Source organism: Aeriscardovia aeriphila (genome assembly GCF_002259595.1).
GTDB classification, from domain to species: domain Bacteria; phylum Actinomycetota; class Actinomycetes; order Actinomycetales; family Bifidobacteriaceae; genus Aeriscardovia; species Aeriscardovia aeriphila.
Window position 1 is genome coordinate 807,399 of record NZ_MWWU01000002.1, and the last position, 57,671, is coordinate 865,069.

Sequence of the window (57,671 nt, forward strand, 5' to 3'; positions counted from 1 at the left end):
GGAAGCCTGCGAGCGAATCCAATCAGCCAGCTGCTGGTCATTGTGGAAGACCAACATGTTGGAATCCTTCACCAGCCTGGAAATCTGGCGGTATGTAGGAAAGTCAAGGTCGTTATTCATCGACTTGCGCAAACTGGCCACCTGCTCGGCAACCTCCGAGTTTTCACCAAACTCGGCGACCAAAGCCTCCAGAAGGGCCGTCACTCCCCTGTAGCACGTGATCGGATCCTTGCTCACATTCGAGCGCGAGTAGACGTTCACTACATACCAGGCCTGCGGGTCGATGCGCGTGTGTGCCAAAGGCTGAGCTTTACGCCAATTATTGCCCTTCAACACGTCAGTAACAGCAGGAGCGTCACGCTGAACCAGTAAGGCGAGTACCTGCTGCTCCATATGCGTCCACAAATCGCGCGCATCCACATAGCGCGAGCCGACAGAACCCGAACCGTCCGAGACTACTTTCACTGCGCGACGCGTCAGAGTTCGCAAAGTGACAGAAGGGTCTTTCGCTGCTGCTTGAGCCTTCTTATTGCTGCCCGGCTTCACACCTTCAGGGCCAAAGCCAGCCACCACATCGAGAAGGTCGACAAAAAGGTTTCCCAGCTCGTTGTGGTAGCGATCCGTCAGCAGCGGGTAGGTTTGCTGAGCTGGGTACACTTCTACGCGCTCAGCTCCCGTTTCCGTATCGGTCATCACCATAGCGACGGAATTGTTGTCGCGAGCTGCAGTCAGTCGATAGTTCTTCATACTTCTATTGTGTCATCTCTTGAGTCAATTATTACGGGAAGAGGGAAAATGGCAGGACTTTTTCTTCACTTGCTCTTCCTTCTTTTGCATCGCGTCGGCAACAGGACGCTTCTGGTTGGCTTTCACCGTTGGGTTTTCTGGCCCATCGATCGGTGGCAACTCACACCAATGCTCGACCACAATTCCCACGATCAGGTCCACCAGGCTCGCCAGCGCTGCAACGCCGCATTCCACCATGGTGTGCTGCGCCCACGGAGAGTCCGGGTGAACGGCGATAACGAGCAACTGGCCCACATACCAGCCCATCAGCGCGGGCCCTACAATTTCCAGCGCCTTGCCGAAAGCCAGCGTCATGAAAGCTCGCTGAGGGTCAAGAGAGGGCAGGTCTCCCTTGACGTAGCGATGCACTTGCCAGCCGAACACGCCGACAACAATACCCACCAAGATTAACAGCGCAGGAACCAGCCAGTTCGCGCCCAGCAGCGTCACAGGAAGGTTCTGCGTGAAGAGCGCGAACAGTGCGCCGACAATCAGGCCTGCTACGCCGGCTAACGCCATAACGTACCACGCAGTTCGGCGAATCTTCACCTTATTCTCCTTCCTCAGAAGTCGGGATGTCATTGACGGCATCATTGCCCAGAATCCAGGTTTGCGACACCATTTCCACACCATCACGGTCAGGAGCGTGCTTGAGAAGCTCCGTCACCGGGCCACCATGCTCGCCGGTGAATTCAAAATCAGGGTCGATATCAGCCAAAGGTGCAAGCACGAAAGCCCTCTGCCAAGCGCGCGGGTGCGGAAGAGTGAGGTCAGGGTGAGTCGAGACTATGCCGTCGAAGTCGATGATGTCAAGGTCAAGTGGGCGGGAACCCCAATGCACTTCACGTGTTCTACCGTGTGCTGCTTCGATGAGCTGGAGAGCTTGCAGTAGTTGAGGCGCGCTCATCGTGGTGTCGAGTTCCACTACAGCGTTGAGGAAATCAGGAGTGTTTTCTTCCATCCCCCACGGCGTGGTGCGATACAGTGGCGAGATTCCTACAATCTGGTTTCCTTTGAGCGCGTCCATGCTCACCACTGCTTGGCGTAGGGTGCTGGCGACATTTCCCAAGTTGCCGCCCATGGCGATGATGGCGTGGTGGACTCGCGGGCTGTGCTCGCCTTCTGGCTCCTGTGCAGCGTCGGCGTCGTAAGCTGCAGTCGTCTCTCCACCTGTTCCCGCGCTGTCGACAACATCGCGCGCAGCCATCTCTCGCCCAGCGGCCACCTCTCGCTCAGCCGATCGCCTACTCGCTGCCATCATCTCGCGCGCATCAGCTTCCTGACGGGCGTTCACACTCGAGCCGTAGAGCACCTCATCAGTCTCGCCCGCCTCCTCGCGCGCCTGCTCGCGCACTGAGCGGATCGGCATTTGCGTGCGGTGAATGCTCACACTCACATCGCTAAACGGCACGACCAGCGGCGCTTGCGGCTTATGGATTGTCACATCCACCGCTTCAATGGCCGCAGTGAGAAGAATGGCGGTGGCAATCTTGTTGGCTAAATACTCGAGCAAGTTCACCTGTTCACTTTTCACCGTGGAAACGATGCGGCGAGCGATCTGGCCATAGTCGACGGTGTCGGATAGCTTGTCGGAAAGCCCGGCCTTGCTCAAATCGAGGTGCAGGGTTGCGTCGACGATGAAGGTTTGCGGGTATTGCTTTTCCTTGGCAAGAACGCCGTGTGCCGCTTCGATGCGGATTCCGGTGAGCGTAATGGTGTCGCTCATTCACTCCTCCTCGGTTTTCGCTTGTTCGCTCGTGGTCGCCGGCTGATTCGCGTGAGTCAGGTCGGAGCAGGCCGGCGCGGTAGAGTGCTCAAACTGGCGGGCGGTCTCCCACACAGCGAGCGCGTCACGGCTGGCTTGAACATTATGCACGCGCACCGCCCACGCACCCTTTTGCGCGGCCAAAACGCTGATCATCGCAGTGGCCACATCCAGCCTGTCGTTACTCACTTCTTGACTCACTTCTTGCGGCTCAAGATTATCAGTACGAGCACTTCTCCCCAGCCCATCATCCAGCAGCGTCTTTTTCACGAAGCGCTTGCGGCTCGCCCCGATCAACACGGGGAAACCCAGTTGTTGCAGCTCTTCAAGGTGTTCGATCAGCGGGTAGTTGAGCTCAGGGCCGGGCTTGGAAAAGCCCAGGCCCGGATCAGCGATGATCTGTTCGGGTTTCACGCCCGAGTTGAGCACGCTGATAATCTGGCGGTGTAATTCGGTAACAGTATCAGCAACAACGCCATACTCGTACTTCGAAGAGTCGCGACCATCAAGCCAGCCGCGCCAATGCTGGACGATGTACGGCTTGCCGGTGCGGGCCAGAAGCTGAGGCATGTGAGGGTCGAGAGTGCCGCCAGAAACGTCGTTAATAATGTCAGCACCTTCGTCGAGAGCAGCCTGGGCGACGCTTGCACGAGTAGTGTCAATGGAGAGCTGGACGTGATGAGCGTGAGCATCCTCACGAATTGCTTGAAGAGTACGCGTGATGCGGTTAATCTCCTCGCTCTCGCTCACCCTCTTGGCTCCCGGACGCGTTGATTCTGCGCCGATGTCGATGATGTCAGCACCCTGCTCGATGAGAGTGTGGGCATGCGCTGCGGCGGCTGAGGTGTGCAAGTAGAGGCCACCATCGGAGAAGGAATCCTCGGTGACGTTGAGAACGCCCATGATTAACGTGCTCATACAATCCTTTCACCATACACAAAGGCCGGCGGCTGTGAAGCTCACCGGCCCTCGCGCTTAGTTGTTCGACAGACGAGCAGAATTGAGGATCAAACTCATTGCTTCTGCACGTGTTGTCGGGTTGACCATACGGCCTCGGATAGCCGAGGTGATGGTGCGCGCATTCGCCTTACGCACTCCGCGCATTGCCATGCACATGTGTTCTGCTTCGGTGACGACGATCACTCCGCGAGCGTCGGCGTACTTCATCAGCGCGTCGGCAATCTGAGCGGTCATCTGCTCTTGCACTTGCGGCCTGCGGGCGTATACGTCCACCAAGCGCGCGAGTTTCGACAGGCCCAACACGCCTTCTTTGCCGGGGAAGTAGCCGACGTGGGCAACTCCGAAGAAGGGAAGCAGGTGGTGTTCGCACACCGAGTAGAACTCGATGTCGCGAACGAGAACCATCTCTTCTGAGTTGACGGGGAAGCGCTTTTCCAAAATCTCGCGCGGATCGGTGGTCAAGCCTTCGAACAGTTCGGTACTGGCGCGAGCGATCCTGTCAGGAGTTTCCCGCAAGCCCGGACGGTCAGGGTCGTCACCGATCGCCTCGAGGTAGAGACGAACGGCTTGGCGAACCTTGGCTTTGTCGACTGGCGGATACTGGCGCTCCAGCGAATCCTCAGCGGCCTGAGCGTCACCGACCTGAGTGTCACCAGCCTGAGTGTCACCAGCCTGAGCGTCACCGACCTGAGCTGCCTCAGCGGCCTGTGGCTCGCCAGCTTTCAGGCGTAAAGCGCTGGAGTTTTCCTCAACACAGGACGAACTCATTGCTGCTTCAGCCTCTCCTCTTCACGCTCTTCAGCTTCCTTCGCATACTTGCGTAGCTTTTCAGGAATGGCAACCGGTGGGCGGTCAGAATCAGGCCTATTCGGGTCGGACAGCCACTGCCTGCGTTCAGGAGCCTTCTTAATGGTCGAGAAGATGCGCTTGAGGTCCTTTTCGTTCAAGGTTTCCTTATCCAGCAACTCGGTGACCATCTGGTCGAGCAGATCACGGTTATCGTTGAGAACCTTCCACGCTTCCGTGTGAGCGTTCTCGACGAGCTCGTGAACCTCGTCGTCGATAATCTCCTGCGTCTTCTCCGAATACGGGTGAGGAGCGATGTTGGAAATGTCATCACCCTGAGGTTCAGCAGAATTCCACTTCACCGCGCCCAAACGAGTGGAGAAGCCATATTCCATGATCATCGTGCGAGCAATGCGCGTGGCCTTCTCAATATCGTTGGAAGCGCCAGTCGTTGGATCGTGGAACACGATTTCCTCAGCCGTGCGGCCACCCATGGCGTACGCCATCTGGTCGAGCAAGCCTTCGCGCGACTCCGAGTAGCGATCCTCGGTTGGCATGACTGCGGTATAGCCCAAAGCCCGCCCTCGAGGAAGAATCGTGACCTTTGTGACTGGGTCCGTGTGATGCATGGCTGCAGCAACCAGAGCGTGACCAGACTCATGGTAGGCGGTGTTACGCAGCTCTTCCAAAGCCATGGAGTGCGTGTGGCGGCGCGGGCCTTCCATCACGCGGTCGATGGCCTCGTCAATAGCACGATTATCAATGAGCTGAGCATTCGAACGAGCCGTGAGCAAAGCTGCTTCGTTGAGCACGTTAGCGAGGTCAGCACCAGTGAAGCCTGGCGTGCGCACAGCGATCATATGCAAATCGATATCCGGAACGAATGGCTTGCCCTTCGCGTGAACGCGCAGAATAGCTTCGCGGCCTTCCAAGTCAGGAGCTTCCACACCCACCTGGCGGTCGAAACGGCCTGGGCGCAGCAGTGCGTTATCCAACACGTCCGGGCGGTTGGTTGCGGCAATGACAATCAAGCCGGTGTTGTTGTCGAAACCATCCATTTCGACGAGCAACTGGTTGAGCGTCTGCTCGCGCTCGTCATGGCCGCCGTTCATGCCGGAACCACGCTTGCGGCCCACAGCATCAATTTCATCGATGAAGATGATCGCCGGAGAGTGCTTCTTGGCTTCGTCGAAGAGTTCACGCACGCGGGAAGCACCGAGGCCGACGAACATCTCGACGAAGTCAGAACCAGCCATAGCGTAGAATGGCACGCCTGCTTCGCCTGCAATTGCGCGGGCGAGAAGAGTCTTACCTGTTCCTGGAGGGCCGTAGAGCAGCACGCCACGAGGAATGCGAGCGCCGAGGCGACGGTACTTTTCTGGGTCCTTCAAGAAGTCCTTAATCTCTTCGACTTCCTGAACGGCTGCTTCCTCACCGGCGACATCAGAGAACTTGGTCTTAGGGATCTCTGAGTCAGGAACGCGCGATTTATCAGCGCCTCCGCCCATGCCGAACAGGCCTTGGGAGCCGCCCATCGAGCGCGTGACCCACCACATCGCACCAATGAGCAAGAGCATTGGCAGCAAAGTGGTAATCAGAACGTTGATCCACGATTCACTCGGCACTTCGGAGTTAAACGTGTAATCCGAGTTGGTCTTGGTGACGTCTTCGACCGCCTTGACCACCTGGGTTGACTGGCCGAACACGTAGTAGAAGACGACGCGCTTGCCGTAGTTGACTTCGCGCTTGTTGACGGTCTTCTTGAAGTCGGACTTGAGCTCCAAGCTGACGGTTTGGTGGCCTTCTGTGATGGTTGCGCGCTTGAGTTGCTCAGGCTGCTTCATCAAGATTGTCAGGCCGTCTTGGGTGCTAATGGTTTTTGGAGCCAGAGCGCGGTTGACTTGCAAGCCAACGAGTGCGGCGAGGATGAGAACGACGATCCACACCCACACCTGCTTATACCATGGCTTGTTTGGCTTGTTGCCCTGCGGAACGTTCATGTTGTTTCGCGGGTCGCGAGGGTCGTTGCCGCGGCGAGGGTCATTGCCCCTGCCTGGTCCAAACCCCTGAGGTCCACCGGGACCTCCTTGCGGAAATGTCATTATGCCTTCCCTTCGCGGGCGAATACCTTGCCATCCACACTAGTGAAACAGTGCATACACTGATCCTGTGGTGGCACCGTGTTCTAGTTTTCCATGGATGAGTGACTGGAAGTTGAAATTATCCTGAAAGCTGTCTGATAATCCAGCATCGAACTGCACTTCAGCAGAGGCGTCGAGATGTGCGCAGTCTATGCACTGATCATGCGTCGGTTACCAATCAGGCAACGCAAAAGGCTTCTGACATGAGCCAGAAGCCTTCAACGGTATGAAAAGTAAGTCTCAGCGCACGTCGCTCGTGCGGACAGCTGCAGTTTCCCGAGCGAAGTGTCAGCGCACGAATGAGCACAGTGACAAGTTGAGGTATACGCCTTAGTTTGCATAGACTTTCGGGTCAAGAACACCAATAAAATCAAGGTTGCGGTAGTGATCGTTGTAATCCATGCCGAAGCCAACGACGAACTCGTTAGGAATCGTGAAGCCCAAGTAGTCGATCGGCACCTCGTACTCGCGACGCTCCGGCTTGCTCAACAACGCCATCACCTTCACGGAGGCGGCACCACGCCTCTTGAGCTCGGCAATCAGCCAGTTGAGCGTGTAGCCAGAGTCGACAATGTCCTCCAAAATCAGGACGTTCTTACCGGCGACGTCAGTAGTGAGATCGGAACGCACGGTAATGGTGTGACTGGATTCCATACCCGAGCCGTAGCTGGACAGGGACATAAAGTCGACGGGGGTGGAGATGCTCATGCGGCGGGTCACCGAGACGAGCGTATAGGCAGCACCCTTGAGAACGCCGATGCACAAAAGATTATCAACGTCGGCATAATCCTGGGAAATCTGTGCGGCAAGCTCGTCAAGCTTGGAATCAAGCTCCTCATGGGAGATGAGCACCTGGGAGATGGAATCTTTCACGTCATCATATTTCATGGTTTTATCCTGCCAATCTTTCGTTACTGCCAGTTAACAAAACGTGGGGTTCCTGTGAAATTCGATGCGCAGGTCGGTGATTGCCCTGGCTGCTGACGCGGTGGCTGCGGCAGGCACTGTGGTTGCGCTGGCTGAGGTTCGCAGACTTTTGCTTTCCTGCGTCTTCACCCTCTTGAAGCTCACCACTCTCCCTCGACGGTCAAGAAGGCGCAGTTCTGTGTTGAGCGTCGGTCTGCTGGCCAGATTCAGCACTTGGCGAACTTTCTCACGGTTAGGCTCCACATTTGCCCGCTTGAGCAGGCGCATCACAAGCCTTGAGCCCAGCACCTCGTCGTCGGTGAGCACTGAGGCTGGCAACTCGAGATTATCAGTGCCCTCAAGTCGCTTCACGCAGGTGCGTTCCAGCTCGTCGACTCGCCTTTCCAGGCTCGTACGAAGAGCTTGCTCGTGGTGGGCTACGCTCGCCAGATGCTCGCTCACGCCTTCCCCACCGAGTTCCTTCATCAGTGGAATCAGCCGCTGGCGAATCTGGGAACGCAGAGGAAGGTCGGAAGTGCTGAGGGCTGAATCGCCATTGGTGGGGTCATCCCACCACTGAACCCCGAAGGCTTCGCAGATGGCCGTAGTCTGGGCGCGTGTGATGTGTAAGAGCGGGCGAAGGAAGGCGACGTCATGGCGAATGAACGCGGGTGGCATCCCGACGAGCGCATCGGGGCCTGCAGAGCGCAGCAAACCCAGAAGCACAGTCTCAGCCTGATCATCCAACGTGTGAGCAAGAAGCACTGCGCTCGCCTGAATCCGCTTGGCGTGTGCTGCAATCGCGCGATATCGCGCGGCACGAGCGGCGGCTTCTGGCCCGCCGCGGCGAGGGTCAACGCTGATACTGATAATCTCAGCGTGTTCGCAACCTAAACCCAGCGCAACCTGACGAGTGTTGCGGGCGACCTGGGTAGAGCCGGGCTGCATGTGGTGGTCAACGCAGACGGCGGCGACGCGCCAGTTAAGCTCGCGCCCGGCGAGAATGGTAACGGCGAGGAGAGCCAGAGAATCGCGACCACCGGAGACGGCGACCAGCACCAGCGGCTGGGCAGGCTCAGTGTGCTGCGCGGGATGGGAGGACGGGGCGGTCTCAACGTGCTTAACGGACTGGGCGTGCTGAGAGTGCTGCGTCAGGGTCTCTTGTGCGCGAAGGCTTGCGAGCACGGCCTCTCGAGCGAGGCGAACTGCCTGCGATTTGCGCGGGCGAAAATCAGCAATTAAGTGCGGGCGGCGAACAGAAGAAGCGGGAGCCTCATCACAATCCATGCGCGCCTCCTAAGCTGCAATCAGGTCAACGAGGAGCTTATCAATAGCGCGGCTCGCCGCATAATGGCTCGGCGGATTGTTCACAATCACACTGACCATCACCACTCCCCCGCGCTTGGTTTCAATGCTCGCGACCATACTCGTCACATCATCGAGCGAACCCGACTTCAGATGGATCACACCGTGGTCACCATCAGTGAACGCGCGCAGATCACCCGTCGTATCAATCTCGCCGGATACGGGCTGGCCTTCCCAGGCGCTCGCCCCCGCTGAGTTGAGAAGCTTACCCTGAACAGCAAGCAGGGTGCGTGGGGTCAGAGCCGAGCCGTCAGAAAGGCCGGAAGTATCGGAAAGATTCGCCCCGGCAAGGTCCACACCTAACTTTTTCACCTTGTCATATACGGCTTTACGCGCCCCCGCCGGCGAATTCTCATAGCCCAGATGGTGAGCAACAAGACGGCCAAACAGCTCGGCTAGCGTGTTATCCGAGAGGGTGAGCGTCAAATGCAAGATCTGCCACAGCGGAGCAGAGTGAACAACCGCAATCGAGCGCTGAGAAGCAATCGCCTTCCTCTGGCTGGCACTCGCCTCCTGCTTGCCGTCAGCTCCCTGCTTCACCTGAATTCCCTGCTGGTTCAAGCTCGCGGCAAAGCTCGCCACCGCGGCAGGCACTGGGTTTTCTTCGCGAGGAGCATACGCCATCGCTTCAGAATCGGGAACGCCATTCTTCTGCCAGTCACCAAACTGCTTGCCCTGGTCGATGGCCATCGCGCTCGTCGGCGTGAAATAGCCGATTTGCAAGTATTCTGGCGGCATATGCGCAGGCATGGAACGGGTGAAGAAGCTCTCGTCGACAGCAAGGCTCACTTGAGTGACTTTCTGCTTCTTGAGTTTCGCGACCGTCTCCTGCGCTAAGCTCGCTAGGCCTGCTCTTCCGGTCACATGCTGAGGGTCACTGATACCACTTCCCAGCAGCATGTCACCCTGGCCCTTGATTATCAGCGTGGCCTGCCCACCCTGCTGGTTAAGTTCATACACCTCAGTAGCCAGCGTGGAGCTCATATCGAGCGTATGAACGGCAGCGAGCGCGGTAAGCGATTTCAGCGTTGAAGCTGGAGTGTACGCCGTGTCAGCATTGTGGCTGCTGACTTCCCTGCCGCGCCCGTCGGAGATGGCGAAGCCGTATTTATCGCCTAAATCTGGGGTCTTCTGGAAGTCGTCGACGGCCTTCTTCACGACGTTCATGTCCAGGTCGTATTTGCGCGTGGCAGCTGTGACGCTGGGAGTGACCTTTCTGCTCGCTACTGTTTCGAGCAAGCTTGCTGGCTGGTAAGGCACATTTTTTGAAGCGCCAGCGTTTCCAGCGCCAGAAGCGTTACCAGCACCAGCCCCGCCGACAAGGCTCGCTCCGCCCAACATGCCGCGCGTCACCATCTGGTTGTGGTCAGCGCAAATCAGGCCGGAGCCCACCACGAGCGCGAGCGCAGCAGAGAGCGTCACACGCGCAGTGCGGGACGCGATTTTTCGCAGCTTCGTCATGCTTCCTCACTCTCTGAATTGCTGGCAGTGACAATCTGGCGGCCTTGGTGAGCAATAGGCTTCCACTGAGGCTTAGAAATGAGGGCAAGAATTGAGATTGGCACCAGCGACATAAAGTACACCGGGAAACTGAGGCAATAACCCAACAGTTCCTTATTCGACGCTTGAATTTTGTCGCGCTCCAAAATGCAACACAACACGGCAAGTGCCATCATCAGAAGCATGCCGCCGACTAGGCCGATAATCCAGTTGATGAGCACCTGGTTTTGCGAGCTCACCGTAATGAAACCGAGAGCCGCGAAAACGTAACCAATGATGATGCGCAAGAACCACATCGCCGTGAAAGGTGCCAAAAACAGCGAGAAATCAAGAGCGGAGAGATCACGCTCACGGACCATATGCTCCACCAAAGCACCCGCATAGTAGCGCCACACCTGCAAGTAGCCCACCGACCAGCGCAAACGCTGCTGCCAGGATTGACTGAAACGCACCGGCTGCTCGTCATACAAAATAGCGGAATTGCAATAGCCGATGCGAATACCGTTGAGCACACAGTTCAAGCCAAATTCCGCATCCTCGGTGAGCAAGTGGAAACGCCAGCCGTCGTTCATGCGCATCACGGCTTGACTGAACATGAAACCGGTTCCACCCACCTGAGCGGAGTTACCCAGAATCATGCGCGAAGAGTTAACGAAGCGCATTTCGCGCAGCCACCAAATTCCCGAGCCGGAGGACACCCAATTTTGGTCGAAGTTCGAAGCGGTTCTAAAACTGGTGACCACCGGGAAGCCTGCTTGGAACACCTTATTCATTTCGGTGAAGTAGTTCGGCTCGACGAAGTTATCTGCATCGAAGACGAAGAAGGCGTCGTATTGAGAGGCTTGCCCGAGTGCCATCATCTTGTTGAGCAGGAAGGTGAGAGCATAGCCTTTGCCGATGTGCTCGCTGTCGAAGCGTTCGACGACGTGTTCGCCTAGGTTCTCCACCACTTGAGCGGTGTTGTCGGTGCAGTTGTCGGCGACAACCCAAATATCGATGAGGTTTTGTGGGTAGTCATTAGCTCGCAGGGATGCGATGAGGTGCGGTAGAACGTTCTCCTCGTTGCGCGCGGAGACGAGCACGGCGAAGCGTTGATCTTTGGCCGCCTCGGGGAAGACGCGAGGTTTAGCGAGGAGCGCGACCAGAATGTAGACCACTTGGTAGATGAGCGCTCCCGTGCCCAGCACCATGAGCAGAATGTCGAGTAGCTGAAGAACCAGCATTAGCGGTGAACCTCCGAGGTCGACTCAAGATTATCACCGCTGTTGTGTTCCTCGTCCGTGTGCGCAGACGCGCTCGCGAGGTTCTGCTTCATCAGATCCTGCGTCACCATGTCGGGCGAGGCCTGAGCTTCCTGGTTCTTCCTCCACTGCGCGCGCAGCGAACCGGCAGAACGCTTCGCCAAAGCAACCGTTTCCGTCGCATCCAGCTCTTCAGCACTCATGAACGGGTGGCCAGGGAAATCGCGCTCATGGTTGGCTTCGCTATTCTCCTCCGAGTAATCAGCAAACTGCTTCTCTGCTTGAAGAATCTGGAGGTCAGTAGCAGTGATAATCCTGCCGGATGTGGAGCGAACAACACGACCTTGGTCAGTAAGCTTCTGGGAGAGCAACTGTGCCGAGCGGGCGAGCTTGGACTTCGCCACCTTGCCCGAGCCCACGTCGAGCAAAGTCGAATCCACCAACTCCTGACGCTGCAAGTAAGCAGTCATCACCACCTGAACCGAAGCGACCACCGGCAGGGCGAGCAAAGCACCCAACAAGCCAAACAGGTTAGAGAAGGCAAACACAGCCACCAGGCCCACAGCAGGGTGAACTGCCATCGTATTCTCCTGAATCTTCGGAGCGATGAGCATGTTCTCTATTTGCTGGTAGACCAGCGTATACACAACAATCAACAGCGCGGACTTGAGCCCTTGGTCACTCCAGGCGACGATCACCGGCAAAATAGCGCCGATAATGCCGCCAACCATCGGCACAAACTGGGAAATGATCGCGTACATCATCGCCAATGGCAGCCAGTAAGGAATGTCCGTCACGCGCATATAAATGCCCATGCAGATGGCTGAAATCACCGCAAGAATGACGCGAGAGCTCAAGAAGGAGGACACCTGGCCCTCAATCACGCTCCACACCACCAAGAACCTGCGCTGGGAACGCTGAGGAAGCCAGGAGCAAATGCTGCGGCGCATATTGGGAAGCCCCGCCGAGAAGTAATAGGTGACGAAGAGAATGACCATCAGTGAGGTGCCAAACTCCATCAGCCAGCTGGCCGCACCTGCCGTCGAACCCAGAATGTCGGTAATCCAGGAAGTCTGAATATTCTGAGCAATGAGGTTACCTAAAGCGTTGAATGCGGGCAGCTGATAATCAAATTGTGCCCTCACAAAACTGGCGAGCTCCGAGTACAGGTGAGGAATGCCGGAAATCAAGCCCGTCACCTGCTGGACGAACATGGAGCCAAACATCGCCACCAAAATGCCCACCACAATAAGCACAGCAAACCACACGCTCAGCGCCGCCACTGAGCGTTTCCACCCGTGACGAACCAGGCCCGCAACAGCAGGTTCCATCGCCAATGCGATAAACAGGCAGATGATGACGTTAACGAAAAGGCCTTCCACATTCCCCCAGTACTGGTAAATAAAAATACCGAGGAAAATGGCGACCATCACCATCAGGATGGCGCGAGGAAGCCATGCCGGAGGTTTGCGCGGGTCATTCTCAGCCAGGAAGAGGCGGTTGACGTCGTACTTACGCCTGGCCGACTCCCCTGTTTCACCAGCAGCCTCTTGAGCTGCTCGCACTTGGTTGAGTTCCACCTGCTTGGTGCGCTCTTTGGCGATCTGCTCTTCTGGCGTGCCTGGCAGCACTACTTTTTGCTGCTCGCCAATCTGAGGGATTGCTTTCTGGCTTTTCATACGCACTGGCCTCACTGTTACTGATAATCTCTGTGTTCTATTATGCTCAAGAAGCCTGATTGTATGCTCAAAAGCGGGCAAATGTGAAGGTAGTGTCATATTCGCCGATAAAGTAGGATTTATGCTTTCCGTATCGATCATCATCCCTGCATGGAACGAGGCAGAACATATTGCCGACTGCCTGACTTGCGCCACTCGTCAAACCGTGGCTGCTGCGGAGGTGCTCGTCGTCGATAATAATTCGACTGATAATACGTGTGACATCGTGCAGCAGTTTATTGACGAGAACCCCGATGCTCACGTCAAGCTGATGCATCAAAGTGCTGAGCAGGGGCTCATTCCTACGAGGAATTACGGTTTTAACCATGCCAGCGGCGATATTTTAGGCCGCGTTGACGCCGATTCGATGTTGCGCCCCGACTGGGTGGAAGCGGTGAGCACCCTGTTTACTGAGGACCCTCAAGCTATGGGCGCTTCCGGGCCGGTGGCGTATTATGATATGCCTGCCCGCCAATTCTCGCTGAAGGGTGATGCTGCTATTCGCAAGCATATTTACAAGGCCGACCATGGCCAGAGCTTGCTTTTTGGCTCGAATATGGCTGTTCGTGCAACCGCGTGGAAGCAGGTTGCCAACGAGGTGTGCCCAGACAAGGAAGATGTGTTGCATGAGGATATTGACCTCTCCTTGCATCTGATCGGTCACCATTTCAAGACGGTGTACTGCCCTCGCATGGTGGTAGGTATTTCGGCTCGCCGTATGGATACGAGTTTTGAGTCGTTTAAGGCGTATATGCAGCGCTTTAAGAACACTTTTGATGCGCATCCGGAGCATTCGCGTTCGACGCGCCCGGAGTACTTGTTCACCGCGATGTACCCGATTTTGCATTTGTGGTACCCGATGTACCAGAAGGTGCTCGATTCTAATGACATCAATCCGGCTGCGCGCGCGTGGCTTAAGCAGCAGATGGAGCTTTCTGAGGACGATGCTCTCGATACGTGGTCGGAGTTCACGGGCGACACGGAGGACACTGACCCGCAGGAGATGATGAACCGTTCGTTGGGCTTGTCAATGGCTAATTGGCAGCTCAAGCGCGCAACGGCTCGCCAGGAGAAGGCGCAGGTCAAGCTGGAGAAGGCTCAGGCCAAGTTGGAAAAGGCTGGTGACAAGCTCGAGAAGGCTGGGGAAAAGGCTCAGGCGAAGCTCGAGAAGATGGAAGCGAAGGCTGAACGTAAGGAAGCCAAGGCTGAGGCGAAGGTTGCGAAGCGCTTGGAGAAGATTAACAAGAAGTCTGCTGAGTAACGCTAGTGAGTTGAGCGCTGGCTTAGCGCTGCGCGCGCGAGATTAGCACTGCTGTTGAACGCAGCCAGAAACGCAAACTGCCCGCACCAAAAGGCGCGGGCAGTTGTTTATGCGCTCAAGCTTCACGACGGTGCGCGATGAGGCGCGGTGATAATCTCAAGCCAAGTGGTTGCGGTAGGCGTGAGGTCAGTCGACCTGCTTCCAGTTGTCGACGTCGATGTGGTGGTTCGGGTTAGCCTGCCATGCCTTCCACGCAGACTCGACGATCTCCTCGACGTCATACTTGGCGTGCCAGTCCATCACTTCGTTGATGCGCTTGGGAGAGCCGATGAGCAGCGGCGGGTCACCAGCGCGGCGAGCTTCCACTTTCTCTTGGAATGGCAGACCAGTGACGCGGCGAACCTCTTCGACGATCTGACGCACCGAAGTGCCCTTGCCTGTGCCAACGTTGAAGGCCGAGTATGGGCGGTCGTCGCGGTCGAGGTAGCTGATAGCAGCAATATGGGCGTCGGCGAGGTCGGAGACGTGGATGTAGTCGCGCACGCAGGTGCCGTCCTCAGTGTCGTAATCGGCGCCGAAGATTGCGGGAGCCTTACCCTTCTTCAGGTTGTTGAAGACCATCGGGATGAGGTTGAGGATTGCTGGGTCTTCCAGCTCGACTGGGCCGCAGCCTGCCACGTTGAAGTAGCGCAGGGCGCAGAAGCGGATGCCGTGAGCCTTGGCGACGGCGTTACCCATCCACTCGCCAAAGAGCTTGGTCTGGCCGTAAGGGTTGATTGGCAGCATTGGCACAACGTCCTCTGGCACAACTGGTACCGGTGGAACACCGTAGGTTGCTGCAGAGGAGGAGAAGACGAGCTTTTCTACACAAGCGTCAACCATGGCACCCAGCACGTTAAGCATGCCGTTGAGGTTTTGCTGGAAGTAGTAGAGAGGCTTTTCCACCGACTCGCCCACCTGCTTGCGAGCGGCGAAGTGGATGACGGCGTCCACCTTGTACAGGCGCATGACTTGTGCGAGCACCTTGCGTGCTTCTGGTGCGGCGACGTCCTGAACGACGAGAGGGTTGCCGAAGGCATGTTCCTTGGTGCCATAGCTCAGATCGTCAACGATGACGACCTGTTCACCGCGTTCCTTCAGGGCATGAACAACGTGACCGCCAATGTAACCGCAGCCACCCGTGACGAGAACTGTCATGGTATTCCTTTCTTCCGGTGCTTCTATTATGACCGGTTGACACGTCAAACCCTTGTGTGTGCGTCGTTGACGTGTTCTGTGCTTTAGTATAACAAGAACTGTTCGCTTTTGTTCTCTTATGTTCGTTTTTGTTCGTTTTATGTTTCTGCGTACTGGGAATCTTGGTAATTGCTGGCAAATCTCTGTCATCTGCCCGTCACCTTCCTGTCACCTTCCCGTCGCTCCACTTGCAACACGCGGAAAAAACATTTCTTGCCACAAGCTCTTGCCAAGTCAGAAAGCTCCCTGTAATATCGAATCTTGGCTTGGCCCCGTCGTCTAACGGTTAGGACATCAGACTTTCACTCTGACAACGAGAGTTCGACTCTCTCCGGGGCTACTTTTCATTTCTCTTTCTTTGTTTCCCCTATTTCTCCCTCGGGTTAAGTGCGCCTTGCCGCACCCTCGCTCAACGCCACCCGCTCAATTCCCAGCGCAGTCTCTGGCCCTCGTCCAACGCTCCCTCGCCCCATTTCAACATGCCGTCTTTTTATCTATATCCTTATCGATAAGATAGAAAGCACTGCCAGGCAAAGTAGCCCGCAGGTGCAATACAGAAGTACATCTATAAGTACAGAAAGCACAGATTGGAAAGACTATGACAGACTTCCCATTTAGAGACCCTAACCTTCCGATCTCTGAGCGCGTCGAAGACCTCCTCTCCCGCATGAACGTTGAGGAAAAGGTCGGCCAAATGATGCAGCTCGACGCTCAGCAAGACCTCAACGACCTTATCTTCACCAAGCACGTGGGCTCCATTCTGCACACCTCCCCAGCTCGCCAGCGCGAAGCCTACGAAATGAACGAAAAGACGCGACTGCGCATCCCTCTGCTCGTCGGCGACGACCTGATTCGCGGCTTCAGCTTCTGGCCAGGCGCCACCATCTTCCCCGAGTCGTTGGGCCAAGCAGCTTCCTGGGACCCTGAGCTCGTGGAAAAGGCTGCTCGCGTGACAGCTATCGAAGGTTCTGCCGCTGGTGAGCATTGGGCCTTCTCCCCTGTTCTGTGCATTGCTCGCGATACCCGTTGGGGTCGCGTCGACGAAACCTTTGGCGAGGATCCGTACCTCATCGGTGAGATGGCTTCCGCTCAAGTCCGCGGCTTGCAAAAGGGAGCTAAGGCTGGTGAACCTCTCGCTTCTGACGCTCTGCTCGCTACTGCCAAGCACTTCGCTGGCTACTCGGAAACCTGGGGTGGTCGCGATGCTTCTGAGGCTTCTCACACCAAGCGTCAGATGCTCTCTTGGTTCCTTCCTCCGTTTGAGTGCGTTGCTCGCGAAGGTGTCGGCTCCTTCATGCTGGGCTACTCCTCTATTGATGGCACTCCTGTTACCGTCAATCACTGGCTTCTTCACGATGTTCTTCGTAAGGCTTGGGATTATCAGGGTACTCTGGTCACCGATTGGGATAATGTTGGCCAGCTCGTTCACACTCAAAAGCTCCAGCCTGATTACACGCATGCTGCTGCTGCAGCAGTGAAGGCTGGTAATGACATGATCATGACCACTCCAAAGTTCTTCGAGGGCGCTCTCGAAGCTTTGAAGGAAGGACTGATTAGCGAAGAGGAAATCGACGAGGCAGTTCGCCGTATCCTCACCTTGAAGTTCCGCTTGGGCTTGTTTGAGAACCCTCGTCTCGCTGATGAGGCGCGCATCAAGGCTGAGATTGGCAAGCCAGAACATGGTGAGCTGAACCTGAAGCTTGCTCGTGAGTCGCTGGTTTTGCTGCACAACAATGGTCTTCTCCCCTTCACTGCTCCCCTCGATGGTGCAGCACAACATGACACCGAGCAACCGAGTGCAGCACAACAGCAGAATTCTCCTCTCAAGAAGAGCATCGCTTTGGTTGGCCCGCTCATCGACGACGCTCAGGAGCAGTTGGGCGATTGGGCTGGCGCTTCTGGCCAGGTCAACTGGATGACGAAGGAGAACCCAGAGCCTCGCGAATGCACCACTACTATTAAGGATGCTTTCGAAGCCCTGCTGCCTGAGGATTGGACGCTTCGTACCGCTCGTGGTGCTGACATTGTGCGCATGGAGAAGGACCCTGCTGGTGATACTTTCCCCGATGGTCAGCCTCGCCCTCAGGTTGCAGTTTCTTGCCCAGTTGACCCTCGCCAGATCGAGGAAGCTGTGGAAGCTGCAGAAAAGTCGGATATTGTCGTCGCCGTCGTTGGTGACACCATTGAGCTCACCGGTGAGGGCCGTTCTACCGCCACTTTGGAGATGCTCGGTGGCCAGAATGCTCTGTTGGATGCTCTGGCAGCTACTGGCAAGCCTCTGGTCGTGGTGCTCATGTCCGGCAAGCCACTCATCTTGCATGAGTCTGCGATGAACGCGGATGCCCTGCTCTGGGCTCCTAAGCCGGGTATGAAGGGCGGTCAGGCGATTGTTGAAACCCTGTTGGGCCTGAACAACCCATCGGGCCGTTTGACGATCACCTTCCCTCGTCACGTCGGCCAGCTTCCTGTGTTCTACAACATGGTTCGCGGCCAGCATGGTTATCGTTATGCTGATTTGACCCAGGAGCCAGCTTTCGCCTTTGGTGAAGGCCTCTCTTACACTACTTTCAGCTATTCGAACCTCACCATCGAGGATAATGACACGCCATTTAGCACCTCTGATACGGTTCGTGTTCATGTGGATGTGACGAATACTGGAAAGAGGGCTGGTACAGAAGTGGTTCAGCTCTACCTCTCTGATGTGGTGACGTCGGTGACGTGGGCTGATCGTGAGCTGAAGGGCTTTGCTCGCGTCCATCTTGCGCCTGGTGAGACGAAGAACGTCACCATTGATCTTCCTGTCTCCTCCTGCTCGCTGGTCAACGCCGAGGATAAGCGCGTGGTCGAGCCTGGTGAATTTGACGTTTTGGTTGGTCACTCCAGCCTTGACAAGGACCTCATCTCCACTCGCTTTAGCGTTGCGTAACCTCTAAGATTGTCAGCACGCTAAAAGGCTTGCTAGTACAGGAAAGGGCGGCTTCGGCCGCCCTTTTTTGCATATTAAGACATACTTTTACAACCGTCTCCACACCATCAATCTCAGGCTTGAGCATTCACACTACTTCGTTTCTAGCTACTTTCTCACGCACTGAGTGGAGAAAACATAACTAGAGAGAATGTGTTATTTGTGCATCCATGAGAGTCATAAAACGCTGGAGGAATGTATCGCGCTGATAATCTAAGGCAACTCGAGTAGAAGAGTGCTGGAAGAGATTATCACGGTTAGCAATAGTGCGTCCCCTGGTCGGCCCATCAAGCTCAATGCACAAGTCGCGGGAAAGCCAGTTCGTTACCAAGCTCTCATCCAGCGTGATCGCCATGGCCAGAGGGTCAGGCAAAAAGCAGCCATGGAGAGCAGGGAAATTCACGGCATATGCCCTTTGGTAGAAAGCCGCCATCTGGCCAAGAAGGAGGCCAATGGGGCTTCCAGATTCCTTCCAACGCAGAGGAACATCCGTTGCCAAATGCGTGACAGCAGTCACGTCACGACCCACTATCACCAAAGGAAGCCCCGAGCGAAGAACAGTATCTGCAGATTCAGGATCTTGTGACACATTCGCTTCCGTCCAGGCATTAACTGACCCAGGAACAGTGAGCGCGCAACCCATCACTACAATGCGGCCCGCCTTCGCCATAGCTTCAGGCGCGCGAGTAATGGCAGCAGCCAGAGAAGTCAACGAACCTGTGGCAAGAATGGTGAGTTCGCTTCCATAGCGGCGAGCTGATTCGATGAAGAATTCATCTGCAGGCATTTTTTCAACCTCGCGAGCACTGTGAGGTAGTTCAACATCACCCACCCCGTTGAGCCCGTGGATGAATGCAGAACCAGGTGAAACTTCAAAACTGCGTGCACCCAGAGCATGTTCATGGCCAAGGAACACAGGAACATCACTGTGGCCGAAGAGGTCAAGAAGGTCAAGGCTGTTGCGGGCGGATTGCCGAGCAGTCGTATTGCCAAAACTTGCCGTTACACCAATCAGCTCGACAGGGTTACTCGAATCTGCAGCACCAGGAATGCCAGCCAAACCATGCTGAGTCGCATCCATGCTGGTGAGAAGGTAAATCAAAGCGAGTGCGTCGTCAATGCCGGTATCACAGTCCACAATCAGTTTCATACCTATCAGATTATCGAAGCTTCACTACCACAGAATCTGGCAACAAAAAATCCGCGCCCAGCTGAGCGCGGATACACAGATGAGAACAACTGATTGAGCTCACGCAAACGCGGGCAAAAATCAGGCTGACAATCTTAAGAAAGACGAGTGCGCTGATAGGTAAAAGCAACCAAGCCCAAAACTGTAGCCAACACGTAGCCGACAAGAGTGAGGCTAAAGGAGAGCAGGTAAGACTTACCCGTCACGTCATAGAGCACACCGTGCAAGCCCGTCGACAAGGCGAGCATCACGTTGGAAACGAGCGCAGCACGAGCGTAAATCTGCGCATAATGGCCAGCGCCAAAATGCTCGCGAATCATCCACGGAATCGCAACCAACAGATAGCCCTGCCCAATGCCAGCGAGAACACCACCGAGTGTTGCAAGCGAAGGCACGTGAATGAAGAGGATGATCAGCCAGCCTGCCACACCGAAGAAGACGTAAGTCAGCACTACTACAACCGCATTAAAGCGATCGAGAAGGGCACCAATGCTGCCTTTACCAACGGCAGCACCGATCATAATGCCTGTCACCACAGAAGCTGCAGCTAAAGGTGCCAAGCCCATATCCTTCTCAAACGTAGCCACATGCTGAACTAGGCCAGAGGCAATCTGAAGCAAAACCATCGACAGGACAAAGAAAGCAAAGGCCCAGGAACGGAAGGCTTGACGAGGGGTAACGCCACTACCTGCAGCTGTTGGCTTCTGCGTGTGCTCTTCTTCATCGTGGCCATACGCAAACTCACCTCGGCTCTTATCAGGAGCAAAACGCAGGAGAAGAGTGCACGGAAGAGCGATCAGAGCAAAAAGCCCTGCGGTCAAAGCGTACGATCCTCTCCAACCCAGAGTGCTCATCCAAGCCACAACAATAGGCTGGAACAACGCTCCAGCAAGGCCAGACAAGCCTAAAGCGATGCCCATCACCATGCCTAAACGTTTCTCAAACCAATTAGAAAGCAACGCCTGCGGAGCGAGCAGAACAGGAATTGCGTAAGCCGCACCCATAATGGCAAAGATCACATAGAACTGCCAAAAGGCAGTAACAAAAGAGCAGGCGAGAAAACTGAGAGCGACAACAGCAACACAGAGGAAGAGCACTTTGCGTGAGTCGTAGCGTTCGAGAATTTTACCGCCAACCACGAGCATAAGGCTTCCCATCAGCATCTGTACTGTCACAGTGAGGGCCACTGCTGACTGAGACACGTGGAAGACGGCCCTCAACGTAGAGAAGTACTGACCAGGCGTGTTAACGATGACACCAAAGCCTAAGAAACTGAGAACACAGCAGCCGAGAAACACCAACCATGGTGCTCTGCGTGCAGATGCGGATACCTGCATGTCATTCCTCCCTGTGAGCACAAGCGGTGCGAGCTCACACGTGAGCAGTAGGTCAGGCAGACGCATGAGCCAACTGGGCGCAGACGTGTGAGCCAACCCTGTGCGCAAACGTGTGTGCAGCCGTATGAGCAAAACACGCACCCTCTTGTGCGATCTATGAAGAGTCCAGCATGACAAAAAATTGTGCGCACTGTGTGGAAATAAGAAGGGAAAAAGCAAAGCAGGTGCAAAAACTTCAAAATTCCTACACCTGCTTGCTTTCTTTGTTCTCTCATTGCAGCCCCAAAACGCGAAAAGCCGGAACTTTCGTTCCGGCTTTCCCCTACCAGGGTGGATAACGTGGCTCGAACACGCGACCTCCTGAACCACAATCAGGTGCTCTACCGACTGAGCTATATCCACCATGCATTGCATATAGCAACAGGAGACTATGTTACACGAAATCCGAAGAAAGGGAATACCTCATTCACTTTCGGTGTGTTGCCCAGGGCAAACAGTGAAACACATCCGCATATACCCACTGCTTTTCCCTTGTCCTTCCATGAACAAAATACCAGAACTAGTGTTGCAGACTCTTTTTATCAGCTGCATTTATGAACTCCATCTCTGAACTCCATCACACACCGTTTTCTGTTTTGCTCCGAAGGTTTGTGTGTTGCCGCTGTTCATGTGCTATGGTTAACTCTGTTCGAAAGCTGTCGTAGCTTTGGGCGATTAGCTCAGTTGGCTAGAGCGCCACGTTTACACCGTGGATGTCGGGGGTTCGAGCCCCTCATCGCCCACTTTTCTCTTTATTCCACCTGTCGCCCCCCCCGTAGAATTAGTGAGCTTTCACCGTATTCTGAGCTCCTTCGCTCATTAATCGCCTGGAAGTTGGCCTAACCTTCATTTTCGAGTCGGAGTAATGATGCCTGCTCAACGTAAGATACGAATTATTGGATGGATTGTAATCGCCTTTATCGCCATAGCGATCATAGGTGCAATTGCAGAAGCTATTGACCCTCCCAAGCCGATAAAAGTTCCCTCTGTAATCGGTATGGAATATAAAGACGCTGAGGAAAAGCTAAAAAAGACCGGCTTCACCAATGTTGAAGAAAAGCGATCAGGAAAATCCTTCTATTCCGACGGCATTGTGCAGAAGCAGTCCCCGCAAGCGAAAAAATCGGTCGTCCCCGATACGAAGATTATCTTAGAGACGAAGTCACAATTACAGATCAATGCAGAGATACGCGAGAAAGCTCAACAAGCAGAACAAGAATTTAAGAACTACGCTCAGACCCTTGTGCATATGAATGGTTTGGAAGCACTCGGCAAAGCAAAAGAAAAAGCGTCGAAAGTTTCTCTCTCTGCCGAAAACAAGACTGAGCTCACTGAAGATCGCTTGAAGAGTGACCATAACATGGGTGTCGAATGGGAAGTTACCCAAGCTTTGGCGGATGATGATGAGATCAGCCTGACTATGGATACGGTTGATAACATCAAGGCAAAAACTGAGAAAGAGAGCCGAGAAAAGAACCTTGAAGCAAAGCTAAGCAAAGACTCAGCAATGGCAGCTTGCGAACTTTATGGAAAAGACCAGTATCCTGCCGGTTTCAAGATGCACTCTATTCTCGGAGTTCTTCAAGAAATTACCCCGAAGGACGACAACACTTGGTTCTATAAGGTTAAAGTCGACGTAACGAATGAGTTGGGCGTGAAGCTTAAGAATAGAACCCTCGAATGCTCGATTTCGGGAACAACAAGCAGCCCCGACGTCGTTCAATTTGACGTTTACTGATCGATGTCAATTCAATCGTCAGTTGACTGCTCATAACAGGCAAGGAAGTCGCACAGGCGCGTGCTTCCTTGCCTTTTTTCTTTACACGCAACATCGCATAACAAAAAGCGGAACACGTGAGTGTTCCGCGGGAGAAATTCATGCTGACAATCATAAATCGTACTGATTGTCACGCTGCGTACTGATAATCTAGGTCAGTGTTCACCGTTACCGAACTGGTTGAGCTTAATGCCATTCCAGTTGCGGCTGACAGTTTTATTAGCAGCGCAATTCATACCAGCAGCCTTTGCAGCATTATTGATAGTAAAGGAACTTGCTGCACCTTCGCGACCTGGCTTCGGAGTGATAACCCACAACGCCGCGCCTTCTTCCAAAGGAGTGGAGGCATCAACAATCGTGTCGGAAAGAGTATCCTCATCATCACCGTCACGCCACCACAGAATAGCGCCATCGACAGGTCCGTTATAATCTTCGTCTTCGAGGTCCGTACCTGTAATATCCGCAATTGCCTCGCGGATATCCTCATCGACGTCGTCATCCCACATCCATTCCTGGATCACGTCGCCGGTCTTGAAACCGAATTCCTTCGCATTATTAGTAGAGGTTTCGTTAGCCACGTGTTCAGCATATCAAGGCCTCACGATTGCACCAGCTCCACACGCGCAAATTTTTCCGTTGTTTACGTGAAGAGAGATCAGTAGAAACACAAGGAAAGCCGGCGATGGCTTCGCACGCTGCTCGTGCTAAGCTCTCGTTAGCCTCGCGACGACCTCACGCCAGCGAAAGGATGGCACCTCGCGCTAACCTCGCGCTAACCTCGCGCTAACCTCGCGCCGTGCAATGCGGCAAACTTGTAGCCTTACCCTGTCCGATGGCGACAACAGCGTCGTACGCCTCGCTCAACGTGGAAACGCGCACGTCACGAATGCCTTCAGGAATATGGCCGTACGCCTCAGCGCAGTCCGAGGCAGGGACCAAGAACCATTTCGCACCATCACGGCGAGCACCCAGCAGCTTCAAGCGCACGCCACCAATCGGCCCAACTTTTCCGTCCTTCTCCATCGTGCCCGTACCAGCAATCGTCACACCGTTGGTTTCATCCTCAGGGGTGACGCGCGTAATCGCACCCAAGGTGAACATCAAACCTGCAGAAGGGCCGCCCACATCGCCCGCACCCAAGGTGAAGCGCGCAGCGGAAGCGTCAATCCCCTTCTCGCTCAAGAACTTCTTGGCTTGCAACACGGCTGAACTTTGAGCGCTACTCATCTGCTTCTTCTGCTCAGCCTCATACTCTCCGCCCGTCTGCTCGGCAGGGAAAAACACTTCCGAAGGGTAAACCACCGCGTGAGGACTCACCCAACCCCACACGTTCTCAGCAACAAGGCTTGGCTGCTCCGGAATTCCCTCCACATTGACGGTGGTGAAAAGCAGCTTGCCGCTCTCTTTATGCGTTTTCACACCTGTGACCTGGATGGCGGCGACCGCATTCTTGCCGCTGGCACCTACTTGTTGCCCAAGATTACCAAGGACGTTTTGCGTAGGCCCTGGCATTTCAATGGTGAAACCGGTAGGAAGCGCCAAGCACACCACGCACACCAGAGCGAAAACTCTCCACGCGCTCGCAGTAAACCAGCGGTAGGTGCGCACGAAAACGTTGGTGGAGCGAAGCGAGTGCTCGTTTTGCGTGCTGATAATCTTGGTTTGGCCTGTATTCAGGCCAGCTGTTGAAGCTTCTGGTGAGATTTCGCCTTTATCCCTATGCATTTGCGCCATATCATTCATAGTATGGCATAAGGCTCAAAATGCTCTGACAGTTGAATGAACGGATGTGACATGGACAGCGAAGAACTTCACCAATGGATGCTGGACAGCTTTGGTGCTGAAGGCGGAGAAGAAGCCTGGCAGAATTTCCAGAAGATGCCAGAGAGCATTCGCGAGCAGATGATGCAGCAAGCGCAAAGCAACGGCCTACCCAGCCCTGACGAAATGCACTCGTTTATGGATTCGCTGCGATCCGTGAACTTGCAATCGCTCTCCCCCGACTTGGGAAGCCCTATTAACCGTAAGCTCTACAACACGATTGCTCACGGCTCGGTCAACGACCCAACCTCCGCAGCAAGCCAGGCTGGCCATGTGATTACTGCCGGCACTTTCCAGCGTTACACGCAGGCTCTCTCAGAAACCTCCTTGTGGCTGGATTCTGCTACTGATTTCACCCCAGCTCCGGGCAAGACGGGCTTGATTTCGCGCTCGGAATGGATTGACTCGACTGCTGACACGTGGATTAACCTCGCCACTCCTGTTGCTAAGGCGACCACGGAAGAGCTCTCCTCCGTGTTTGATGAGAACTTTGGTGGCGCAAGCTTTGGCGGCTTGGGCAGCGACTCTGACGGTGCGGACGGCGAAGATGGTGATAATCAGGTGATCGGCGTGTTTGCTGGGCCTGTTCCGATCCAACTTCCTGACGGCGTGAAGAAGCCGTCAGATATTATGCGCATGCTGGGTGTGACGAGTTTCTCCATGCAGATGGGCGTCAACGCGGCCCAGCTTTCTAAGGAAGTGTTCGGCTCCTTCGACCAAGGTATTGCCATGGTCAACAATGCTGCCGGCGCGGTGCTGCCGCAAAACATTGATGAGTACGCGCGCCGCCTCGATATTCCTCACTACACGGTGGTGAACTATTTGGTGTTGCGCGAGCAGGCTTTCGCTCGCCTCTACTCTGCCGCACCGTGGTTGCCGACCCGCATTCAGGTGTTGGTGGAGAAGTACGCGCGCGGAATTAGCGTCGACCGTGATGCTATCGAGCGTGAGTTGCGTGAGTCGACGGAGATGAGCCCGCAGGGTATTTCTGGGGCTGTCAACATGTCGAATATCGCCATGAAGGAGACTGACGAGCAGAAGGAAGCCAAGCGTAGCCTCGAGACTTTGCTCGCCTTGGTGGAAGGATGGGTGGATTGCGTCACCTGGCGTGCTGCTCAAGCGTATTTGCCGCAGTTGGATGCTCTGCGGGAGATGTTGCGTCGTCGTCGCGCGGTGGGCGGACCTGCTGAGCAGACTTTCGAGAACCTCTTGGGCTTGGAGCTTCGCCCTGTTCAAGCGCGCGAGGCCTGCCAGCTGTGGGAAGAGCTCACTGCTCAGGAAGGTATTTCCGGTAGGGATGCTCACTGGCATCACCCTGATCTGTTGCCAACTCTCCCCTCTTCTGAGCCTGTTGGTGAGCAGAAGCCTGCTACCCCTCAGCCTCGCCAGCACGATTGGGACTCTGCTCTCGACTCGCTGCTTGCTGAAGAGTCTGGTGATGAGCAAGACAAGAGTGATGGTCACGATGGTGGCGACTCCAGTTCTGACAATCAGGGTTCAACCCCAGATTCTCAGAACTAATGAATCTCATTTCAGGACACTGAAAGCCGTCGTTATCTTTACGATAACGGCGGCTTTCTCATACCCGATCCGTCGCTGCATCCTTTACTTCAGCACGCATTATGCTCGTATATTCAACAGCAACAAGCCGTATCTACGCCCGCCAACATCATCACCACACCAACCAAGCGCCAGAAAGCACGACGCAGGTGATGAGTTCAGGTATGAAAAAGGCTCCTTCACCGAAGCTTTCGAAGAAGGAGCCTGAAGCGCGCTGATAATCTTGAGAAACTCAGACGAGGAACAAGAAGATCAAGCCCAACAGTGGCAAGAAGCCCTGCTTCACAGCAGCGGCGCGCTTGTCAGGTGAAGTGAAGAAGAGCAGCAGCGAGGCGGCGAGCATGGAGCCCAAGCCAGCACCGATCAGTGCCACACCAGCAGGCTTGACGAAGAAGAACAACACCAAGCCAACGGCAGTAATCAAGCCCAAGAAGAGGTTGTAGAAGCCCAAGTTAAAGGCAATCTCTTTTGTAGACTGTGCCTCCTTGGCCGTATGGCCGAAGACCTTGGTAGCCTGCTTATCCCAAGAGAAAGCTTCCAAATACCAAATAAAAACACTCAGCAGAGCAGCCAAGCCGGAGAAAACAACCATAAGCCAGACCATGAGAACTCCTTACAGATACAACTCACATCGCACGAGCCACTTTAACGCTCTTTCTGCGTTAAAACTCTTTCTGCGTTAAAACTCTTTCCTCGCAAACAGCTTCGCGGAGACCAGATAAGAAACGTAATAAAGAGCCACGAAAATAATGGAGACTACGAGCATAATCCACCACAAATGCGTGACAATATAGCCCAAAACTGCCAATCCCTTATCGCCAACGAAGCCCATACCGACGCCACCGGCAATGCAGATGATGATGTACGGGATGATCGCCGCATACTGGCCCTTCTGGTAGCCCATGCCAAAGTAGATCGGCAGGGTAATCGAAAAGTCAAGAATGGCGAAGAGGATAGCGGTGAGAGCGCAGAAGAAGGACACTTTCGCATCGATCATTTTCAGCTCAGGATTACCAAAGCCCAGAAGGTCGGCACCCACAGAAATGAGGTAGCCGTAGACCAGGCCGACCAGAGTCGTCACCACCGCGAAAAGCAGTGAGGAAATATAACGGCCTCGCACCACGTCCTTGCGCGAAATGCCCAAAGTGACGTACCAGGCGTTCATATTCGTCTTTTCACCGTAGAGGAACGGCATGGTTGCAGCCGAGGTTCCGACGAGCACACCCATATAGGCACCAGCCAGCGAGCCGGCGGAAACGGCGATGAAGGCGCCGAGGACTAGCCAGAGGATGATGTATTTCCAGGAGAGCAACATCTTGTTGACCATCCAGTCGAGCCAGAGGATCTTCTTCATAGTGGTCTCCTTACTCACTTTTCTGGGGATAGAGTTGATGGTGTGGCCGAGGATGCGGCCAGGGATGCGGTCGGTGCAGTGGTTTTTCTCGTGGCACGCGAGAAGGACACCACAATGTCATCCAGCGATGCAGGGTGGGACGTGCACGAATCGGGAAGCTGCTGATAATCTAAAGCCTCACGAGCAATGAGAGCGTCAAAGCGACCAGCATGCTCATGCCAACCCACCAGCTGGGCTTTAAGCTGCTCGCTCACCTGAGCGGCCTCCCCTTCCACAGTCATGTACTTTGTCAGCAACTCGGCCTTGGTACCGGTGTAGAGAATTTCGCCGTCGCGAATGAAAGTGATGTCATCGGCGGTTTTCTCCAGGTCAGTGGTGATATGCGTCGAGTAGAAAACTGCATGATTGCCGTCGGAAACGAAATCTTCGAGCATTTCACCAATGTCGTCGCGAGCCAGAGGGTCTATACCTGAGGTTGGCTCGTCCATGATGAGCAGTTGAGCGTCATGGCTCAAAGCTGCGGCAATCTGCAGTTTGACAGACATACCGCGGGACAGCTCTTTCACCTTCTTGTTCTTGTCGAGGCCAAATTCGTTCAGGCGGGCGTAGAACGCTGCAGAATCCCAGTTGTCGTACACGTGTTTGCAGGCTGATTCCACTTCGGTGAGTTTCCATTCGCCCGAGTAGTACGGTGAGTCCATGACGACGCCGATTTTGCCGACGACATCAGGGCTATACGGCTTGCCGAAAAGCTCGATGCTTCCTGCTTGAGGGAAGACGATTCCCAGAATCATTTTGATAGTGGTTGTTTTACCGGCTCCGTTACGCCCCACGAAGCCCATGATGCGCCCGAAGTTGAGTTCAAAACTGACATCCTGCATGTGGAACTGGCCGTAGGTTTTTGCCAGTCCTTGCACCTTCAATGCTGCTGTTGCCTCCACCATCCACCTCCTTGTAGTTCATTTAGGCTCTATTCTTCCATACTTATGTTTCGTACGCCCAGGAAGGTAAAACTGACGGATTTGAGGCAGCGGGCGGGCGGCGGCGAGGCTGTGACAGCGCAGATAGGGCAACGCAGGCGAGTCAGCTGCAGCGCAGGCCTTAGCCTCACCCTCCCTGTGTGAAGCGACTCGGTTCGCGCTGATAGGTGGAGTATTCGTCTTTCGTGCGCGAGTAGCTGATCTCAACGTTCTTCTTTCCTCGCGTCAACGCAACATAGAACAAGCGGCGCTCTTCCTCAATGTTCTCCGTACCAAAAGGAATCATGCCGTCACTGGAGCCGATGATGAACACATAATCCCACTCCAAGCCTTTCGACGCATGAATCGTAGTGAGCGTGACCATCGGAGTGTTCAACGAGGTGATAGCACCCGAATCCACTCCCTTTTGAATGGCTTTGGCGAAGCTTTCCTTCGTTTCTCCCTGCCTATCAGCATGGCGAGAACGGTAGGCAATCAGCTTTTCATCCAATTCCTGTTGAATGACGGGAAGCTGAGCGTTAATGCGCGAAAGCACAGCAATATCATCCAAGGACACTCCCTTTTGAGCCAGCGCTTGAATGCTCGCAGCTACTTCCTGTGCTTCCCGCTTTTCTGTGGCGTAGGTTTTCATGAGCACCTTAGCGCCCGCACCTTTATTTGCTTTCAAGGTGACATACAGGTCAGGGTGTTCCGAATGAGATAGCACGCGGTTCGCATAGGAAATAATCGAACCGGTGGAGCGGTAGTCTGTGTCCAAACGAAGGTCAGCAGAAAGAGGGGCAAACTCCTCACCAAAATGGCGCAAATAATAGCTGGTCGCACCATTAAACGAGTAGATCGTTTGAGCAGGGTCCCCCACCACGCAAATATTGTGCTCCGGGGCCACCCACAAGCTGATCAGACGGTGCTGCAGTGGAGAAATATCCTGATACTCATCCACCGTGATCCAGCGCATAGAACGATGCACTGTTTGCCTCGCCTCTTCGCTCACACTCAGCAAATGAATGAGCAGGAGGAGAATATCGTTGAAATCAAAGGCGCGCTGATGTGCCTTGCGCCTCTCAAACGCGCGAATCACTTGAGCCATCTGTGCGTAAGAGAGCCCAGCTGGGTGCGGGCGATTTTCCTGTGCGGCAATAGTTTCATAGACTTCGGGCGTGAGAAGGCTTACCACTGACCAGTCGATTTCAGCGCGAATATCGTTGATCTCTCGCTTTGTCAACTCAGACTGCAGCTTCACCACCTCTTCCACTGAAGGGACGATGAAGCGCGAGGTTTTCGTGTCGAGGTCGGGAAACGGTTCTTCCACAAACTCCGTCCACAGTTCTCGCAACTGCTGCAACGCCAGAGAATGAATAGTAGAAACGTGCACGCGAGTCACTCCCAAGCCTCGCAAACGCTCGCGCATCTCCTGAGCAGCCTTCCGCGAGAACGTCACCGCATAGGTGAGGTCCTCTTGCCATGCTCCGATAGCGCAGGCATAGGCGATACGGCGAGTAATCGTCCGCGTTTTACCCGCGCCCGCAACGGCAAGAATGCGCACTGGACCCGAAATTTGGGTGGCAGCCTTGCGCTGAAACTCATCCAAACCATCCAGGATGGCCTCAGCTCGCTTCAAACCAGACATTGCACGCTCCTTCTCGCCCTTTGCCTCCTAGCCTAGCGTGCCCGGACAATCGAACAAGATTATTCGACACATGTGGATAACTTTCGTGCTGATAATCTTGAGCCGCACGAAAGCGAGAAGGAAACTGATCGGATTGCGCGTCAAATTGCTCAGAAGCACGCCAAAAAGAATGTAAGCCAGTAGAGTGGAAGTGTGAAGATTCTGCCTGCCTACTATGTTTCCGCTCTGGCCAGCGCCGCCGCGCCGAAACTGGCGATTACTGCGGTGACGCCGCTCGAGCGCGCTGCCCGCTCCAATGATGCGGAGGGCATTGCCATTGCAACGATCCACGACGCTCGCGGTGAGGAATTTGACGTGTCCGCAGCGACGGGAGATGCCAGCAATGCCACCCTCAAAGAGCGTTTCCAAGCAGGCCAAGCCGTAGCGAAAACGTCCCAGCGCAGCAAGCTCGACTTTTCCCTCGAGCTGCCGTATGTGTATAAGGAGATCCCGCTGCACGAGCAGGGTTCTGAGTTTCGCGCGGTGATGATCGCGGCGCATAACGTTGGTCATACCTCGTATTTGACGGCGTTGAGCAACGCGCAGGCAACGGCTTTGGGCTGGGCAATCGCGAGAATCCACCAGCTCGACGCGAATTATTTGTTGAGTGCTGACTCACAAGCTTATTCGGGCTCAATCGTCCGCGCGCAACTCGCACAATGGTTGCGAGCCTTGCAATCTCGCCAGCTCGTGGCTCCGGCAATCATGCACTCCTGGCAGCAGCTTCTCGACATGGAGCACGTGTGGAAGTATGCGCCGGCGGTCACGCATGGCGATTACGAGTCGGCTGATATTTTGTTTACTTCTTCTGACGCGGTGAGCGCGATTCTCAACTGGGAGCACTACCAGGTGGGCGATCCGGCTCGCGATTTTGCGTGGCTGACCGACCCGATTATCCCTGGCTCCTTGCGCGACCGCGTGTTGACGAGTTATGCGCAGGCGATGGACGCTCGTATGGACGGTTCGATTATGCCGCGCGCTCGTTTGTGGCGGCAGATGGGTTTGGTCAGCGACTTACTGGCTGGGCTTGACCAAGCTGATCGTAACCGTGTTGCTGCTGCTCGTCAGGCGTTGGATGCTGAGGCTCAGGCTTTGGCTCCTGAGGTTGAGGCGGTGGCTCCGCACCGCTCGTCGCAGGCTGCTTCAGCTGATTCTGGGGTTTCTAGGGCTGATGGAACTTCCCGGGCCTCTGATGTTCAAGGCGCTGCTGGTGGCCAAGGTGTTTCTGGTGGTCAGGGTTCTCCGGATGCTCACGGCTCTTCAACGGCTCCAGATTATCAGCACAATGTCAATCAGGATGCCGATGATTCGACCCGCTCGGGCGAAATCCCAGATCACTCTTCGGTGAACTTCTCCGCTGTTTTTGGCAGTGCATCTGAGGATGATTCGCCTTCCTCGGCAAGCCAGCCGTCGGCTCGGATCAGCCTCGACGAAAAAGGTGGGCTCGAGCGTTCTGGCTCGTGGGCACCTGACGTCACTTCCGCGAGCTCAGAGGCTTCTGCTGATGGCAGCTCGGCCAATACGTCCGACAGAACTGATGCCAACGTGGCGTCATCACCTGCTCAGAGCAAAGAGAGCAGTGATAATCTTGCGTCCTACCGAGCGGTGAGTTTGGGCTACGACCAGCAGCAAGTGGTTGCCAGCGACCCCACCCCGAGCTCTCCTGCTTCCGTCAATGTTGCTGATGCGGTGAGCCAGGTGATCAACCGTGTCACCGGCTCGAACACCCAAGAAAGCTTGGGAAATGACGCCGAGCCGAGCACCGTCGCCTTTGACGCGCAAGCAGTTGCTCAGGGCCGTGCGAAAGCGCAGAATTATCCGATTCACATTCGCGATAATTCAGGCGTGTCGGAACGTCCCCGCGATCACAGGTGAGCGCACGCCTTTGGTAGCGCACGCCTTTGGTAGCGTAAGCCAGCCAACCTCATAGCTCGCAGGCCAAGCGCGTCGACTGTCGAGCTGCTCGCTGAGAGGTGAAATTACAGTCGAAAGCAGCGAAATCGCGGCCTGCTGGCACCGAGCGATTAGAATAAACTCCTATACTCCGTTTTGAAAGAAGGATTTATGGACGTCGAACTGGGAATGATGCACTGCCCTCACCCTGTCACTTTTTCCACTGATTCCAGTGCTGAGGAAGTGAACGCCGCTCTGGTCGAGGCTCAGATGAAGGGATCCGTGGCCGATCTCGTTGATGACAAGGGCCGTCACATTTTGGTAAACGGCGCTGCTCTGGGTTACGCCATCGTCGGTTCGCAAACCCGCCGCCCGGTTGGCTTCGGCTCGTTGGAGTAAAGCTCAGCCTTTACTTATTTTCAGCGCTCCAGATTATCAGGATGCTTATGCCATTCGTACTGATAATCTGGAGCGTTTTTGTTACTCCACCACCGGCAACACGCCGCGCGTCACAATAGCCTGCAGAGTTTGCGGGTCGGTGAGATTCTCCCCCAACAGGTTGGGCTTACCGTGAGGCCCATGCCAATCCGAACCGCCCGTGGCCAACAATCCCAAGCGAGAGGCGAGTTTGAGCAGGCGCACCCGTTGCTCAGGCGAATTCTCGCGATGCCACACTTCCAGCGCATCCAAACCCAGATCGGCAAAATGGCGGATATCCTGGTCGCTCAAAATTTCCTTGTTGCGCGCAAAAGAGCCAGCATGGGCAATCGCGACAACGCCTCCCGCATCCTTGACGATGGTAATCACCTCATCGACTTGCGGGGAGATCACCGGCAGGTAAAACTCCGACTTGCTCGACACCGGGCCTAAGAAAGCCTCGGAACGGGTAGCAAACAAGCCTTTCGCCACCAAGGTGTCGGCAATATGCGGCCTGCCGATCGTCGTCTGAGCGGTGCCACCAGCCTGCTTGAGTACATCCTCCCAGGTGATGGGGTATTTTTTGCCCATCATTTCCACCATTTTCTTGGTGCGACGCACGCGGTTAATGCGAGTAGTGCGAAACAGTTCAGCCAGCGCTTCATTCGTGGGATCGTACAACCAGGCGAGCATATGCACGGAGGTGTGTCCCCATTCTGCGGTGATTTCCGTTCCGCGAATCAGAGGCATGTTCAGCTCGCGAGCGCGCTTTTCGGCTTCGCTCCAGCCTTGTGCAGAATCGTGATCGGTGAGCGCAATGCCTGCAATCCCAGCGTTCTTCGCCAGCTCGATCGCCTCACTGGGTGTGCACTGGCCGTCGGAAAACACAGTATGAGTGTGCAAATCCCAACCTTGGGAGTGCTCAGGCGACTCATGCCAAGCGAGGGCTGCGCGCACATGCGTACCAAGCTGACCTGCGCCAAGTTCGGCGCGAAGGCCGCCAGTTGCATCGCCGCGCTCGCCACGGAGCTGACCGTCACCCTCGCCGCCGACTTCGCCGTCAACGTGGCCGTGCAAAAGCGCGCGCTCCGCCTCGCTCATGCCGCCAGAATAGTCAGGCAGCATATCCGGCTGAGAGTCAGCTGAGAGATGGCGCTTTTCGCTGGTTTCGAAATCCGATTTCACGCTTCTATGCTAACCCAGACGCCTGCTAGTATAGAGGCATGGAAGAAACTGAGACTACCCACACTCTCGACCTCGATGCCGCATTCTCGTGGATGAAAGGCTGGAGACATTCATCCACGTGGCTCTACCTGGTGATGCTGATCAGCTCAGCAGTTGCCTTGTTCTCCTCGTTCGTGCTTTCTGCTGACACGCTCTACATCGCCCGCCATCCCAATGCGCGCTTGAGTTGTGACATTTCCGGCGTGATCTCTTGCACTCAGGTCGCACAAAGCTGGCAGGCCGAGCTGTTGCATTTTGGCAATCTCAGCATTCCTAACGCTTTCTTGGGAATTGCAGCAGAGTCGGTCTTTGTCACGATGGCCGTCATTGGTCTGACGAAAATGGTGCAACCTCGTTGGTTGGTTTTCTGCACGTGGTTAGGTGGAGCGGCAGCTTTGTGCTATTCGCTGTGGCTGTCCTCGCAGTCGGTTTTCGTCATCGGCGCGCTCTGCCCCTGGTGCATGACGCTGCTCTTCTCCACACTCATACAGTTCATGGCCTTAAGCCACGCGACAGTCACGGTTCAGCATCTGCCTCACCGCGGCTTCCTCTCGGGCTACTACCGGCCGAACCTTGACCTCATGGTCGACATTTTGGTGGTACTCGCCCTGGTTGCCGTCGTTCTCATTCACTACGGGCCTCGCCTTTTCGCTTAAGCTTGCTCAGTTTGTATACTTTAAGATTTTCACCGCGCTGAAACAGAAACGGCACTGCAACAAAACAGCACTGCAACAAAACAGCACTGCAACAAAACAGCACTGCAACAGAAAGCGGCTCACTCCTGAGGAGTGAGCCGCTTTCTTTACCTTGCAGGCAGTTGAAGTGAGGGCCGCAGCGAGGTGGGCTACTCAGCGAGTGGCCCGCCTCGAGCCGCGACATCAGCCGCGCTGATAATCTTTATTCGTCCTCGTCCTTACGAACCGACACCTGCAACTGAGTGGCAGACGGATCATCAGGAGTGCCGACCTCGAGGTGGTTAGCCAAGGTCTCCGCACAAATGAGCTTGGCAAACTGCTGAACCGCTGCGATACCCAGAGTGTCGGTGTGAGGAACGCCCAAGCGCAACCAAATGCGATCGGAAACTTGCAAGTGAGCTTCCTTACGAGCGTCCTGAACGGCACGAATCGTATCGCGAGCCCAACCTTCCTGCTCGAGCTCAGGCGTCAAGGCCGTGTCGAGAAGGACGAAGCCACCATTAGCCAACTGAGCCGAAACGGTCTCCTTGGCCAGCGCCTCATCCTTTTCCTCCACCTTGTTGGTCAGCGTGTACTCGGCAGGCTCCAGCGCAATAGCCCCATCAGGGCCGTCCACACTCACCACACCGGTTGCAGGGTCCTGATGCCAAGCGCCCGTCTTCGAACCGCGAATAGCGAACTGGACGAGCTTGCCCAAACGAGGGCCAGCAACGCGCGCATTCACACTCAACTGGTGCACCAGGCGCAGGCCATGCTGGTCAGCGTCCTGAGCAGAACTGAGCTCAACAGCCTTCACATCCAGCTGGTTTTCCAACAGCTCGCGGTACAGCTCAACTTCGTCGACGTTCTCGGTGACCACGGTCAGGCGAGCCAGAGGCTGGCGAACGCGAATCTTCGACGCCTTGCGCAGCGAAAGCGCAGTGGAGACGATATCGCGAACAGTGCCCATCGCTTCGACGAGCTCAGGGTCGTCCACCAGAAGCTTGCCCAACGCGGTGTCAGGCCCATCAGGGTTGGAAGAATCCTTACCCGATGGTGCGTCGAGAGGCTCGGTGACGTATGGCCAGTTGGCCAGATGCACGGACTCGCCACCCGTCAGGCCGCGCCAGATTTGCTCCGCTTCCATGGGAAGCAGTGGGGCGACGGCGCGAGTGAATGCCTCGAGAACCGTATACAGAACATCGAAGGCGTGCGTATCCTCATCCCAGAAGCGCTCTCGAGAGTTACGAATATACCAGTTCGTCAGCGTGTCGATGAAGGCCAAAGCCTCGTCACACGCATCGGAAATAGCGAGCGTGTCGAGGTCCTTTTGCATGGCCAGAATCGTGCGGCGCAAACGGGCGAGCAGGTAACGGTCCATCTGCGGCAGGCTGGCCACCTCGTCGGCGGCAATCGGTTTGGCAACATAGCCCTTGCCGTTGTTGGCAGCGTTGGCGTAGACGGTGAAGAAGTAGTAGCTCGACCACAATGGCAGCAGCACTTGGCGAACCGTATCCTTGATGGCCTTTTCGGTCACAATAAGATTTCCACCGCGCAGAATCGGCGAGCTCATCAAGAACCAGCGCATGGCGTCAGAACCGTACGTGTTGAATACGCCGTTGACGTCCGGATAGTTGTGAAGATGCTTACTCATCTTCTCGCCATCGTCACCCAGCACAATACCGTGGCACACCACATTCTTGAAGGCAGGCTTGCCAAACAGGGCGGTGCTCATCACGGTGAGCAGGTAGAACCAGCCGCGAGTCTGGCCCACGTATTCGACCACAAAGTCGGATGGGAAGTGGGTTTCGAACCATTCCTTGTTTTCGAAGGGGTAATGCTTCTGAGCGAAAGGCATGGAACCAGAGTCGAACCACACGTCGAGAACATCAGGAATGCGATGCATCATCGACTTGCCTGTTGGATCATCCGGGTTTGGACGAGTCAACTCATCAATCCATGGACGGTGCAGGTTCACTTCACCCTTGTCGTCGACTGGGTAGCGGCCAAAGTCGCGCTTGAGCTCTTCCAAGGAACCATACACGTCGATGCGCGGGTGGGCAGGATCATCGGAAACCCACACAGGAATAGGGCTACCCCAGTAGCGATTGCGGGTGATGGACCAGTCGCGAGCATTGGCAAGCCACTTGCCGAACTGACCGTGCTTGACGTTTTCTGGGATCCAGTTGATCTGCTCGTTGACGTCGAGGAGCTGATCCTTGATCTTGGTGACGGCGACGAACCAGGAGGTCACTGGCTTGTAGACCAGTGGGGTGCCGCAACGCCAGCAGCGTGGGTAGGAATGAACCATGGACTTGCTTTGCACGAGCAGTGCACGCTGGTCTTCAGGAACGCTTGCCACGATGCCGGTGTTGTGACGAAGGTCGCGCAAGATCGGTGTATTCGCGTCGAAGACTTGCGAGCCCTGATAATCTGGGACCAGCGAGGTGAAGCGTGTCGCATCATCTGTCACATCGGTGACGTGGATGTTGTGCGCTTTCAACGTGTTCATATCGTCTTCACCGTAAGGAGCCTGGTGAACCAAACCAGTACCTTCTTCGGTGTCGACGTAATCGGCAGCGTACACAGTGTAAGCGTTCTCGCCTGGCTGAGCGCCTGCCTGCTTGGCCAGTTCGGTCTCGAGGTATGGCATGGCCGGGTAGTAGCGGCGGCCCACGAGTTCGGAACCCTTGAGAGTGCGAAGAACCTGATAATCTTCACCCAATTCCTTAGTGAAGTCAGCGACGCGAGCCTGAGCGAAGTAGAGCTTCTTGCCAGCAAATTCGCCGGAAACAGGCTGGACTTCGACGTAATCGATGTCGTTACCCACCACGACGGCCATGTTGGATGGCACGGTCCATGGGGTGGTCGTCCAATAGACGAGGTAGGCGTCTTCATCGCGCAAACGCACGCCCAGGACGACGGTTGCCGTCTGCTCGTCGGTGTACACGTCGCCGTCCATGCGCAGCTCGTGTGCTGAGAGCGGGGTTTCATCCTTCGGGCAGTATGGCAGAACGCGGTTGCCTTCGTAGATGAGGCCCTTGTCGTACAGCTGCTTGAAGGCCCAGATGACGGATTCCATGTAGCCAACGTTCATCGTCTTGTAGCCGCCGTCGAAATCAACCCAGCGAGCCTGGCGGTGAACGTATTCTTTCCATTCGCCGGAGTACTTCATCACGGAGCGACGGCATGCGTCGTTGAAGGCTGCCAAACCGAGCTTGTCGATCTGGTCTTTGTTGGTAAAGCCCAGCTCTTTTTGAGCCTCCAATTCTGCTGGCAAGCCGTGAGTATCCCAGCCGAAGACGCGCTCCACGCGACGGCCTTTCATGGTTTGGTAGCGTGGGATGACGTCTTTGGTGTAGCCGGTCAGAAGGTGACCGTAGTGTGGCAGGCCATTGGCGAATGGCGGGCCGTCGAAGAACACGTACTCATTGTGGGCTTTTTGACCAGATGGGTTGATTTTCAGTGACTTTTCGAAGGTCTGGTCTTTGTCCCAGTAGCTGATGACCTTTTCTTCCGCTTGTGGGAAGTTTGGGCTTGGATTAACGCTACGGCTTTCACCTTCCACAACAGCCTTGGGGTAAACTCCCTGCTGTTCCTGCTTCGGTGTGCTCATAGGCCTCCCTCTACGCTGGATATTCCTCATATTCCAACGCGAGGACGCTTCTCCCCTTGTGGTGAGCGCGCGGTACCACCTCGCTTGCTGCTCGGCTTGGCTTGGCCTTGCTTTTGCTTGCCTTGCCTGTGCAGCCTCTCTTGTTGGCTATGTCGGGCCTTCCCGCTGGTTCTACTAGGCGGCTCGCTCAAGATTATCAGTGCGCTTTCTCCTTCTGCTTCGCAGCAGGAGCAGCAGCTTGCATCTTGGTCGGGCGCTGTTCTTCCAGAAGACTCCCCGGTGATGGCGGATCTTCGTCTGTGCGCTTCATTTTACTGAGCCACTGTGACGAGTGCACGCCGTTTCGCTCCCTTCGCAACTGAGGCTGTCTGCGCGCGACTGCGTCTCGGGCGTGCGTGGCACCCGGGCGGGCGCACCACCGCGCGGGAGCCCTCTCACTCGCTGTGCTCGATGTCGAAGTAGATTGCGTTCACACTGTCGTGCAGCGTGTTGTACGGTTGCAGTTCTCGCACTTCGCCACCGGCCAAGCCAGTGAGTTCAAAGCGCGGAATCGATCTTGCACCGCTCCCCTGTTGTGCCGACTGCTGTACCGCTTCCGCCGGCTGTGCCATTTGCTGGGCCACTGGCTTCATATGCTGATCAACCTGCTTAACCCACTGCTCAACCGGCTCGTCGACGGTAAGTTTCGCCCGTTGAGCCGTCTGCGCGTCATATGTAGCCACTCGCACAAGGATTCCACCGTACTGATAGTTCGCCTTCGGGTCGCTGTCACTCAGCGCTTCGCCCAGAACGTCGGGGCCGTATTGGAAGGCAACCCATGCCGGGTTATCTTCGTGACTGATTGCTTTCGCTGCTCGTTCATAGTTGAGCACGAGAGTTTCACCTGCTTCAATGTGCACGTGCACCCAGCTTTCGCGTGGGGCGAGTACGAGGTCATCATCGAGTGAGTAGACCACCATGGATGTCGCCCAATCAGGTACGCGCAGTTTCAATGACAAGTTCGTACCTGCAGGCGCGTCGAGGGTGAGCCGGATGGTGCCGTCCTGGCTGAGCTGGTCCTTCTGGGTGAGAGTCATGGTGCTGCTAATCTGGAGCGTCGAGGTGAGAGCGCGAGCAAGGTACACGCTGTCCCCGTCGCTGAAATAGGCTGCTTGCCCCAGAAGCGTCCAGTTTTCGAGGCCGGTTCCTTGGCAGCACCAGAATTCGCCGCGTGCCGGGCCGTAGACTTTCGCGTAGCCGGCGCGCATGGGTTGGAAGTAGGTGACCATGCCGGTGTGCGGATCGCGAGAGCCCAGGATCGCGTTGCGGTGGAGCACTTCGGCGCGGTTGGCGTAACTCGCTTCACCGCTCAAGCTCATCAGCAGGTAGCTCAAGCGCAGCAGATTGTGTGCGCAGCAGGTTTCGCAGGTGGAGGGGTTACGATACCCGCCGTCCTCGTCGCCCGACTGGTTGGCTGCGGCCCACATGTGGTCAAGCTCGTGGAAATGTTCGGCTTGGCTGGGAACCCCGATGGCGTAGGCGTAGGGACCGGTGGCGAGCTGCCAGAAGTTGCGCGCCGCGGCGAAATACACGCCGAACACGAGGCTTGCATCCTCATCACTGACCGGCGTGAGATTATCAGCACGGTAAATCTCGCGAGCCTTCTCATCCAGTTGCTTCATGTCGTAGCGCGGCAGCTGGTCGAGTGCGATGTGAAGCTTCGCTGCATGCTCGCGAATGTCGTCGGCAATGCCGTCCATGCTCTGGCTGTTGCGGGCGAACACTTCGAGGGCTCGTGCTGCTCCGATGAGTTTGGGGATTGTGGTGTTGACGTGCAAACCGGGCAGGCAGTCTTCCCCAGCTGCGAGGCGGATGAACAGGTCGAGTTCGTCGAAGAGATGCGCGGTGCGGGCGGCGAGTAGTTCTGCGTGCTGGGCGGAAAGCTCTGGCGCCTGCAAACTACTCTGTTCTGGCGTCTGCAAACCATGCTGCTCGAGTTCTTCTTCCGTACTCACCGCACGAGCGTCGGCCTGAACCTGGCTGTCAGTTTCCCCGCGCTTCCTTTCGGCGAGCGCCAGATTGTACAGCGCTTCATTCATTCCGCCGTATTCGGTGTCCAGCAGGGCAACATCCGGGTTTCGCGCATTCCACGTGCTGATGAATTGCGCAAAATCACGGGCAGTGCGCAGAGCAACCTCAGCCACCTTTTCGCTGTTGTTGTGTACTCCATAGGCTTCAAAATCCACGGAGGACAGGTCGATCAGGCCTTGCAACACTTTGTGCAGATTGTAGAAAGGCACCATCACACCATCAGCACCGCCAGGCAGCGCTGCCACAGGGTAAGCCGGCAAATAACCAGCATCTTCAGGGTTTGCTGCAGCGAAGGCGAGCTGGGTTTCGCGAAGCCCCAGCACTGCGCTTGCCGCCTTCTGCGCAAGTTCGTGACGCTGGGAATCATTGATGTTACTTGAGTGCAGGGCGTGCTCGCAGGCGCGCATCCAGTGGCCAAAATAGTGGCCGGTAAAACGCAGAGGCTTCTCTTTGCGCCCTTCTTCTGAGCTAATGGCTTGCAGGTCACCCGTTTTTTCGCGTAGCTCTTGGTCGGCTGGGTATTCAGCATCGTCAGGGTTGTCCTCAGCCAGGCTTCCTGCTTCCCAGCCTCCGTAGGTGGTCAGACCCTTAGTGTCGAGGCCTGCGTTGCGGCGGAATTCGACGAGGAAACGTTCGGGGTCGAAGCTCAGAAGGTAGTCCACCTGCATCGTGAAGGCTTGCGCTAAATTCTCATCATCAACCTGGGCGGTCAGGCCCTGAAGAGGCTGTTGGAAGTGAGAGAAGGATGGAAACGCTTCATTGCGCTTCTCGTTGTCGTCAGTATGCACCATTGCTCTGCTCTTTCACTGTGTTTGGTTAGAGATTATCAGAAACATTGAAACGTTTTACAACCACCCTTGTGGCAACATAAGGCAACTTCATCACTTTGCTTCTGCAGGGTGTGTTGCCTGCCAGTAGAACTCGACAAGGAGGTTCATATACCTCTTCACAATGGGATCAATGTCATAGAACAATTCATGTCGCGCACCTGGGAAAAAGAACGCTTTAAACGCAAGGCCAAGCTCGTGAGCTTTCTGCGCTACCTTTTTCTGCGCGGGAACATCCACATAAGCATCCTTTCCTGCGGTCATGAGCAAAACAGGGATTTTCACCTTGGCGAGCTCTTGCGTACTGGTAATCTGGGCGTCCATATTCAGAGCTTGGTCCACCCAACCCCATGTTGGGTTCAAGGTATGCTCCACCAGCTTGCTCTTGCGCACCTCGCGGAAATTGTGCTGGCGGGCAGCAGAACGCGAACCACGGTCTTTACCTTCACGCACGTTTTCCTCTTCCTGAGCCATGGCCGAGTCAAACTCTCGCTTACCTAGGGCAGGCTCCTCAGCCTTTCCAGCCGCGACATATCGACGCGCAAGCCAGTGCGTAACACTCGTGGGAACACCTGTTCGAGGCAAGTACATCGGAGAGGAGAAAACAGCTGCACTGAACAGATTGGGGTATTCTTCCACCACTCCCGTTGCAATTGCGCCGCCCATGGAGTGGCCCCACACGCACAGTGGCGCGCGCAGGTGGTGCATTTCATACGCATGCAAGCAACTTTGTGCAAAGTCAGAAATATAGCAGTGCCAATCTCTGATGTGCACTGAGGTAAGGTCCGAAGTTTCTCGAAGCGAGTAGCCATGGCCGCGGTGTTCGACAACGATCACGTCAATGCCGGCACTGAGCATATACCACGCAAATTCAGGGTATTTATCGGCGCAAGAGGTAAAGCCTGGGGAAATGGCCAGCACTGCCCACGAAGGACCCTGCCATACCTGCTGCTGCCCAATCGCTTGTTCAAAGCTGTGCTGATGCTTGTGGGTTAAGGCTTGGAAATCACTAACACAGTATGTCACCGTGTGAAGAGAGGTTTCACTCGGTTTATCCTCATCGCTGGGCACATGATTATCAGGTATATTGCTGTCATCCGTAGACGAGGTGACGCGAGTCCAGTCATGGTGAGCGATACTCGCCATGAGAGAGCGAATAAGTGGGAGGCGGTCAGGTACCTGAGCCTCTGTGAGAGGAATAATCTGTGGAATTTCAGTGCTACCCATAGTTTGATTCTTGCACAAGCTCAGAGCTTGCGCCTTGCGCTTTTTCTCCGCGTTTCTCGCCTACCGAAAAATGGCGTAACTGTGTCAGGACCCACAAAATTGCGTAGGAATTTTATTTTCCATGGTTTTCTTGGGGCTGATAATCTCAGTAATTGCAACGAAAAGAAACTTATCCACAATTTTTCTGAGCCTCTTGATTCTGTCGACTCTCACCGCCAAGCTGGAAACATGATGAACATGAACTCTGAAGAGCCACCTTTGCAGCCTGACCCGAGTAGCTCGGTCTCTCGCCAAGTCGTGCCTCGCGCGGCAATGACGAGCCCGGAGCACCCATGGCCTGTCACCATGGCGTCCTGGACGTTCTCTCAAGCAATCAGCACTTGGCCAAGTTTTTGGCTGGAAGGCCAGATTCAAGAGATCAACGCCCGTCGTGCTGGCTCCACCTACATCACATTGGCCGACTCCCAAGTGTCCAACACCACCTTGGAAGTTGTGGCTTTTGGCGCTACCTCTGCTCAGGCAGCCCAGTTCCATCAAGGTGATCGCGTTCTCATTCACGGCAAGCCCAACCTCTATCAGCGCTTCACTAAGCTGAGCTTTCTCGCCCAGGAAATTCGCCGTATTGGTCAGGGTGACTTGAAGCAGCAGATCGAAGAGTTGAGGAAAAAGCTGAAGGGTGAAGGCCTTTTCGACGCCGATCGTAAGCTTGCTTTGCCTGAGTTTCCACACCATATTGGCCTGATTTGCGCTCCTCAAGCTCGCGCTGAGGGTGACGTGAAGCGCAATGCGATGCTTCGTTGGCCGACGATCCAGATTACTTCAGAATATGTTCATGTTCAGGGTGAATCCTGCCCTCCTGATGTAATCGCTGCCGTCAAGAAGCTCGACGCTGACCCCGATATTGACGTAATTATCATCGCCCGTGGCGGCGGCGCTTTTGCTGACCTCGTTGGTTTCTCCGATGAGGGTGTTGTTCGCGCGGTGAGCGAATGCTCTACTCCCGTGGTCTCGGCTATTGGCCATGAGGATGATTGGACGCTGCTCGACCTCGTTGCTGATTTGCGCGCTTCTACCCCAACTGATGCGGCGAAGCGTGTTGTTCCTGATGTTCATGAGCAGCTTGAGTTGATTGACCAGTTGCGTTTCACGTTGCAGTCTGACTTGCAGTCTTTGGTGACGAGCCAGTTGCAGTTGATGCATGGTTATTTGACGAACCCACATCTGACGCATCCGATGAGCATGTTGGAGCCTTACTCTCAGCAGCTTGAAAGATTGTCAGAACGGTTGAATGCCTCCCTGCATCAATATGTCGATAGCGAGACGAATGCTATTACGCGCTCTCAGGCGACACTGACTGCACTGTCTCCACAGAAGACGCTGGACCGTGGCTATTCCATCATTCGTGATGAGGATGGCCACGTGCTGAGTGATGCTTCACAGCTCAGTTCTGGTCAGTTGCTCGCGCTGCTTTTGCGTCACGGTAGTGCAACAGCACGTGTGGAAAACGTTCACGATTAACACTGCGAACGAGTCAAATTTGCAGTTGAGATTGTGGGAATTGTTGTAATTAAGGAGAACACTATGGCAGATGAGAATAAGAAGAACAGCATGCTCGACGGTTTGAGCGAGGAGCAGAAGGCTGAAATTGAGAACATGAGCTATGAAGAGGCTCGTGACAAGCTCGCCCAAATCGTACAAAGCCTTGACCAAGGTGGTCAAACTTTGGAGAGCTCGACTAAGGCGTGGCAGTATGGTGTCGCTTTGGCTCAGCATGCGCAGGCCTTGCTGCAAAAGGTTGCTGAGCAGTTGGCCGCAGTGGAGGAATCGCAGCGCGCTGCAGGTGAGTCTGCTGGTACGCAGGATAACTTGGCTAACTTCTGAGTTTTCTGTACTGGACGCTTAGTTGAGTTCTGCTGTACTCTGCGCTCAACTGAACTGTGGCACACTGTTCGCGCAACTGAGTTCTGCGCTTACATGCGCGTAGCCTGCTTGGCCATGGCGAGGAACGCATCCACACTCGCATGTAGAGAATACTTCTCTCGTGCCAGCTGAGCATAGCGCGCAGAATACTCAGCGCGCTCGTTTGGGTGCTCGTACCACCAGTCGATCTGCTGGGCAAGCTGCTTTGCATTCCCCGCAGCAAACAGTGAACGCTGATGCAGGGAAAACTGAGATGCAGCAGAAAGTTCAGAGTCAGAGATAACCGGCACCACACCGCAGGCGAGAGCTTCCAACACGGAGAGTGATTCCAGCTCGACCAGTGCAGGGTGGACGAAAAGGTCAGCACCGTTGAGCGCGCGTTGTAAAGCTCGAGAACTCAAATAACTGATAGTGAAATTCTCCAGCTTCTCCGTGCGAGCTAGAGCGCGAAGATGATGATACTTCGGCCCTGTTCCACACATCTGGACGGAGATATGTGCGCGGTGTTTGCACAGGGCAAGTGCGCGCAGGAAGGTGTCGTAATCCTTCTCCCCTGCTAAGCGTCCTGAAGTGATAATCTTCATCATCCGCACAGTCAATGCGTGCTGCTGAGGTGGCTCAGCCTGTTGCTGAACCACCTCAGTTTGAACTTCAGCTTCCGCCTTCTCTTTCGCGCTATCAGGAGCCAGAACTTCAGTGAAGCGAGGGTTCACACCGTTAGAAAATACATGAATTCTGTTGGTATAGCCATGTTCCACCAGCTGAGTCTTGCCCATGCGGCTGGGAACATGGATATCGCTCACCCAGCGATACATCTGCTTCCAAAACAGGGTATATAGCCAGTTACTCGTCAGCCTTCTTAACCACGGAATCTTTCCCACCAAACCCGCAGAATACAACACGTTTTGCGGCATCAAGTGAAAACCAGCAGTCACAGGAATATGACGAGAGCGAGCCATGCGCACTGCTAATCTTTCGAGGCTAAAAGGCAGATACACGTGCACAAGGTCCGCGCCATCTAAAGCACGAGCCAGCACAGCCTTATCAGCATGAGCAAGACGCATGCGCTGTTTATGTGCCAAGAAGCTGACCAGAGGAATTCGCTGCTCGCGCACCGAGAATTCCGGCGCACCAATGCCCACGAGGCGAACCTCAAACCCGCGTCGCTGCAACTCTTCAGCAAACTGGCGAGCAGAATTCGAGGTTCCATTGCCATGGTCGTTCACATCGTCACACACGAGAACGATGGTTTTCACCCGATCACACCCCCGTTTTTCTCCTATTTTCCTCCTCCACTGTACCCGCGAGATGCCTCTCACACGCAACCAGCACGCATTAGACAGCAGAGCAGAGCACAATAGAAGCAATTTCTTATGAACCGCTACAGTTATTGGAGTTATTGCAATATGTAAGCGCGAAACGCCCAAGGAACAGCCTGGTTTCAGCGATTTACTTAATTTTCAGAATAATATCGGCGAAAACCACACGAACCCCGCTTCTCGGGTATATTCTGAAATCGCATTCACTGACGAATCAGACGTAAACCACAGTGCATCAGAACTGAATCACATGAGAATAAATCTGATCAGAACCAGCAGATAAGGGAACACCATGGTTGTGAGCTTCACCTACCCTCTCGGTAAACGAGTCGACTACTCACGTAAACTTGTTGCCGCAACACTCTTCTCCGACCACATGGTGCTGCAACAAAACACAGAGATTCGCGTCTTCGGCTGGGCCAATGACGGCTGGGATGTTCAAGCTTGCCTCTCAGGTGAAGGCGTCGATGTTACCGCTCACGCCATCGTCGACCCACGCGGTAGGTTCACTGTCACCCTTCCCCCGCTCGACGCGTGTGGCCCGCTCACACTCACTCTCAGTAGCGAGCAGTGCGAGGAAAAGTACGAGTTTCACGATGTGTGGGTCGGTGAGGTCTGGGTTGCAGCCGGCCAGTCGAATATGGAGTTCCGCCTCAAGGACAGCACGGGTGGAAAAGAACTGTGTGATAATCCTGAGCCAGACTGGGAGAATATTCGCTACTTCGCTACTCCGGAAATCGGATGGTTCGACCCGCAGTTTGCTCAGCGGGAGAAGAACAACACCTGGCAGCCGGTGAACAAGGAGAGTATCAGCGGCGACCTTTCGGCTGTCGGCTTCCATATGGCTCGCGTTCTGCACGAAAAGCTCGGTATCGCCGTCGGCCTGCTGGAATGCTATGTGGGCGGCTCGTCGGCAAGCAGCTGGATTAGCACAGCGCGGCTCAAGGAGGACCCTCGCGGTCAGCGCTACATTGACGAGTACGCTGAGCAGATGATCGGCGTTACCAGCGAAAGCTGGATCAAGAAGACTGCCGAATGGCAAAAGGGTTTCGACCAGTGGAATGCGGATGTCGCTCAGCTCAAGGAGCAAGAACCAGGCGTGTCGATGGAGCGCATCACCGAGAAGTTTGGTCCGTGCCCGTGGCCTCCTCCTGCTGGCCCATACTCTAAGTATCGTCCTGGCGGAACCGTGGAGAGTATGCTCGAGCGAATCGCCGGCTACCCTGCCCGTGGCGTGCTGTGGTACCAGGGTTCTGCTGATGAGAACCGTTCTGAGGATTACCGTTGGCTGCTCACCGAGCTCATCACCTCCTGGCGCGAGCTGTGGCAGAGCAATGATATGGCGTGGATCATCGGCCAGCTTCCTCGCTTCGTTGACATTGACGAATGGCGTAAGCCTCGCAACCCGAGCACGTGGAGCCGCTTGCGCGCGGCCCAGATGAATATTGGTCAGGATTTCGACTTCACCGAGTCTGACCTGTCCAGCGAACTGACCAGTAATCTATCCGACGAACTGACCGGTAACTTTTCCGACGACCTGACGGGAAACCTCTCCGATGAGCCGCAGTCGCGCTTCGCCGCGCTCTACTCGGAGCATGAGGAAAAGCCAGCTGTTCACCTGAGCAACGTTTACTGCTCAGTCAATCTCGACCAGGGCGAGTTCAACAATTTGCACCCTCTCGACAAGTGTCCTGTGGGCGAGCGCATGGCTGGTGTTGCGCTCACTCGCGTGTATAGCTTGCCTCAATTCTCCTCGTACGGTCCGCGCGTGGTGAGTGTTATCTCGGGTCAATCCGCTCAGATTGGTGCAAACCCGGAGTTGTTGGCAATGGCACGTTCGCAAACCTCTGACCTTGCCTCTTCGCTGATCGTTGTGTTCTCGCAGCCGGTTCATTTCGACCATTATTCTGACGAGGCTGCTTTCGAGCCTCAACCTCTGTTTGAGGATGCTGCGAAGTTTGCAAACACGGAGATGTCACGTAAACCATCGGATTCTGGTTTTGAAGTCGCTGGTGAGGATGGCATTTTCTACCCGGCACAAGCTGAGATTTTCACTGCCGACCACAACCTTTCTGTTGCCGTGCGTTCTGCTCTGTGTGCTCGGCCCATAGCTGTTCGCTACGGTTTCCGTAACTGGGGTCCAGCACCTCTGTTTGATGAGAAGCTCTCACCGGCAGCTCCGTTCTCGACTCTGCTCGATGCACGTTTTCGCGTGTTGTAATCAGGTTTGCTAGTTGCGAGGAGAGGGAACTGTTCTGCGCTCTGTTCAGTGGCTGTCCTGGGCTTCTGAGCGGAGAGTAGGTGGTTTGTTCTCCTTGCTGCTAGCGAAGTGATGAATGAGGACGCGAGAAACTCGTACATTCCTCGCGTCCTCATTTGCGCTACACTAAGTGAGTGCGCCCCGGTAGCTCAGTGGATAGAGCAGTGGACTTCTAATCCTCGTGTCGGGAGTTCGATTCTCCCTCGGGGCACGTAAAAACGTTGGAAAATAACAACGATCTACGGTTCTTGTACCATCCTTGTTTGACTTGTTCCGCGATGTTCTCGTGGGAAAGCCTGGTTTCTCTGGTCTCCTGGCAATCGATTACGCGCCTGGCGTCTATTCCGATGAGCTCCCCGCCTGCGGCTGGGTCAAAGAGAACTAATCACGGCGATCGGTGACACGGAGCTACTAGTCACTACGGCAAAGCTTTTCTCCCTTCATCGCAGCTCTGTGAATTATCTGGTTTTCAGCTTTGACGAATGTGAAAGGGCTCTAAAATGAGACACTATTATTTTGCCGGCGATTGTCGATATAACACCTATCTTATTGATCCTCTTTCTATGACTTTCAATGGCGATGACCCCCGAGTGCGGGTCTTCTCATCCAAAAAAGCGAGAGACACATATGTGAAAGGGCCGTCTGAAGCCTGTGCGCTCCCGGCGCGGATAGCTCACACATGGATAGACGCCTATACATGGGAGTACGCGCACACGGTGGACGATTATCTGCGCCGATACCCGCAAAACGATTTACGCTGCCTGTGATTTTCGTCGCATGGTGCCCGGCCATTGGTGGGGCACCATGTTGCGGAAACATCTCGCAACTGTTAAAACCGTAATAAGCAAAAGAGCACACAATTATGACGTGTATGAGGGGTGATCTTATGGGCTTTTGGATCGGTCTCGGGTTTTTGCTCAATACCATGATGACAGCAGACCAGTGGGGCGGGCCTCACTGGCTGGTTAGTCTCGGTCAAGGGATCTGCACATTATCGATACCGGCGGGGGCCATCGCCGGCATCTGGTCTATCTGTCATGACGTGAGGACGACTCCAACACATTCGGAGCCGTCCCACGATGACCGACAGAGTAAAGATAGGTGATGACCGTTCTGGCAGTTCTCTGCTGTTTCACCACACAAACTTCTTAGAATGCGGCGATATCCTCTTCATCCCCGTCTTGGTCAAAGGTAGGCGGAAGCATATTCGGATCAATCGGCTGCACAGTCACTTCGCTGGACTGCTGAGCAGGAGCAGCTGGCTGCGGGGCTTCCACCACGCGTACCGCGCCCGCAGTAGTACGAGGAGCTGAACCGGCTGAAACAGCAGAAGGCACAACCTGGCTTTGCTGAACGGAAGCGATGCTGCTTTCCACCTGATGCAGCCAGCCGAGCTTGGGGTCAAACTTTTGCGGCTCAATATGCATCTGCTTCAAAGCAGCATTCATCTGAATACGCGCCGTCTCCAACGTGTTCACTTTTTGCAGCAATTGCAGCTGTTCCTCGGAGCTGGCTGCGCGCATCCTATTCTTCAAACGCGCAATGCGCCCAGCATAGCCCGTGACAATCAAAGCCACAATCTGCTCGGTAATCCAGAACTGTTGTTCCGGGCTCACCTCGGGGAAGGTTTGTTCATGGCGCAGCTTGCTAATCTGCTCTTGCGAAGGAGCAGAAGCACCGGCAGCTCCAGCAGAAGAAGCGCCCGGCCCGCCGGCAGGTACAGCAGGCCCAGCCGCACCCGGCCCAGTAACGCCGGAACCACCGCGGCCACCAGCCGCGCCAGCGCCACCGCGCCCGCTAGGCCCACCACCAACACGAGCGCCGGGAAGCACACCGCGCTCGGACGAAGAATCAAAATCAAGCGGCAAACGCAGAACAATCAGCGCATTCACCACCGGTTCGAGAGCAGGGCCCACAGCCTTCCTTACTGCGTGCTGCCAATCTGGAATCGGCATACCAACAGAAGGCAAAGCCCCCAACGACTTGAGGCGAGTGAAAAGTTCAGCGAAAACCGTGTGAGGGAAAAGGTCAGCCGCCATATAGTTTTCCCACAAATCAGCATTCACCGCCTGCGGCATCTGCAACAAACCGGCCAGAACCCACTGCTCATTCTCCGCCAGCGCATCATGAACCAAGAAGCCGGACGCATTCGACCACGGCATCGACACTGATTGTACGGAGGAGAGCAATCGTGTGAAATACTCCCTATTCGACATCGACACATACGCCGGATTCGACGCATCCTCCAACGCCTTCTGCCACGGGCTCACTCGCGAGCTCGCATTCGAACGCCGCGGCCACTGGTAGTTCGACGAGTTCGCCGAAGTTCCCGCAATCGAATGGTAAATGCGCATCACCGAATCACGGTCCATACCCGTAATCTTCGAAATGGTGAGAAGCATGCCCTCACGCGCCACGCTCGAGCGCACCGACAAAATAATGCGCACTCCCCTATCCACCGCGGCACGCTGCTGCAGCTGATTGGAAAAATCGTAACCCGTCAACTGCTTGCGCAACACATACTCATGCAACGGCACCGGCTTGCTCGTATTCTGCGTGGAGAACAGAGCACGCACCGCCTCGTCTCCTCTTTGCAAACGCAGATCGCACGGGTCAAGGTTATCGGGGGCAACCACCACATAACTTTGCGTCAGCAGCTCCGAGTCAAACTGGTAGGTGCGCAACGCCGCCTTCTGCCCGGCCGCATCACCGTCGAAGGTAAAGTAGATTCGCGCCGCAGGAGAGATCGCCCCTTCATGCGAATCCTCACTCATTCCTGCTAATCCGGAGAGGGAATCGTCGAGAACCAAACGGCGGATGATCTTTTGATGGTTCATACCAAAAGCCGTACCGCAGGTCGCCACCGCCGTCTTAATACCGGCGAAATACATGGCCATCACATCGGTATAGCCCTCAACCACCACCACATGGCGCGTTTTGAGAATGCTCTCCCTCGCCTTGTCGATACCAAAGAGAATTTGATCCTTGTGGTACAGCTGCGTGTCCGGCGTGTTGATGTACTTGGCTTCAATCTTGTCCTCATCGTACAGCTTGCGCGCACCGAAACCCAGCGTCCTGCCAGTAATATCGCGAATCGGCCAGGTCAGACGCCCGCGGAAATAGTCGTACACACCGTTATTGCCTTGGCGCGCGACACCAGCATCCACCATTTCCTTGTAGGTAAAGCCCTTGGAAGCCAAGTGGCGCACCAAATTGTCCCAGCCGAGCGGCGCATAACCGCAGCCAAACTCCTCACCTTGAGCCTTGGTAAAGTTGCGTCCGGCGAGCAGCTGGCGGGCTGGCAGGGCTTCGTCGCTGAAAAGATTATCAGCAAAGAATTTCTGCGTCTCCTCGCACACTTGCAACAGGCGCGAACGTGGCGAGCCTAACCTCTGCGGATTGGCAGAGTTACCGCGCGGGGTTTCGTAATGCAAAGTGATGCCGTATTTATCGGCGAGAATCTCCACCGCATCGGCGAAACCGACAGAATCACGTTCTTCGATATAGCCGAAAACGTCACCGCCTTTACCGCAGCCGAAGCAGTGCCAGGTTCCCATACTCGGGCGCACAGCGAAGGATGGTGTTTTTTCGTCATGGAAGGGACAGAGGCCCATGTATTCGCCTGCCCCAGATCGGCGTAATTGCACAGTTTCACTGACGATCTCGTTAAGGTCAGCACGCTGGCGTACCAGTTCGATATCTTCTTGCTTGATTCGTCCTGCCATATTTACTGTGCGTCCTTACCCACATACCGAGCTGACTGTTGTTCCATAAACGTCGACGTTTCAAAAACATCATGATGCAAGCGCAAAGCTGAATTATCCGTCAAGCTTGCCACCTGGTCGATTGCCACGCGCAACCGCTCCCCATCGTTGTTCGCCTGCGCCCAGTCTTCCGCAAACTCGGGTTCCAGGAAGGGCGACGGCTTCTCCCCTTTTTCCATGAGAAGCGAGACGAGGTCTTGAATGACTTGCAGCTGGTAGCGATGGTAGTAGAGCTCTTCGCGCGGCTGCATGACGTAGTGCACTGCGATGCCTTTCATCGCAATAATCTCGTACTCCGTCTCTTCAGGGATGACGAGGCTCGCCGAATAGCGCGTCAGAGGGTCGTTACCGTAGGTGTCGCGCGTCGCCTGCTCTACGCTCGAGCAGAACCGGCCAATAAGGCTGCTGGTCAGGTTTTTAAGCGCGGCCAGAGAGCGCCTGGCTGCCCGATAATCCAGCGCGTCTTGCCACGCTTCGAGGCGTGCTAATCTCAAGTAAGCCTGTGTGAGCTTTTCTGCTTTCCACTTTTTTCCGTACCAATTTTGGGTGTCCTTGATGATGCGCTCAAGATTATCAACCTGCGCTACGTCTGCCAGCGAGCACAAGTTCATCACCACTGCATCCTCAACGTCATGCACGCTGTAGGCGATGTCGTCGGCGAGATCCATGACTTGGCCTTCCATCGGCTTGACCACATGGCTTGGCATACTTGCCGGAGCCCCGAGCCTGAGCCAGCGGAAAGCTTCTTCATCATCGGGGTAGATGCAGAATTTGAGCGATCGAGCATCGGTGGAAAACTCAGGAGCTTGAGCATACGTCCACGGGTATTTCACCGTCGCGTCGAGGGCTGCGCGCGTGAGGTTCACTCCAGCTGACCTGCCATCAGGGAAGAAAACTTTGGGCTCGAGGCGCGTGACGATGCGGAAAGTTTGAGCATTGCCTTCGAAACCACCAATGGCGGTGGCAATCTGGGCAAGGGCTTTCTCTCCGTTGTGGCCGAACGGAGGGTGGCCCAGGTCGTGAGCTAAGCAGGCACAGTCCACCACGTCCGGGTCGAGGCCGAGGGCTTCGCCGATTTGACGGCCAATTTGTGCAACTTCCAACGAGTGAGTAAGGCGGGTGCGAACGAAGTCGTCGGTGCCAGCGGTTTGAATCTGTGTTTTGGCGCCGAGCCTGCGCAGTGCGGAGGAATGTATGAGGCGTGCCCGGTCACGTTCAAACTCGGTGCGCTCTTGCGATTTCGCCGATTCGGGCGCCCAACGCTGCTCGTCCGTGTCAGAGTATCCCTCGAAACGGATTCGGTCAGCTGCTGTTGGCATAGCTCCTCCTTTCACGCTGTAAGACGCTCGCACGGTTGAACACCTGCCCCCCCCCAAAAAAAACGAGGCGGGCGTGTGTTCAGCATGCACATCATGCTCGTGTGAACGCCTCTTCTATTCTCTCGCAAAAAATCGATTCGAACAGATTTTCTGTTGCGTCGTGGAAAAGCTCAGCAAACCATACTGTTTACTGCGTTTCGTCATTTGCCCAGAGCGATACCGGCGTGTTCGAGCATCGCAAGGTCAGCGTCGGTCAGCACTTCACGCGCATTCTCGTAGATGCGTGGGAAGCGCGAGCCCAATCGTGTCAAAATCTCGTAGGTGATGGTGTTCGCACTTGCTGCCCATTCCTCGAGGTTGGGTTCACCATACTCGCTGCCGCGGCCAGGGCCAAAGAGCAGGACGGTATCGCCTTCGCGAATCTGGGAAATGAGGGACTGATAATCTGAAGCGCTTAATTCAACCAGATTGCCAGAATGATCGCGAATTTCCACCGTTTCCGCAGACAAGGCGAGCATAAATTGGTCCATGCACACCCTACCGGCAACATGGGCGATGACACCGGCCTCACTACCATTGCGCAGACGCACAGTTCCTAGCAAAACAGGGCCACCTTGATGCTCGGTGTGCTGCCAGCCTCGCTCGTTGAAGCCGGAGGCAGAACGAGGAATGCCGTCGGAGTAGCCTACCGGAACAATGGCCAATAATGACTCATGCTGTGTGATATAGGTACGCCCGTAGCCAATCGCATGGTTGGCCGGAAGCGTGCGGACCGTCGCCAGCTGAGCTTGCAGGCGAAGAGCAGGCTTCAAGCCATAAGCCAAGCCCAAACCCATTGCAGGGTCGGCACTATAACCATAAATTCCAATGCCGGGGCGGACCATGTCCAAGCTAATCTCGGGGCGTGTCAAACTGGCCGCAGTGTTCGCCAAGTGACGCACGGAAGGGGTAAGCCCCACCTGATCCAGCTGCTCGCTGAACCATTGATACGTGTTAATCTGCTCATCAGTCGAGGCGACGGAGAGCGGGTCATCAGGCGCATCAGCGACGGCAAGGTGGCTAAACTGGCCGACCAGCAGCAACGGCTTATCAGCAACCTCATCAGCAGGGTCGGTGGACGCAAGCTTTTTCAACAGGTCAAGCGCTTCAGGCAAGGCTTGTGGGGTGAAACCATTGCGCCCAAAACCGGTGTCGCACGCCACGTGAATGCGCACACGCTGGCCAATCTCATGAGCAAGCTGGGCAAGCTGGCGAATTTGAGAGAGCGTACTGACCGAAAAATCAATGTCGGCACGGGCAATAGCGGCAAGGTCTTCCGTAGCCGTCCACATCCAGGTGATCATATGCGCACGGTCGGCGCCAATACCCGCCTCACGCAAAATGAGGAGATCATGCGGCTGAGCAGCTCCGAACCAGGTTGACCCGCCGGCAAGAGCGGCAAGAGCTGTAGGCAGGAAGCCGTGACCGTAACCGTTGGCTTTGATCACTGTGAGAACTTGCGCATTATTGTTGCGCTCGCGCAGGCTGCGCACGTTGTCGCGGATGGCAGCGAGGTCAACAATGATCTGTGCTGGGTAGCGTGTGGTGGCCTGCGGGTAAGGGTTGTCAACAGGGCTAAAATCGAGTGCGCGCTCACCATGGAAGGTGTGAGAAAGATTATCAGAGTGCATTTCCTCGTGCATGAAACTATCTGTGTCGCCCGAATCCTGAGCTTGCTGTGTACGCATGCCTCCTATTGTGCCTCGAGGTGAGGTTGTGCCACGCGAAACAGCAGACTCGCCTGCTCTGGCTTTCACATTTTATTCAGCTTTGGGCAAGCGTTATCAGTCTTCCACCACAAACGCTCATTAATACGCATACCACTGTTTTTCGGCTACGATCGAGTAAGACAACGAATCGCAGCCTCGGGAGGTTGAGTATGACCACGCGCACCGAACAGCGCACCACCTCGGAACAGCGCAGCTCACAACAGCACGACTCTGAGCACACTAACTCCAGTCACCGTAACACCCACCACGCCACCGAGCGCTACGCCGAGCACTATTCCCCCTCTCGTCCGCACCGCCGCCCGCGGATGAAGCGCGCACCCCACCGTATTCTGCGCTCTTGGGAACACGAACCCCTCCAAATCGTCGTCATGGGAGTTTCCGGCTCCGGCAAATCTCACACTGCGCGCAACTTGGCCGAACAGTTGGGTTTTGAGTTCGTCGAAGGCGATGAGCTGCACCCTCAAGCCAATATTGAGAAAATGGCGTCTGGCACTCCCCTCACTGACGAGGACCGGTGGCCGTGGCTCGACTCGATGAACCACATCATGCAAGAAAACGCAGAGAAGGGTGTAGGAACTGTCATTTCCTGTTCTGCGTTGAAGAAGGCCTATCGTCGTCGCTTGGAAAACAATATGTTTGATGGCGAGGTCGTTTTCATCCAGCTTGCCGCCCCGCGCGAAGTTGTGGCTTACCGCATGTCTCGCCGTCACGGTCACTTCATGCCCGCTGAGCTTCTTGATTCTCAGTACGACACTCTCGAGCCTCTCGAAGCGCAGGAGAACGGTTTCGCTGTTCAGGTGACTTTGCCTCCTCGTCGTGTGCAAGAGTCGATTCGCACGCGTTTGGAGTTGGGTGTTGATTCCGATGGTTTCGCCGATTACACGCAAGACGAGCAAGATTGCGTATTCCTCACGCTCGATATCGGTAACACCACGGTGGAAGCCTCGCTGGTGCGCGATGGCGATGTCTTCTACCGCGACCGCTTGGACACTGCTGACCTTCTGGCCGCCGAGGAGAACCACACGTCAATTCGTGAGTTGAGCGCCTTCATGAAGGATGTGGTGGCTGGTACTCCGATTTATGCGACGGTGATTTCCTCGGTCGTTCCTCGCTTGAGCTTGTCTGCTCTGCGCGCGAGCCAGTATATTCCCGCTCATTTGGCCACGCCTGTCGTTGTGGACCCTGAGCTTTCCCGAGTGTATGGCGTGAACATTCCTGTTGATCCGCGCCCGATCGGCCATGATCTTCTCGCCGATTGTGTTGCTGCTGTTCCGCAGTCGAAGAAGCAGCCGGTGATCATTGTCGATATGGGAACCGCGACAAAGTTTTTGGTACTCGTTGACGGCGTTTTCGTCGGCGCAAGTATCGCTCCTGGCATGCGCATGATGGCCGACTCTCTGACCGCCGGCACAGCGCAGCTCCCCCAGATTTCCTTGGACGAGCCTTCTGCTGCTATCAGTTATGACACGGAAAGTTGCATGTGTTCCGGCGTCTATTTTGGCGCTGTAGGAGCAATTCGCGAGACGGTTGCTCGCATCAGCGACGAGCTGGCAAGCCCCGATTTTGCGCGCACCTTTACTCAGAATTTCCCCGAAGTGACGCTGAACTCAGAAGTCCTGGCCAAAGCTCCACTCGTGGTGGGTTGCGGTGGCTACCACCATCGAGTGGAGAACTTTAAGCTTTTCGGCACCACCACCTCAACTCTGGTTCACCAGGGCCTCGAGACTATCGGCGTGTCAACACTCACTTGGCTGTACTGCTCAACGCCTTCTGAAAATCACTAACCAGAGCACTCATCCACTCCAAGGTCGTGGCGTACTTTTCTGGCCTGGTTTCGGTCAATTCCACAGTAGGAACGCCCGCCTTCTTCGCTGCTGCGAGCACTTGCTTGGCTGTCGAGTCCAGCTCTTGCTTGTTCACGACGAGAACGTCCACCTTTTTACTGGTTAAGAGCGTTTCAAAGGAGTGTAAATCTGAAGGTGCCGGCTCAGACTCGTTTTGCACGGCTTGCGCGTAACCTCGAGGCGTGCGGTCCGTCAAGCCCAAGTCGTGCGCCAAATAGTCGGCAACTGACTCGGTGGCCGCATACGTTAAGCCCTCGGATGTCGTCGAGTTTTTCTCGAGATTATCACGAATAGCAGTAATCTCCTCTTCGACTTTCTTCTCCTTCTTCAGCCATGCGTTGTAGCGAGAAGAGTAGTCGGCCTTGTGCTTACCGTCGAGCTTGACCAGCTGCTCGTAAACTCCCGAGGCCAGGGTGCGGCGAGCTTGGGCAGAGAACCACAAATGAGGATTATCACCGTCTTCAGTGCCGTTCTCCTGGGCTGCAGAGACGAGCTTCGCATTACCGGTCTGAGCGGCGTTCTTAGCCCACGTGTCGTAGCCGGCGCCGTTGAGAACGACGAGCTGAGCCGAGGAGATGCGAGAAACATCTTGGGCTTGAGGCTCAAAATCATGCGCGTCAACAGAGGGGCTGGAGAGAATAGTTTGAACGTCAGCGTTATCTCCTGCAATCGCTTTTACCACAGAGGACCACTGGTTGACGCTCACCACCACGGAGAGCTTGCCCTCACTCGAGGAGGGGGCGAGCGGGCTTGAGCAGCCGACCATGCTCAGCACTGCGGCGAGAACGAATGCGAGCAGCGCGATCACACGCGCACGGTTGTGAGTTGCTTGCTTGAGCGTTTCTTTCATCGATTCGTTGCGAGTCATTACATACCTTCCGGTTTACTTTTCCGTACCAAAACGTTGCCCTGATCGTAAAACTGTTACTATCGCTGGTGTACTGAGCTGTGCTCGTCGATCAACGGTAGCGAAGGGTTATTCTCACCTGCGCGCTGAAGAGAACCGATCAGATTAACGAAGTTCGATGGTCTCGCGCAAGAGGTGACCCTCCACAAGCCCGTATTTTCGCTCACAGCTCAATTTGGCTGTGGAACACTCTCTCCTCCCCTGTCAGCGGATCGGTAAAACGCATGCGTCTGGCCACGAGAGCGAGCGGCGAAGAGAAATCGTCGTA

41 protein-coding genes, 4 tRNA genes and 1 pseudogene (2 of these 46 cut by a window edge) are annotated in these 57,671 nt (G+C 55.3%); 15 read left to right on the forward strand and 31 right to left on the reverse strand.

The window, feature by feature from the left end:
- The 11 genes from AEAE_RS04425 to AEAE_RS04475 all read right to left on the reverse strand — a co-directional run.
- Positions 1 to 747, reverse strand: the 5' portion of a protein-coding gene (locus AEAE_RS04425; protein WP_094689904.1) for a hypothetical protein. The gene continues 324 nt to the left of window position 1, outside the view; 747 of the gene's 1,071 nt are visible here — the first part of the coding sequence; the start codon lies at positions 745 to 747; its stop codon lies beyond the left edge, outside the window.
- A 24-nt stretch (positions 748 to 771) separates the two neighbouring features.
- Positions 772 to 1,368: a DUF3180 domain-containing protein gene (locus tag AEAE_RS04430; protein ID WP_158520501.1), complete on the reverse strand. Its 597-nt coding sequence runs from the start codon at positions 1,366 to 1,368 to the stop codon at positions 772 to 774.
- The gene (folK, locus tag AEAE_RS04435; protein WP_094689906.1) at positions 1,337 to 2,512 is read right to left on the reverse strand and encodes a 2-amino-4-hydroxy-6-hydroxymethyldihydropteridine diphosphokinase; all 1,176 of its coding nucleotides are present in this window, start codon (positions 2,510 to 2,512) and stop codon (positions 1,337 to 1,339) included. The genes AEAE_RS04430 and folK overlap by 32 nt, the downstream gene beginning before the upstream one ends.
- Positions 2,513 to 3,469 carry a dihydropteroate synthase gene (gene folP / locus AEAE_RS04440; protein ID WP_094689907.1) on the reverse strand — a complete coding sequence of 319 codons (957 nt, stop codon included), beginning with the start codon at positions 3,467 to 3,469 and terminating at the stop codon, positions 2,513 to 2,515.
- Between the two features lie 57 nt (positions 3,470 to 3,526).
- Complete coding sequence (gene folE / locus AEAE_RS04445) at positions 3,527 to 4,279, reverse strand: GTP cyclohydrolase I FolE (protein ID WP_094689908.1); 753 nt, start codon at positions 4,277 to 4,279, stop codon at positions 3,527 to 3,529.
- Complete coding sequence (gene ftsH / locus AEAE_RS04450) at positions 4,276 to 6,399, reverse strand: ATP-dependent zinc metalloprotease FtsH (protein ID WP_094689909.1); 2,124 nt, start codon at positions 6,397 to 6,399, stop codon at positions 4,276 to 4,278. Before ftsH ends, folE begins: the two co-directional genes overlap by 4 nt.
- 369 nt (positions 6,400 to 6,768) lie before the next feature.
- The gene (hpt, locus tag AEAE_RS04455; RefSeq protein WP_094689910.1) at positions 6,769 to 7,326 is read right to left on the reverse strand and encodes a hypoxanthine phosphoribosyltransferase; all 558 of its coding nucleotides are present in this window, start codon (positions 7,324 to 7,326) and stop codon (positions 6,769 to 6,771) included.
- Between the two features lie 33 nt (positions 7,327 to 7,359).
- Positions 7,360 to 8,631 (reverse strand): tRNA lysidine(34) synthetase TilS, encoded by a 1,272-nt coding sequence (gene tilS / locus AEAE_RS04460; RefSeq protein ID WP_094689911.1) that lies wholly within the window; start codon positions 8,629 to 8,631, stop codon positions 7,360 to 7,362.
- Between the two features lie 9 nt (positions 8,632 to 8,640).
- A complete protein-coding gene (locus AEAE_RS04465; protein WP_094689912.1) occupies positions 8,641 to 10,170 on the reverse strand; it encodes a D-alanyl-D-alanine carboxypeptidase in 1,530 nt (509 codons plus the stop codon).
- A complete protein-coding gene (locus AEAE_RS04470) occupies positions 10,167 to 11,432 on the reverse strand; it encodes a glycosyltransferase family 2 protein (RefSeq protein ID WP_094689913.1) in 1,266 nt (421 codons plus the stop codon). The genes AEAE_RS04465 and AEAE_RS04470 overlap by 4 nt, the downstream gene beginning before the upstream one ends.
- Entirely contained in the window at positions 11,432 to 13,129 is a 1,698-nt protein-coding gene (locus AEAE_RS04475; protein WP_158520503.1) for an AI-2E family transporter, read from the reverse strand. Before AEAE_RS04475 ends, AEAE_RS04470 begins: the two co-directional genes overlap by 1 nt.
- A gap of 121 nt (positions 13,130 to 13,250) precedes the next feature.
- Here AEAE_RS04475 and AEAE_RS04480 point away from each other — a divergent pair.
- A pseudogene (locus tag AEAE_RS04480) lies at positions 13,251 to 14,147 on the forward strand (glycosyltransferase family 2 protein); the annotation flags it as partial.
- Positions 14,148 to 14,615: 468 nt separating this feature from the next.
- Here AEAE_RS04480 and galE read toward each other — a convergent pair.
- Positions 14,616 to 15,626 carry a UDP-glucose 4-epimerase GalE gene (gene galE / locus AEAE_RS04485; protein WP_094689916.1) on the reverse strand — a complete coding sequence of 337 codons (1,011 nt, stop codon included), beginning with the start codon at positions 15,624 to 15,626 and terminating at the stop codon, positions 14,616 to 14,618.
- Between the two features lie 307 nt (positions 15,627 to 15,933).
- Between galE and AEAE_RS04490 the strand changes: the two genes are divergently transcribed.
- Positions 15,934 to 16,005 (forward strand) — tRNA-Glu (locus AEAE_RS04490).
- A 258-nt stretch (positions 16,006 to 16,263) separates the two neighbouring features.
- Positions 16,264 to 18,591, forward strand: coding sequence for a glycoside hydrolase family 3 N-terminal domain-containing protein (locus AEAE_RS04495; protein ID WP_094689917.1), 2,328 nt, complete (start codon positions 16,264 to 16,266; stop codon positions 18,589 to 18,591).
- Between the two features lie 181 nt (positions 18,592 to 18,772).
- Here the strand turns inward: AEAE_RS04495 and AEAE_RS04500 are convergent, their stop codons facing one another.
- From AEAE_RS04500 to AEAE_RS04510, 3 genes are all read right to left on the reverse strand, one after another.
- Positions 18,773 to 19,780 (reverse strand): nucleoside hydrolase, encoded by a 1,008-nt coding sequence (locus tag AEAE_RS04500; protein ID WP_094689918.1) that lies wholly within the window; start codon positions 19,778 to 19,780, stop codon positions 18,773 to 18,775.
- Between the two features lie 134 nt (positions 19,781 to 19,914).
- Positions 19,915 to 21,156, reverse strand: a complete 1,242-nt coding sequence (locus AEAE_RS04505) for an MFS transporter (protein ID WP_158520505.1) — start codon at positions 21,154 to 21,156, stop codon at positions 19,915 to 19,917.
- Between the two features lie 329 nt (positions 21,157 to 21,485).
- A tRNA-His gene (locus tag AEAE_RS04510) sits at positions 21,486 to 21,558 on the reverse strand.
- A gap of 306 nt (positions 21,559 to 21,864) precedes the next feature.
- On the opposite strand from AEAE_RS04510, the gene AEAE_RS04515 reads away from it, so the two are divergent.
- Together AEAE_RS04515 and AEAE_RS04520 are read left to right on the forward strand one after the other, a co-directional pair.
- A tRNA-Val gene (locus AEAE_RS04515) sits at positions 21,865 to 21,938 on the forward strand.
- A gap of 122 nt (positions 21,939 to 22,060) precedes the next feature.
- Positions 22,061 to 22,933 (forward strand): PASTA domain-containing protein, encoded by an 873-nt coding sequence (locus AEAE_RS04520; RefSeq protein WP_094689920.1) that lies wholly within the window; start codon positions 22,061 to 22,063, stop codon positions 22,931 to 22,933.
- Positions 22,934 to 23,127: 194 nt separating this feature from the next.
- Here the strand turns inward: AEAE_RS04520 and AEAE_RS04525 are convergent, their stop codons facing one another.
- Together AEAE_RS04525 and AEAE_RS04530 are read right to left on the reverse strand one after the other, a co-directional pair.
- On the reverse strand, positions 23,128 to 23,550 hold the full coding sequence (locus AEAE_RS04525) for a DUF3052 domain-containing protein (RefSeq protein WP_244569615.1): 423 nt from the start codon (positions 23,548 to 23,550) through the stop codon (positions 23,128 to 23,130).
- A gap of 205 nt (positions 23,551 to 23,755) precedes the next feature.
- Complete coding sequence (locus tag AEAE_RS04530; RefSeq protein ID WP_158520507.1) at positions 23,756 to 24,706, reverse strand: S16 family serine protease; 951 nt, start codon at positions 24,704 to 24,706, stop codon at positions 23,756 to 23,758.
- A 60-nt stretch (positions 24,707 to 24,766) separates the two neighbouring features.
- On the opposite strand from AEAE_RS04530, the gene AEAE_RS04535 reads away from it, so the two are divergent.
- Entirely contained in the window at positions 24,767 to 26,314 is a 1,548-nt protein-coding gene (locus AEAE_RS04535) for a zinc-dependent metalloprotease (protein ID WP_094689922.1), read from the forward strand.
- A gap of 271 nt (positions 26,315 to 26,585) precedes the next feature.
- Here AEAE_RS04535 and AEAE_RS04540 read toward each other — a convergent pair whose 3' ends face one another.
- The 4 genes from AEAE_RS04540 to AEAE_RS04555 form a co-directional block, all read right to left on the reverse strand.
- Positions 26,586 to 26,957: a DUF1304 domain-containing protein gene (locus AEAE_RS04540; RefSeq protein WP_094689923.1), complete on the reverse strand. Its 372-nt coding sequence runs from the start codon at positions 26,955 to 26,957 to the stop codon at positions 26,586 to 26,588.
- A gap of 75 nt (positions 26,958 to 27,032) precedes the next feature.
- The gene (locus tag AEAE_RS04545; RefSeq protein ID WP_094689924.1) at positions 27,033 to 27,707 is read right to left on the reverse strand and encodes an ABC-2 transporter permease; all 675 of its coding nucleotides are present in this window, start codon (positions 27,705 to 27,707) and stop codon (positions 27,033 to 27,035) included.
- A 14-nt stretch (positions 27,708 to 27,721) separates the two neighbouring features.
- On the reverse strand, positions 27,722 to 28,651 hold the full coding sequence (locus AEAE_RS04550) for an ABC transporter ATP-binding protein (protein WP_094689925.1): 930 nt from the start codon (positions 28,649 to 28,651) through the stop codon (positions 27,722 to 27,724).
- Between the two features lie 163 nt (positions 28,652 to 28,814).
- On the reverse strand, positions 28,815 to 30,314 hold the full coding sequence (locus AEAE_RS04555) for an ATP-dependent helicase (protein ID WP_094689926.1): 1,500 nt from the start codon (positions 30,312 to 30,314) through the stop codon (positions 28,815 to 28,817).
- Positions 30,315 to 30,506: 192 nt separating this feature from the next.
- Here AEAE_RS04555 and AEAE_RS04560 point away from each other — a divergent pair, with 192 nt between their 5' ends.
- Both AEAE_RS04560 and AEAE_RS04565 read left to right on the forward strand, forming a co-directional pair.
- Positions 30,507 to 32,228 (forward strand): phosphotransferase, encoded by a 1,722-nt coding sequence (locus AEAE_RS04560; RefSeq protein WP_094689927.1) that lies wholly within the window; start codon positions 30,507 to 30,509, stop codon positions 32,226 to 32,228.
- A gap of 189 nt (positions 32,229 to 32,417) precedes the next feature.
- Positions 32,418 to 32,645, forward strand: coding sequence for a DUF3107 domain-containing protein (locus AEAE_RS04565; RefSeq protein ID WP_094689928.1), 228 nt, complete (start codon positions 32,418 to 32,420; stop codon positions 32,643 to 32,645).
- Between the two features lie 81 nt (positions 32,646 to 32,726).
- Here the strand turns inward: AEAE_RS04565 and AEAE_RS04570 are convergent, their stop codons facing one another.
- Positions 32,727 to 33,620, reverse strand: coding sequence for a PHP domain-containing protein (locus tag AEAE_RS04570; RefSeq protein WP_244569647.1), 894 nt, complete (start codon positions 33,618 to 33,620; stop codon positions 32,727 to 32,729).
- Between the two features lie 266 nt (positions 33,621 to 33,886).
- Here AEAE_RS04570 and AEAE_RS04575 point away from each other — a divergent pair, with 266 nt between their 5' ends.
- Positions 33,887 to 34,543, forward strand: coding sequence for a vitamin K epoxide reductase family protein (locus AEAE_RS04575; RefSeq protein WP_094689929.1), 657 nt, complete (start codon positions 33,887 to 33,889; stop codon positions 34,541 to 34,543).
- Between the two features lie 241 nt (positions 34,544 to 34,784).
- On the opposite strand, the gene ileS is transcribed toward AEAE_RS04575, so the two are convergent.
- From ileS to AEAE_RS04590, 3 genes are all read right to left on the reverse strand, one after another.
- Entirely contained in the window at positions 34,785 to 38,177 is a 3,393-nt protein-coding gene (ileS, locus tag AEAE_RS04580) for an isoleucine--tRNA ligase (RefSeq protein ID WP_094689930.1), read from the reverse strand.
- A 434-nt stretch (positions 38,178 to 38,611) separates the two neighbouring features.
- Entirely contained in the window at positions 38,612 to 41,038 is a 2,427-nt protein-coding gene (locus AEAE_RS04585) for a beta-L-arabinofuranosidase domain-containing protein (protein WP_094689931.1), read from the reverse strand.
- Positions 41,039 to 41,128: 90 nt separating this feature from the next.
- Positions 41,129 to 42,301, reverse strand: a complete 1,173-nt coding sequence (locus tag AEAE_RS04590) for an alpha/beta fold hydrolase (RefSeq protein WP_094689932.1) — start codon at positions 42,299 to 42,301, stop codon at positions 41,129 to 41,131.
- 228 nt (positions 42,302 to 42,529) lie between these two features.
- Here AEAE_RS04590 and xseA point away from each other — a divergent pair, with 228 nt between their 5' ends.
- Positions 42,530 to 43,819, forward strand: coding sequence for an exodeoxyribonuclease VII large subunit (gene xseA, locus AEAE_RS04595; RefSeq protein WP_244569616.1), 1,290 nt, complete (start codon positions 42,530 to 42,532; stop codon positions 43,817 to 43,819).
- 63 nt (positions 43,820 to 43,882) lie between these two features.
- Positions 43,883 to 44,182, forward strand: coding sequence for an exodeoxyribonuclease VII small subunit (gene xseB, locus AEAE_RS04600; RefSeq protein ID WP_094689933.1), 300 nt, complete (start codon positions 43,883 to 43,885; stop codon positions 44,180 to 44,182).
- Between the two features lie 89 nt (positions 44,183 to 44,271).
- On the opposite strand, the gene AEAE_RS04605 is transcribed toward xseB, so the two are convergent.
- On the reverse strand, positions 44,272 to 45,477 hold the full coding sequence (locus AEAE_RS04605; protein ID WP_148139963.1) for a glycosyltransferase: 1,206 nt from the start codon (positions 45,475 to 45,477) through the stop codon (positions 44,272 to 44,274).
- A gap of 355 nt (positions 45,478 to 45,832) precedes the next feature.
- On the opposite strand from AEAE_RS04605, the gene AEAE_RS04610 reads away from it, so the two are divergent.
- The 3 genes from AEAE_RS04610 (at position 45,833) to AEAE_RS07000 (ending at position 48,185) form a co-directional block, all read left to right on the forward strand.
- On the forward strand, positions 45,833 to 47,761 hold the full coding sequence (locus AEAE_RS04610; protein WP_094689935.1) for a sialate O-acetylesterase: 1,929 nt from the start codon (positions 45,833 to 45,835) through the stop codon (positions 47,759 to 47,761).
- Between the two features lie 177 nt (positions 47,762 to 47,938).
- Positions 47,939 to 48,011 (forward strand) — tRNA-Arg (locus AEAE_RS04615).
- A 48-nt stretch (positions 48,012 to 48,059) separates the two neighbouring features.
- Complete coding sequence (locus AEAE_RS07000) at positions 48,060 to 48,185, forward strand: hypothetical protein (protein WP_275542015.1); 126 nt, start codon at positions 48,060 to 48,062, stop codon at positions 48,183 to 48,185.
- A gap of 763 nt (positions 48,186 to 48,948) precedes the next feature.
- On the opposite strand, the gene dnaG is transcribed toward AEAE_RS07000, so the two are convergent.
- From dnaG to alr, 3 genes are all read right to left on the reverse strand, one after another.
- Entirely contained in the window at positions 48,949 to 51,525 is a 2,577-nt protein-coding gene (gene dnaG / locus AEAE_RS04625; RefSeq protein ID WP_094689937.1) for a DNA primase, read from the reverse strand.
- A gap of 2 nt (positions 51,526 to 51,527) precedes the next feature.
- On the reverse strand, positions 51,528 to 52,883 hold the full coding sequence (locus AEAE_RS04630; protein WP_094689938.1) for a deoxyguanosinetriphosphate triphosphohydrolase: 1,356 nt from the start codon (positions 52,881 to 52,883) through the stop codon (positions 51,528 to 51,530).
- 200 nt (positions 52,884 to 53,083) lie between these two features.
- Positions 53,084 to 54,610, reverse strand: a complete 1,527-nt coding sequence (gene alr, locus AEAE_RS04635) for an alanine racemase (protein WP_244569617.1) — start codon at positions 54,608 to 54,610, stop codon at positions 53,084 to 53,086.
- 191 nt (positions 54,611 to 54,801) lie between these two features.
- Between alr and AEAE_RS06785 the strand changes: the two genes are divergently transcribed.
- On the forward strand, positions 54,802 to 56,436 hold the full coding sequence (locus tag AEAE_RS06785) for a type III pantothenate kinase (RefSeq protein WP_158520509.1): 1,635 nt from the start codon (positions 54,802 to 54,804) through the stop codon (positions 56,434 to 56,436).
- Here the strand turns inward: AEAE_RS06785 and AEAE_RS04645 are convergent.
- Together AEAE_RS04645 and AEAE_RS04650 are read right to left on the reverse strand one after the other, a co-directional pair.
- Entirely contained in the window at positions 56,396 to 57,364 is a 969-nt protein-coding gene (locus AEAE_RS04645) for a metal ABC transporter solute-binding protein, Zn/Mn family (protein ID WP_094689939.1), read from the reverse strand. The genes AEAE_RS06785 and AEAE_RS04645 overlap by 41 nt on opposite strands.
- Before the next feature lie 202 nt (positions 57,365 to 57,566).
- On the reverse strand, positions 57,567 to 57,671 hold the end of the coding sequence (locus AEAE_RS04650) for a pseudouridine synthase (protein WP_094689940.1). Its footprint extends 825 nt past the window's final position; the window shows 105 of its 930 coding nt (coding positions 826-930); its start codon lies off the right edge, out of view; the stop codon is at positions 57,567 to 57,569.

What these genes read in the sequence shown, in the direction of transcription:
- AEAE_RS04430 (WP_158520501.1), bottom strand. Translation starts at nt 1,368, where the DNA reads ATGACATCCCGACTTCTGAGGAAGGAGAATAAGGTGAAGATTCGCCGA.
- folK (WP_094689906.1), bottom strand. Translation starts at nt 2,512, where the DNA reads ATGAGCGACACCATTACGCTCACCGGAATCCGCATCGAAGCGGCACAC.
- folP (WP_094689907.1), bottom strand. Translation starts at nt 3,469, where the DNA reads ATGAGCACGTTAATCATGGGCGTTCTCAACGTCACCGAGGATTCCTTC.
- folE (WP_094689908.1), bottom strand. Translation starts at nt 4,279, where the DNA reads ATGAGTTCGTCCTGTGTTGAGGAAAACTCCAGCGCTTTACGCCTGAAA.
- ftsH (WP_094689909.1), bottom strand. Translation starts at nt 6,399, where the DNA reads ATGACATTTCCGCAAGGAGGTCCCGGTGGACCTCAGGGGTTTGGACCA.
- hpt (WP_094689910.1), bottom strand. Translation starts at nt 7,326, where the DNA reads ATGAAATATGATGACGTGAAAGATTCCATCTCCCAGGTGCTCATCTCC.
- tilS (WP_094689911.1), bottom strand. Translation starts at nt 8,631, where the DNA reads ATGGATTGTGATGAGGCTCCCGCTTCTTCTGTTCGCCGCCCGCACTTA.
- AEAE_RS04465 (WP_094689912.1), bottom strand. Translation starts at nt 10,170, where the DNA reads ATGACGAAGCTGCGAAAAATCGCGTCCCGCACTGCGCGTGTGACGCTC.
- AEAE_RS04470 (WP_094689913.1), bottom strand. Translation starts at nt 11,432, where the DNA reads ATGCTGGTTCTTCAGCTACTCGACATTCTGCTCATGGTGCTGGGCACG.
- AEAE_RS04475 (WP_158520503.1), bottom strand. Translation starts at nt 13,129, where the DNA reads ATGAAAAGCCAGAAAGCAATCCCTCAGATTGGCGAGCAGCAAAAAGTA.
- galE (WP_094689916.1), bottom strand. Translation starts at nt 15,626, where the DNA reads ATGACAGTTCTCGTCACGGGTGGCTGCGGTTACATTGGCGGTCACGTT.
- AEAE_RS04495 (WP_094689917.1), top strand. Translation starts at nt 16,264, where the DNA reads ATGACAGACTTCCCATTTAGAGACCCTAACCTTCCGATCTCTGAGCGC.
- AEAE_RS04500 (WP_094689918.1), bottom strand. Translation starts at nt 19,780, where the DNA reads ATGAAACTGATTGTGGACTGTGATACCGGCATTGACGACGCACTCGCT.
- AEAE_RS04505 (WP_158520505.1), bottom strand. Translation starts at nt 21,156, where the DNA reads ATGCAGGTATCCGCATCTGCACGCAGAGCACCATGGTTGGTGTTTCTC.
- AEAE_RS04520 (WP_094689920.1), top strand. Translation starts at nt 22,061, where the DNA reads ATGATGCCTGCTCAACGTAAGATACGAATTATTGGATGGATTGTAATC.
- AEAE_RS04530 (WP_158520507.1), bottom strand. Translation starts at nt 24,706, where the DNA reads ATGGCGCAAATGCATAGGGATAAAGGCGAAATCTCACCAGAAGCTTCA.
- AEAE_RS04535 (WP_094689922.1), top strand. Translation starts at nt 24,767, where the DNA reads ATGGACAGCGAAGAACTTCACCAATGGATGCTGGACAGCTTTGGTGCT.
- AEAE_RS04540 (WP_094689923.1), bottom strand. Translation starts at nt 26,957, where the DNA reads ATGGTCTGGCTTATGGTTGTTTTCTCCGGCTTGGCTGCTCTGCTGAGT.
- AEAE_RS04545 (WP_094689924.1), bottom strand. Translation starts at nt 27,707, where the DNA reads ATGAAGAAGATCCTCTGGCTCGACTGGATGGTCAACAAGATGTTGCTC.
- AEAE_RS04550 (WP_094689925.1), bottom strand. Translation starts at nt 28,651, where the DNA reads ATGGTGGAGGCAACAGCAGCATTGAAGGTGCAAGGACTGGCAAAAACC.
- AEAE_RS04555 (WP_094689926.1), bottom strand. Translation starts at nt 30,314, where the DNA reads ATGTCTGGTTTGAAGCGAGCTGAGGCCATCCTGGATGGTTTGGATGAG.
- AEAE_RS04565 (WP_094689928.1), top strand. Translation starts at nt 32,418, where the DNA reads ATGGACGTCGAACTGGGAATGATGCACTGCCCTCACCCTGTCACTTTT.
- AEAE_RS04575 (WP_094689929.1), top strand. Translation starts at nt 33,887, where the DNA reads ATGGAAGAAACTGAGACTACCCACACTCTCGACCTCGATGCCGCATTC.
- ileS (WP_094689930.1), bottom strand. Translation starts at nt 38,177, where the DNA reads ATGAGCACACCGAAGCAGGAACAGCAGGGAGTTTACCCCAAGGCTGTT.
- AEAE_RS04585 (WP_094689931.1), bottom strand. Translation starts at nt 41,038, where the DNA reads ATGGTGCATACTGACGACAACGAGAAGCGCAATGAAGCGTTTCCATCC.
- AEAE_RS04590 (WP_094689932.1), bottom strand. Translation starts at nt 42,301, where the DNA reads ATGGGTAGCACTGAAATTCCACAGATTATTCCTCTCACAGAGGCTCAG.
- xseA (WP_244569616.1), top strand. Translation starts at nt 42,530, where the DNA reads ATGATGAACATGAACTCTGAAGAGCCACCTTTGCAGCCTGACCCGAGT.
- xseB (WP_094689933.1), top strand. Translation starts at nt 43,883, where the DNA reads ATGGCAGATGAGAATAAGAAGAACAGCATGCTCGACGGTTTGAGCGAG.
- AEAE_RS04610 (WP_094689935.1), top strand. Translation starts at nt 45,833, where the DNA reads ATGGTTGTGAGCTTCACCTACCCTCTCGGTAAACGAGTCGACTACTCA.
- dnaG (WP_094689937.1), bottom strand. Translation starts at nt 51,525, where the DNA reads ATGGCAGGACGAATCAAGCAAGAAGATATCGAACTGGTACGCCAGCGT.
- AEAE_RS04630 (WP_094689938.1), bottom strand. Translation starts at nt 52,883, where the DNA reads ATGCCAACAGCAGCTGACCGAATCCGTTTCGAGGGATACTCTGACACG.
- alr (WP_244569617.1), bottom strand. Translation starts at nt 54,610, where the DNA reads ATGCGTACACAGCAAGCTCAGGATTCGGGCGACACAGATAGTTTCATG.
- AEAE_RS06785 (WP_158520509.1), top strand. Translation starts at nt 54,802, where the DNA reads ATGACCACGCGCACCGAACAGCGCACCACCTCGGAACAGCGCAGCTCA.
- AEAE_RS04645 (WP_094689939.1), bottom strand. Translation starts at nt 57,364, where the DNA reads ATGACTCGCAACGAATCGATGAAAGAAACGCTCAAGCAAGCAACTCAC.